The sequence below is a fragment of the Streptomyces lacaronensis genome, from assembly GCF_047337785.1.
GTDB lineage: Bacteria > Actinomycetota > Actinomycetes > Streptomycetales > Streptomycetaceae > Streptomyces > Streptomyces lycopersici.
In genome coordinates, this window is sequence record NZ_JBLHDK010000003.1 from 7,452,227 (window position 1) to 7,509,897 (window position 57,671).

Consider the following 57,671-nt stretch of genomic DNA (forward strand, 5'->3'; position numbering starts at 1 on the left):
ACCCGGGCCAGTTCGTCCTGCTGGACGTGGACGGCGAGGTGTCGTACCCGGCGATCGCGGCGGCGCTGGACTCGGGCGAGCCCGAGCTGGCGCTGCGCGCCGGGACGGCGTACGCGCCACGCCTGGCCAGGGTCGAGGCGGCCCCGGCCACCGGGGCCGTTGGCACGGCCGGGACTGCCGAGCCCGTTGGCGCGGATGGGACCGCCCTGGCCACCGGTGTCGCCGGGACCGCCATGGCCACCGACGCCGCCGAGACGGCCAAGGTCGTCAACGCCGCCGGGACAGTCAAGGCCATCGACCCGGACGGCACCGTGCTGATCACCGGCGCCACCGGCGGCCTGGGCAGGCTCTTCGCCCGCCATCTGGTCACCGCGCACGGCGCCCGCCATCTGCTGCTGACCAGCCGCAGCGGCCCCGCCGCCGACGGCATGGCCGAACTGGTGGCGGAGCTCGCCGGGTTGGGCGCGCGGGCCACCGTCGCCGCGTGTGACGCGGCCGACCGGGAGGCGCTCGCCGGGCTGCTGGCCACGATTCCGGCCGCCCGTCCGCTGACGGCCGTGGTGCACACCGCGGGCGTCCTCGACGACGGCGTCATCGACATGCTGACGCCGGAGCGGGTCGACACGGTGCTGCGGCCCAAGGTCGACGCGGCGGTCAACCTCCACGAGCTGACCCGCGATCTGGACCTGTCCGCCTTCGTGCTCTTCTCGGCCGCGGCCGGCACCCTGGGCGGCGCGGGCCAGGGCGGCTACGCGGCGGCGAACGTCTTCCTCGACGCCCTCGCCGGCCACCGCCGCGCCACCGGCCGTACCGCGCTGTCCCTGGTGTGGGGCATGTGGGCCGAGGAGCGGGGCATGGGCGGCAGGCTCGGCGAGGCCGACCAGAAGCGGGCGGCGCGCGGCGGGGTGCTGCCGCTGTCCGCGACGGAGGGGCTCGCCCTGTTCGACGCGGCCCACGCCGTGGCCGACGAGGCGGTCCTGGTGCCCGTACGGCTGGAGATGGCGACGCTGCGCGCCGCCGCCACCACCGGGGAGCTGCCGCCGCTCTACCGCGGCCTGGTGCGCACGCCCGTGCGCCGCGCCGCGGCCGGCGGCCCCGCCGCCCCGGAGGCCGTGGCGGACACCGGCGAGGGCACCCTGGCGCGGCGGCTGGCCGGGCAGTCGGAGGCCCAGCGGCAGCGGACCGTGCTCGACCTGGTCCGCCGTCAGGTGGCCGCCGTGCTGGGCTACGCCTCGAAGGAGCAGGTGGGCGCCGAGCAGGCGTTCAAGGAGCTGGGCTTCGACTCGCTGACCGCCGTGGAACTGCGCAACCGGCTGAACGCGGCCACCGGGCTGAAGCTCACGGCCACGCTGGTCTACGACTACCCGACGCCGGTGGCGCTCGCGCGCCATCTGCGCCAGGAAGTGGCGCCGGACGCCGAGGGCCCCGGAGTGCCCGTACTGGAGGAGCTGGAGCGGTTGGAGAACAGCCTGTCCTCGCTGACGCCGGAGGAGCTGGTCTCGGTGACGGAGGACGAGGCCGCGCATGCGAACGTCGCCGTGCGCCTGCAGACGCTGCTGGCGAAGTGGAACGACGTGCGTCGCACCGCGGACGACGCCGGGGCGGACGCCGAGGCGGAAGCGTTCGAAGAGGTCAGTGACGACGAGCTCTTCGACTTCATCGACAAGAGGTTCGGTAACGGCTGAAGCGCGGCAGCACCCTCATCCGGACCCCCCGACGATCAAGAGCATTGCGAATAGGTGAACGTCCATGGCGACTGCGAACGAAGCCAAGCTCCGCGAATATCTGAAGAAGGTCACCACCGACCTCACCGCCGCCCACCGGCGGTTGCAGGAGGCCGACGACCAGGCCCATGAGCCGATCGCCATCGTGGGCATGAGCTGCCGCTTCCCCGGAGGTGTCAGCACCCCCGAGGAGCTGTGGCAGCTCATGGCCTCCGGCGGCGAGGCGCAGACGGAGTTCCCGGCCGACCGCGGCTGGGACCTGCGGAACCTGTTCGACTCCGACCCGGACACCCCGGACACCACCTACACCCGCGAGGGCGGGTTCCTGGGCGACGCCACCCGGTTCGACGCGGCGTTCTTCGGGATCTCGCCGCGTGAGGCCATGGCGATGGACCCGCAGCAGCGGCTGCTGCTGGAGACGTCGTGGGAGGCGTTCGAGCGGGCAAGGATCGACCCCGCGTCCCTGCGCGGCAGCCGGACCGGTGTCTTCGCGGGCATGAACGCCTCCGACTATCTGACGGTGGCACTCGACGCCGAGGACGACTTCGGCGGCCACCTCGGCACCGGCAACGCCGGCAGCGTCGTCTCCGGCCGGCTCTCCTATGTGTTCGGCCTGGAGGGCCCGGCCGTCACGGTGGACACGGCGTGCTCCGCGTCGCTGGTGGCGCTGCATCTGGCCGTCCAGTCGCTGCGGCTGGGCGAGTGCTCGCTCGCCCTGGCGGGCGGCGTCCATGTGATGTCCACGCCGGGTCTGTTCATCGAGTTCAGCCGTCAGCGCGGACTGTCCGAGGACGGCCGCTGCAAGGCGTTCTCGGCGGACGCCGACGGCTTCGGCCCGGCCGAGGGCGTGGGCGTCCTGCTGCTGGAGCGGCTCTCGGACGCCCGCCGCCTGGGCCACACGGTACTGGCCGTGGTGCGCGGCTCGGCCGTCAACCAGGATGGCGCGTCCAACGGTCTGACCGCGCCCAACGGACCGTCCCAGCAGCGCGTCATCCAGCAGGCGCTGGCCAACGCGCGGCTGTCCGCGGGCGATGTGGACGTCGTCGAGGCCCATGGCACGGGCACCTCGCTGGGCGACCCGATCGAGGCGCAGGCGCTGCTTGCCACCTACGGCCAGGACCGGCCCGAGGAACTGCCCCTGCTGCTCGGTTCGGTGAAGTCCAACATCGGCCACACCCAGGGCGCCGCGGGCATCGCCGGGGTGATGAAGATGGTGCTGGCGATGCGGCACGGGGTGGTCCCCGAGTCGCTGCACATCGCCGAGCCGTCCCCGCACATCGACTGGTCGTCGGGGAAGATCGCGCTGGTCAGGTCGGCCACGCCGTGGCCCGAGACCGGCCGTCCGCGCCGTGCGGCCATCTCCTCCTTCGGCTTCAGCGGTACCAACGCGCACACCATCGTCGAGCAGGCTCCCGCCGAGGAGCCGGGCCCGGTCGAGCTGGTGTCCAAGCAGCCGGGTGTGCTGCCGTGGGTGCTGTCCGGCAAGAGCGAGGCGGCGCTGCGCGCCCAGGCGTGGCGGCTGCTGGACCGGCTCCACGACGAACCGGCGCTGCGCACCGTGGACATCGGCCTGTCGCTGGCCACCACCCGCTCCGCGCTGGACCACCGCGGTGTGGTCCAGGGCCGGGACCGCGAGGAGCTGATGGCCGGGCTGACCGCACTCGCCGAGGGCGGCATGGCGGCCGGGGTGGAGCGGGGCGCCGTGGTGGCCGGGCAGACGGCGTTCGTCTTCCCCGGACAGGGGTCGCAGTGGGTGCGGATGGGCGTGGGGCTGATGGACGCCTCGCCCGTCTTCGCGGCCCACATCGAGGAGTGTGCGGCGGCGCTCGCGGAGTTCACCGACTGGTCGCTGGTGGATGTGTTGCGCGGCGCGGAGGGTGCGCCCTCGCTGGACCGGGTGGATGTGGTCCAGCCGGTGCTGTTCGCGGTGATGGTGTCGCTGGCCGAGCTGTGGCGTTCGCTGGGCGTCGTCCCGGCCGCGGTGATCGGCCACTCGCAGGGTGAGATCGCGGCGGCGTGTGTGGCCGGAGCCCTGTCGCTGAAGGACGCGGCCCGTGTGGTGGCGCTGCGCAGCCAGGCGATCGGCCGGGTGCTGGCGGGCAAGGGCGGCATGGTGTCGGTGGCGCTTCCGGTGGCGGACGTGCGGGAGCGGATCGCGCCGTGGGGCGAGGAGCGGATCTCGGTGGCGGCGGTCAACGGCCCGTCGTCGGTGGTCGTCTCCGGTGAGCCCGAGGCGCTGGATGAGCTGGTGGCCGCGTGTGAGGCGGACGAGGTGCGGGCGCGCCGGGTGCCGGTGGACTACGCCTCGCACTCCGCGCAGGTGGAGCTGCTGCGCGAGGAACTGCTGGAGCTGCTGGCGCCCGTACAGCCGAAGAACGCCGAGGTGCCGTTCCTGTCGACGGTGACGGGGGAGTGGGCCGAGGGTCCGGAGCTGGACGCCGAGTACTGGTTCACCAACCTGCGGCGCACGGTTGAGCTGGAGGGCGCGGTCCGGCGGCTGCTGGACGAGGGCTTCGGGGTGTTCATCGAGTCCAGTGCCCACCCGGTGCTGACGATGGGTGTGCAGGAGACCGCCGAGGACGCCGGTGTGGACGCGGCCGCGATCGGCTCGCTGCGCCGTGACGAGGGCGGCCTGGACCGCTTCTGGGCCTCCGTCGGCGAGGCGTGGTCGCGCGGTGTGGCCGTGGACTGGGACGCGTTTTTCGACGGCACCGGCGCGCGCCGGATCGAGCTGCCCACGTACGCCTTCCAGCGGCAGCGCTACTGGCCCGAGGCCGCGCAGGCGAGGGCGGCCGGGGAGAGCGGGCACGACGCCGTGGAGGCGAAGTTCTGGGCCGCCGTGGAGGCCGAGGACTGGCAGGCGCTGGCCGCCGAGCTGACGGTCGAGGGCGATCAGCCCATGAGCGCCGTCCTGCCCGCCCTGGCCTCCTGGCGCAAGCAGGCCCGTGAGCAGTCCACGGTGGACGGCTGGCGCTACCGCGTGACGTGGAAGCCGCTCGCCGAGGAGCGGTCCGCGCGGCTGACCGGCGCGTGGCTCGTCGTCACCCCGGCCACCGAGGACACCTGGACCGACGCCGTGGCCGGTGTGCTCGCCGAACGCGGCGCCGACGTACGGCGGATCGCCGTGGACACCGCCATCGACGGCCGGGAGGAGCTGGCCGGGCGGCTGCGCACCGCGCTCGCCGAAGCCGCTGCCGAAGCCGGAGCCGAAGCCGGAGCCGACGGCGCCGCGTTCGCCGGAGTGGTGTCGCTGCTGGCCCCGGCCCAGGGCGCACACCCCGAACACGCCTCCCTGCCCGCCGGAACGGCCGCCCAGCTCGCGCTGGTCCAGGCCCTCGGCGACGCGGGAATCGGCGCGCCGCTGTGGTGCCTCACGCAGGGCGCCGTCTCCGTGGGCGGCACCGACCGCCCGGCCGCGCCCGAACAGGCCCTCGTCTGGGGCCTGGGCCGGGTGGCCGCGCTGGAGCACCTGGAGCGCTGGGGCGGTCTGATCGACCTGCCCGACACGCCCGACGAGCGCGCCCTGACCCGGCTGGTGGGCCTCCTCGCCTCCCACGGCGACGACGACCAGGCCGCGATCCGTACCACGGGCGTCTTCGGGCCCCGCCTGGTGCGCGCCCCGCTGGCCGACACCGCCGCCGTACGGGCCTGGCAGCCGACCGGCACCACGCTGGTCACCGGCGGTACGGGACGGCTCGGCGCCCAGGTCGCGCGGTGGCTGGCCCGCAACGGCGCCGACCATCTCGTCCTGGCGAGCCGCAGGGGCCCGGACGCGCCCGGTGCGGTCGAGCTGGAGGCCGAGCTGGCCGGGCTCGGCGCCAAGGTCACCCTCGCCGCGTGCGATGTGACCGACCGCGCCGCGCTCGCCGACACCCTCGCGGCCATCCCGGCCGACCAGCCGCTGACGGCCGTCGTGCACACCGCCGCCGTCATCGACGACGGGGTGATCGAGGGGCTGACCCCCGATCAGGTCGAACGGGTGCTGCGGCTCAAGGTGGACGCCACGCGCCATCTGCACGAGCTCACCCGGGACCTGGACCTGACCGCGTTCGTGCTGTGCTCGCACTTCTCCGCCACCTTCGGCGCACCGGGGCAGGGCAACCAGGCGCCCGGCAACGCCTTCCTGCACGCCTTCGCCGAGCAGCGCCGCGCCGACGGGCTGCCCGCCACCGCGCTGACCTTCGGCCCGTGGGGCGACGGCTCAAGCGTGGACGGCGCCGTGGGCGACCGGATGCGCCGCCACGGCATCAACGAGATGGCGCCCGAGCCGGCCACCGCCACGCTCCAGCACGCGCTGGACCGGGACGAGACCGCGCTGACCGTCATCGACATGGACTGGCGGCGCTTCACCCTCGCCTTCACCGCCGACCGGCCGCGTCCGCTCCTGCACGACCTGCCCGAGGCCCGCGAGGTCGTCGAGGAGATGGCCGCGGCCGAGACCGACGACGCGGGCACCGCCGGTGCGGCCCTGGCCGGGCAGCTCGCGGGCCTGCCGGAGACCGAGCGGGAGCGGGTGCTGCTGGATCTGGTGCGCAGCGCGGTGGCCGCCGTGCTGGGCCACTCCGGCGCCCAGGCCATCGAGGCCGGGCGGGCCTTCAAGGAGCTGGGCTTCGACTCGCTGACCGCGGTCGAGCTCCGCAACCGGCTGGGCGCCGCGAGCGGGCTGAAGCTGCCGCCGAGCCTGATCTTCGACCACCCGACCCCGGCCGCCGTGGCCGCCTATCTGCGGGCCGGGATCGCGCCCGACGAGGCGGCCGACGGCACGGCGGTGCTCGAGGAGCTCGACAAGCTGGAGTCCGCGCTCACCGGCACCGCGCCCGACAACATCACCCGGGCCCGGATCACCATGCGGCTCCAGTCGCTGCTGGCGAAGTGGAACGAGTCGGACGGCACAGCGGTCACCGCCGAGCCCGCCGCCACGGCCGCGCCGGAGCGCCCGGCGAAGGACACGGTGGACGCCGGGCAGCTCCAGTCGGCCAGTGACGAAGAGCTCTTCGCATTCATCAACAAGGGCCTCGGAAGGGCTTGACGAGAATTTCGCTATTGACGTCGTATCCGATGTCGGCCAGGATTTTCTCTATCCTTCAATAGAGTTTCGAAATACCGGGTTGCCCCCTATCGCTCCTTGGGTATCCAGGGGGTCATAGGGGGCCTCTAGGGGTTGTTATGAGGGTTAGTTCTTACATAGCCTCTCAGCGAGAAGTCGACTGATTTGGTTGTTGGTTACCGGCTCCCGTTGAGGATCTGTGGAGCATTTCCGATGCCGTCTGCCGTAATTGGATTGCGTAAATGGCGAATGAAGAGACGCTGCGGGACTACCTCAAGCTGGTAACGGCGGATCTGCACCAGACTCGCCTCCGCCTGCAAGAGGCCGAGGCGAAGAACCACGACCCCATCGCCATCGTGGGGATCGGCTGCCGTTATCCCGGAGGCGTCCAGTCGCCCGAGGACCTGTGGCGCATCGTCAGCGAGGGCGTCGACGCGGTCAGCGAATTCCCGCTGGACCGCGGGTGGAACGTCGACACGATGTACCACCCGGACCCGGACCACCCCGGCACCAGCTATGTGCACGAGGGCGGATTCGTCGACGGCATAGCCGATTTCGACCCCTCCCTGTTCGGCATCAGCCCCCGGGAAGCGCTCGGCATGGACCCGCAGCAGCGGATGCTGCTGGAGACGTCCTGGGAGGCGTTCGAGCGCGCCGGAATCGACCCGGTCGCGGTGCGCGGCCGGCAGATCGGCGTCTTCGTCGGCACCAGCAATCACGATTACCTGGGCGCGATCCTCAGTTCCCATGAGAACTTCGAGGGCTACTTCGGCACCGGTAACGCCGCGAGCGTCGCCTCCGGCCGCCTTTCCTACACCTTCGGTTTCGAGGGCCCGGCCGTCACCGTCGACACCGCCTGCTCCTCCTCACTGGTGGCGCTCCACCTCGCCGTCCAGGCGCTGCGCAACGGCGAATGCTCGCTCGCCCTCGCCGGCGGCGCGACCCTGATGTGCGCGCCCGGCGTCTTCGTCGACTACAGCAAGATGCGCGGACTGGCCCTCGACGGCCGCTCCAAGCCCTTCGCCCCGGAGGCCGACGGCTTCTGCCTGGGCGAGGGAGTCGGCATGCTGCTCGTCGAGCGGCTGTCGGACGCCCAGCGCAAGGGCCACCCGGTGCTCGCCGTGGTCCGTGGCTCCGCCGTCAACCAGGACGGCGCCAGCAACGGCCTCACCTCGCCCAACGGCCCCTCGCAGCAGCGCGTCATCCTCCAGGCGCTGGCCAACGCCCGGCTCAGCCCCGACCAGGTGGACGCCGTCGAGGCCCATGGCACCGGCACCGCCCTCGGCGACCCGATCGAGGCGCAGGCGCTGCTCGCCACGTACGGTCAGGGCAGGCCCGAGGGCAAGCCGCTGCTCATCGGCTCCATCAAGTCCAACATCGGCCACGCCCAGGCGGGCGCCGGCGTCGGCGGCATCATCAAGATGGTCATGGCGATGCGGCACGGTGTGCTGCCCCAGACCCTCCATCTCACCGAGCCCACCCCGCATGTCGACTGGACGGCCGGGGACGTCGAACTGCTCACCGCCCCCCGCGAGTGGGGCAGGGACCCCGAGGGCGCCACCCCGCGCCGCGCGGGCGTCTCGTCGTTCGGCATGAGCGGCACCAATGTGCACACCATCCTCGAGGAGGCCCCGGCCTCCGCGGCCCCCGTCGGACACACCGAGGGCGGCGAGCCGGAGCGGGCCGAGCCGCCCCTCGTCCCGGTCGTGCTGTCCGGCAAGAACGAGCAGGCGCTGCGCGCCCAGGCGCTCCGGCTGCGGACCCATCTGGCCGCCCACCCCGGCCACCGCCTCGCCGACATCGGCTACTCCCAGGCCGTCACCCGCGCCGCCCTCGACCGCCGCGCCGCGGTCGTCGCCGCCGACCACGACGAGCTGCTCGCGGGCCTCGACGCGCTCGCCGAGGGCCGCCACCACCCCGAGGTGACCGAGGGTCTCGCCGCCGAGGGCAAGGTCGCGTTCCTGTTCACCGGGCAGGGCAGCCAGCGGCTCGGCATGGGCCGGGAGCTGTATGCGGCCTACCCGGTGTTCGCCGAGGCGCTGGACGCGGTCTGCGCCCAGCTCGACCGCTTCCTCGACCGGCCGCTGAAGGACGTGCTGTTCGGCGACGACGCCGCCACGCTCGACCGGACCGGCTACACCCAGCCCGCGCTGTTCGCCGTCGAGGTGGCCCTCTTCCGCCTCGTCGAATCCTGGGGGCTGCGGCCCGACTTCCTCTCCGGCCACTCCATCGGCGAACTCACCGCCGCCCATGTCGCCGGGGTGCTCTCGCTCACCCACGCCTCCGCCCTGGTGGCCGCGCGCAGCCAGCTGATGCAGCAACTCCCCACCGGCGGCGCGATGATCGCGGTGCAGGCGGCGGAGGACGAGGTGACGCCGCTGCTCACCGAGCGGGTGTCCATCGCCGCCATCAACGGCCCGACGTCGGTCGTCATCGCCGGTGACGAGGACGCGGCGCTGGAGATCGCGTCCGGTTTCGAGGAGCGGGGCCGCAAGACCAAGCGGCTCACCGTCAGCCACGCCTTCCACTCCCCGCACATGGACGGGATGCTGGAGAACTTCCGTCAGGTGGCCGAGCGGCTGACCTACGAGGCTCCGAAGATCCCGATCGTCTCCAACCTCACCGGCACCCTGGTGAGCGCCGACGAGATCACCACGCCCGAGTTCTGGGTCCGCCACGTCCGTGAGGCCGTCCGCTTCCTCGACGGCGTGCGCCGCCTCGAGGACCACGGCGTGACCACGTATCTGGAGCTCGGCCCCGACGGGGTGCTCTCCGCCATGGCTCAGGAGTGCGTGAGCGGCGGCCGGAACCGCACGTTCGCCTTCCTGCCCGCGCTGCGCTCCGGCCGCCCCGAGCCCCGCACCCTGAGCAACGCGCTCGCCCAGGCCCACGTCCGCGGCCTGCCCGTGGACTGGGCCACGTACTACGCGGGCACCGGCGCCCGCCGCGTCGAACTGCCCACCTACGCCTTCCAGCGGCAGCGCTACTGGCCCGCCAACCCCTTCTCGTACGGCGCCGACTCCGCCGCCGCCGAGGCCGCCGCACCGGCCGTGGCCGACGCCCGGTTCTGGGAGGTCGTGCACAGCGAGGACCTGGCCGCCCTGGTCGACACCCTCGGCCTCGACGGCGACCAGCCCCTCAGCGAGGTGCTGCCCGTCCTGTCCGCATGGCGCCGGCAGAGCCACGTCGACACCACCGTGGACGGCTGGCGCTACCGCGTCACCTGGACACCGCTGCCGCAGACCCCGGACAAACCGCTCACCGGCACCTGGCTCGTGGTCACCCCCGAGGGTCACGACGACGACCCCTGGGTGGCGGAGCCGCTGCGGCTGCTGGCCGAACGCGGCGTCACCGTCCACCGGATCGACGTCGACGGCGCCGCCGCCGACCGCGCCGCCCTCGCCGAGCGGATCCGCACCGCCCTGAGCCCGGACCCGGCGGAGGAGGCACCGACCTCCGACGGGGTGGTCTTCGACGGGGTGCTCTCCCTGCTCGGCCTCGACGAGCGCCCGCACGACCCGCACCCCTCCCTCACCGCCGGACTCGCGGGCACCCTCACCCTCGTCCAGGCCCTCGGCGACGCCGACCTCGACGCCCCGCTGTGGGCCGCCACCCGCGGCGCGGTCTCCGTCGGCCGCTCCGACCGGCTCACCAGCCCCGAACAGGCCCAGATCTGGGGCCTGGGCCGCACCGCCGCCCTTGAACACCCCGAGCGCTGGGGCGGTCTGATCGACCTGCCCGAGACCGCCGACGACCGCGCCCTCGGGCGGCTCGCCGACATCCTCGCCGGGCCCGACGGCATCAGCGGCGAGGACCACCTCGCCATCCGCCCGCAGGGCATCCATGTCCGCCGTCTGGCCCGCGCCCCGCACCACGAGACCACCGATGACGGCTGGACCACCCACGGCACCGCGCTGATCACCGGCGGCACCGGCGCCCTCGGCGGCCATGTGGCCCGCTGGCTCGTGGCCCACGGCGCCCAGCACATCCTGCTCACCAGCCGCCGTGGCCCCGACGCGCCCGGCGCCGCCGAGCTGCGGGACGAACTCACCGCCCTCGGCGCCCAGGTGACCGTCGCCGCCTGCGACACGGCCGACCGCGACGCCCTCGCCGGGCTGCTGGCGACCGTCCCCGCGGACCTCCCGCTGACCACGGTCGTGCACGCCGCCGGAGTGCTGGACGACGGGGTGCTCGACGCCCAGACCCCGCGGCGCATGGCCGATGTGCTGCGCGCCAAGGCCGACTCCGCCCGCCATCTGCACGAGCTCACCCGCGGCCTCGACCTGTCCGCCTTCGTGCTCTTCTCCTCCATGGCCGCCACCTTCGGCGCCGCCGGACAGGCCAACTACGTGGCCGCCAACGCCTACCTCGACGCGCTCGCCGAACAGCGCCGCGCCGAGGGCCTGCCCGCCACCTCGATGGCCTGGGGCGCCTGGGCCCACGGCGGCATGGCCACCGACGAGCTGGTGGCCGAGCGGCTCCGGCAGTCCGGGCTGCCCGCCCTCGCCCCCGAACCGGCCACCGCCGCGCTGGGCGCCGCGCTCGACCTCGACGAGACCTTCTCCCTCGTCGTGGACATCGAATGGGACCGTTTCGCACCCGGCCTCTCCGGCCACCGCCCGAACCCGCTGCTCGCCGACCTCTCCGAGGCCAAGCGCGCGATCGAGGCGGCACGCACCGCCACCGGCGGCCCCGCCATCCCCGGCCGGTCCACGTCGCTGGCCCAGCGGCTGACCGACGCCGGGACCGACGAGGAACGCGACCAGATCGCCCTGGACTTCGTCCGCACCCAGGTGGCCGTCGTCCTCGGCCACCCCGGACCGGACTCGGTGGAGCCCAGCCGCGCCTTCCGCGACCTCGGCTTCGACTCGCTGACCGCGGTCGAGATCCGCAACCTGCTCTCCACGCTCACCGGGCTCAAGCTGCCTGCCACCATCATCTTCGACTACCCCACCCCGACCGCCCTCGCCGACCACCTCCAGGCCGAACTCATCGGCTCGCGCCCGACCGTGACCGGTGCGTCGTCGGTGGGCGTGGCACTGGACGACGACCCCATCGCGATCGTCGGCATGAGCTGCCGCTTCCCCGGCGGTGTGCGGTCGCCGGAGGAGCTGTGGCGGCTGCTGGCGTCCGGTCAGGACGCGGTGACGGGCTTCCCCGCCGACCGCGGCTGGGACCTGGAGACGCTGTACGACCCGGAGGGCGCGGGCGAGCACACCAGCTACGTCGGCGAGGGCGGATTCCTCGCCGACGCCGCCGAGTTCGACCCCGTCTTCTTCGGCATCTCGCCGCGCGAGGCCCTGGCCATGGATCCGCAGCAGCGGATGCTGCTGGAGACGTCGTGGGAGGCGTTCGAGCGGGCCGGGATCGACCCGACCACGCTGCGCGGGCAGCAGGTCGGCGTGTTCGCCGGTACCAACGGCCAGGACTATCTGCCCGTGATCCTCTCCGCCCCCGATGGCTCGGAAGGCTTCATGGGGACGGGTAACGCGGCCAGTGTGATGTCGGGCCGGGTGTCGTACGCGCTGGGGCTCGAGGGTCCGGCGGTGACGGTGGACACGGCCTGCTCTTCGTCGTTGGTGGCGTTGCACTGGGCGATTCAGGCGTTGCGTGCGGGTGAGTGTTCGTTGGCGTTGGCCGGTGGTGTGACGGTGATGTCGACGCCGGGTTCGTTTGTGGATTTCAGTCGTCAGCGTGGGTTGGCGGCGGATGGTCGGATCAAGGCGTTCGCGGCGGGTGCGGATGGCACCGGTTGGGGTGAGGGTGTGGGCATGCTGCTCGTGGAGCGGCTGTCGGATGCCCGGCGCAATGGTCATGAGGTTCTGGCGGTCGTGCGTGGCTCGGCCATCAACCAGGACGGTGCCAGCAACGGTCTCACCGCGCCGAATGGTCCCTCGCAGCAGCGGGTGATCCGGCAGGCGCTGGCGGGTGCGGGGTTGTCGGCGTCCGAGGTGGACGCGGTCGAGGCCCACGGCACGGGCACCAAGCTGGGTGACCCGATCGAGGCGCAGGCGCTGCTGGCCACGTACGGCCAGGACCGCGAGGAGGGCCGACCGCTGTGGCTGGGCTCCATCAAGTCCAACTTCGGCCATACGCAGGCCGCGGCCGGTGTCGCCGGTGTGATGAAGATGGTGCTGGCCATCCAGCACGGACTGCTGCCGCAGACCCTCAACGTCGATGAGCCCACCCCGCATGTGGACTGGTCGACGGGCGCGGTCGCCCTGCTGACCGAGGCGCGGGAGTGGCCGGAGACCGGCCGTCCGCGCCGGGCCGCGGTGTCCTCGTTCGGCATCAGCGGCACCAACGCGCACACCATCATCGAGCAGGCGCCCGTGTACGCGGACGAGACCGAGGACGCGGCGCCCGCCGCCGCGCCGCGGTCCGGCGCCCCGGCCACCTGGCTGCTCTCCGCCAAGTCTCCCGAGGCCCTGCGCGACCAGGCCGCACGGCTGCGCGCCCACCTCGACGAGCGCCCCGAACTGGACGCCACCGACGTGGCGTTCACACTCGCCACGCGCCGTACCGCCTTCGAGGAGCGCGCGGCGCTCGTCGCCGAGGACCGGGACGGGCTGCTGTCCGGCCTCGCGGCGCTCGCCGAGGGCCGTACGGCGGCCGGGCTCGCGCGGGGCTCGGTGGCCGGTGGCAAGGTGGCGTTCCTGTTCACGGGGCAGGGAAGTCAGCGGCTGGGGATGGGGCGTGAGCTGTACGACGCCTTCCCGGTGTTCGCGGACGCGCTGGACGAGGTGTGCGCGCACCTGGACGGGCACCTGGAGCGGCCGCTGCGGGAGGTGCTGTTCGGGGACGACGCCGAGGCGCTTGATCGGACGGGGTTCACCCAGCCCGCGCTGTTCGCGGTCGAGGTGGCGCTGTTCCGGCTGGTCGAGGCGTGGGGTCTGAAGGCGGACTTCCTGTCGGGGCACTCGATCGGTGAGCTGGCGGCGGCCCATGTGGCGGGTGTGCTCTCGCTCGCCGACGCGGCGAAGTTGGTCGCGGCGCGTGGCCGTCTGATGCAGGAGCTTCCGGCCGGTGGCGCGATGATCGCGGTGCAGGCGTCGGAGGACGAGGTGGCGCCGCTGCTGACCGAGCGTGTCTCGATCGCCGCGCTCAACGGGCCCACTTCCGTCGTCATCGCGGGTGATGAGGACGCGGCTCTGGAGATCGCTTCCGGTTTCGAGGCGCGGGGCCGTAAGACCAAGCGCCTCACCGTGAGCCACGCGTTCCACTCCCCGCGTATGGACGGGATGCTGGAGGCGTTCCGCGAGGTGGCGCAGGGGCTGTCGTACGAGGCCCCGCGCATCCCGATCGTGTCCAACCTCACCGGCACCGTGGTCTCCGCCGAGGAGATCACGACCCCCGAGTTCTGGGTGCGCCACGTCCGCGAGGCCGTCCGTTTCCTCGATGGCGTACGGGCGTTGGAAGCCCAGGGCGTCACCACCTACGTCGAGCTGGGCCCCGATGGTGTGCTCACCGCCATGGCCCAGGACTGCGTGGCCGACTCCGAGGCCGACGCCGCCTTCGCCGCCGTGCTGCGCAAGGACCGCCCCGAGGCCGAGGCGCTGCTGTCGGCCGTCGCGCGGGCGCATGTGCGTGGCGTGGCGGTGGACTGGGCGGCGTACTACGCCCGTACCGGCGCCGCGCAGGTCGCGCTGCCCACGTACGCCTTCCAGCGGCAGCGCTACTGGCCGAAGGTCTCGTCGCTGTTCCTCGGTGACGTGGCCGCGGTCGGGCTGGGCGAGGCCGAGCATCCGCTGCTCGGCGCCAGCGCCGAACTGCCGGACGCGGACGGGATGCTGTTCACCGGACGGCTGGCGCTGTCCACCCACCCGTGGCTCGCGGGCCACACCATCCTGGACACGGTGCTGCTGCCCGGTACCGCGTTCGTGGAGCTGGCGATCCGCGCGGGTGACCAGGTCGGCTGTGACTACCTGGAGGAGCTGACCCTCGAGGCGCCGCTGGTGCTGCCCGCGCAGGGCGGTGTCCAGCTGCGGCTCTCGGTCGGTGCGGCCGACGAGGCGGGCCGCCGTCCGCTGTCGCTGCACTCCCGGCTGGAGAGCCTGCCCGCCGAGGAGCCGTGGACCCGGCACGCCGCCGGTGTCCTGGCGTCCGGAGGCCGTCCGGAGGCGTCGTTCGAGCTGAGCGCGTGGCCCCCGGCGGGCGCGACCGAGGTGGAGCTGGACGGCCGCTACGAGGGCCTGCTGGACATCGGCTTCGCCTACGGCCCCGCGTTCCAGGGGCTGCGCAGGGCGTGGCAGCGCGGCGGCGAGGTGTTCGCCGAGGTGGCGCTGGACGAGGAGACGGCCGAGGAGGCCGCCGCGTTCGGGCTGCACCCGGCGCTGCTGGACTCCGCCCTGCACGCCATCGGCATGGGCGGCCTGGGCAACACGGGCGGCGAGGGGCGGCTGCCGTTCGCCTGGACCGGCGTGTCGCTGTACGCGAGCGGCGCTTCGGCGCTGCGGGTGCGTCTGGCTCCCGCGGGCACCGACGGTGTCCGGCTGGAGATCGCCGACACCACCGGCGAGCCCGTCGCGGCTGTCGAGACGCTCGGGCTGCGCCCGGTCTCGGCCGAGCAGATCCAGAGCGCTCGCACGGCCTACCACGAGTCGCTGTTCCGCCTGGAGTGGGCGACCACGGCCGGGCTCGCCGACGCGGCCGGGGCGGACGTTCCTGCCGACGGCCGGTGGGCGGTGCTGGGCGCCGATCCGCTCGGGCTCGGGACCTCGGCGTACGGGGACCTGGAGACGCTGGCCGGGGCGGTCGCCGCGGGCACCGCGCCCGCGCCCGCGTACGTCGTCGTGTCGCCGTCCGCCGAGGTCGGTGAACAGGTGGCCCGCGGGGCGCACCGCGCCGCCGCCGCGGCGCTCTCCGTCGTCCAGCGGTGGCTGGAGGAGGAGCGGTTCGGGGACGCCCCGCTGGTCGTGGTGACCCGTGGCGCGGTGGCCGTCGAGGACGGCGAGCCGGTGGCGGATCTGGCCGGTGCGGCCGTCTGGGGTCTGCTGCGTTCGGCACAGTCCGAGAACCCGGGCCGCTTCGTGCTGGTCGACACCGACGGTGCGGACCAGTCGCTGCGGGCGCTGCCCGCCGCTCTGGCCTCGGGCGAGCCGCAGTTGGCGATCCGCGCGGGCGCGGTGTCCGTGCCGCGGCTGGCGCGGGTGGCCGTGGAGCCGGAGGGCGACGCGGCCCGGGGCCTCGACCCCGAGGGCACGGTGCTGGTGACCGGCGCGTCCGGTTCGCTGGGCGGGCTGGTGGCCCGGCATCTGGTGGCCGAGCGTGGCGTACGGCATCTGCTGCTGGTGAGCCGTCGTGGCGAGCAGGCCCCTGGTGCGACCGAACTCACCGCCGAGCTGGTCGAGTTGGGCGCCGAGGTGGCGTGGGCGGCGTGTGATGTGGCCGACCGGGCCGCGCTTGCCACGGCCCTCGCCACCGTCCCCGCCGAGCATCCGCTGACCGCTGTCGTCCACACCGCCGGTGTGCTGGACGACGGTGTGATCGGCTCCCTCACCTCCGAGCGCGTCGACCACGTCATGCGCCCGAAGGTGGACGCGGCCTGGAACCTCCATGAGCTGACCCGCGAGCTGGATCCGGCGGCCTTCGTGCTGTTCTCGTCCTCCTCCGGTGTGTTCGGCGGCCCGGGGCAGGGCAACTACGCCGCCTCCAACGCCTTCCTGGACGCCCTCGCCCGCCACCGGGCCACCCAGGGCCTGCCCGCCACCGCGCTGGCGTGGGGTCTGTGGGCTGGGGCCGGTATGGGCAGCACCCTGGACGAGGCCGACATCGCCCGGATGCGGCGCGCCGGACTGCCGCCGCTGCCGGTGGCGGAGGGCCTTGCCCTGCTCGACACCGCGCTGACCGTCTCCGAGGCGTCGCTGGTGCCGATGCGGGTGGACCTCGCGGCGCTGCGCACCCAGGCCGCCAGTGGCGCCGTCTCGCCCCTGTTCCGCGGTCTGGTGCGGATCCCGGCGCGGCGCGCGGTGGACGCGGTCGCGGCGGGCGGCGAGTCCGGCCTTGCCGGACGGCTCGCCGGGCTGTCCGAGCCCGAACAGGAGCGGCTGCTGCTGGACCTGGTCCGGGCGCAGGTGGCCACCGTGCTCGGCTACGCCGGTGCGGAGACCATCGGCTCCGGGCGGGCGTTCAAGGAGCTGGGCTTCGACTCGCTGACCGCCGTCGAGCTGCGCAACCAGCTCAACGCGGTCACCGGGCTGCGGCTGCCCGCCACGCTCGTCTTCGACTACCCGGACCCGCAGGTGCTGGCCCGCCATCTGCGGACCGAGCTCGTCGGCGAGCGGTCCCCGGTGGGGCACACGCCGGTGCCGGTCGTGGCCGCCACCGACGACGAGCCGATCGCCATCGTGGCGATGAGCTGCCGCTACCCCGGCGGGGTCACCACCCCCGAGGAGCTGTGGCAGCTGCTCGCCGCGGGCGAGGACGGCATCTCCCGCTTCCCGGACAACCGTGGCTGGGACCTCGAGGCGCTCTACGACCCGGACCCGGAGACCCAGGGCACCTCCTACGCCCGCGAGGGCGGGTTCCTGCACGACGCCGCCGAGTTCGACCCGGCGTTCTTCGGTATCTCGCCGCGTGAGGCACTCGCGATGGACCCGCAGCAGCGACTGCTGCTGGAGACCTCGTGGGAGGCGTTCGAGCGCGCCGGGATCGATCCGCTGTCCGTCCGCGGCAGCAGGACCGGTGTGTTCGCGGGCGTCATGTACCACGACTACGGGTCCCGGCTGCACGCCGTCCCCAGCGAGGTCGAGGGCTACCTCGGCACCGGCAGCTCCAGCAGCGTGGTGTCCGGCCGCGTGGCGTACACCTTCGGCCTGGAGGGCCCGGCCGTCACGGTCGACACGGCCTGCTCGTCGTCGCTGGTCGCGCTCCACCTGGCCGCGCAGGCGCTGCGCCAGGGCGAGTGCTCGCTGGCGCTGGCCGGCGGTGTCACGGTGATGTTCACCCCGGGTACGTTCATCGACTTCAGCCGCCAGCGCGGCCTGGCCAGGGACGGCCGCTGCAAGTCGTTCGCGGCGTCCGCCGACGGCACCGGCTGGGGCGAGGGCGCGGGCATGCTGCTCCTGGAGCGGCTGTCGGACGCCCGTCGGCACGGCCACGAGGTGCTGGCGATCGTCCGTGGCTCGGCCGTCAACCAGGACGGCGCGTCCAACGGTCTGACCGCGCCCAACGGCCCGTCCCAGCAGCGCGTCATCCGCCAGGCCCTCGCCAACGCCCGCCTGACCACCGGCGAAGTGGACGTGGTCGAGGCGCACGGCACGGGCACGACGCTGGGCGACCCGATCGAGGCGCAGGCGCTGCTGGCCACGTACGGCCAGGAGCGCGACGCGGAACAGCCGCTGTGGCTGGGCTCGGTGAAGTCCAACCTGGGCCACACCCAGGCCGCCTCCGGTGTCGCCGGTGTCATCAAGATGGTGCTGGCCATGCGCCACGGTCTGCTGCCGCGGACGCTGCACGTGGACGAGCCGTCACCGCATGTGGACTGGTCGGCGGGGGCGGTGTCGCTGCTGACCGAGGCGCGGGAGTGGCCGGAGAGCGGCCGTCCGCGCCGGGCCGCGGTGTCCTCGTTCGGCATCAGCGGCACCAACGCCCACGCCATCATCGAGCAGCCGCCCGCCCCCGAGCCGGATGAGCCCGCGGCGCAGCCCGAGGCCCTGCCGTATGTGCCCGTGCTGCTGTCGGCCCGTACCGAGGACGGTGTGCGGGCCCAGGCGCGGCGGCTGCGGTCGCGGATCGCCGCCGAGCCCGGGGCCTCCCTCACCGACCTGGGCTTCTCGCTCGCCACGACCCGCGCCGCGCTGGAACACCGCGTCGCCCTGGTGGCCGAGGGCCATGACGAGGCGCTGGGCGCGCTGGACGCGCTGGCGCGCGGTGAGCACCCGGCGCAGGCGCTGCGCGGGGTGGCCACCGAGGGCAAGGTGGCGTTCCTGTTCACCGGGCAGGGCAGCCAGCGGCTCGGCATGGGCCGTGAGCTGTACGGGGCGTTCCCGCGCTTCGCGGAGGCGCTGGACGAGGTGTGCGACGCGCTGGACCCGCATCTCGAACGGCCGCTGAAGACCGTGCTGTTCGGCGAGGACGCCCAGGCCCTGGACCGCACCGCAGTCACCCAGCCCGCGCTGTTCGCCGTCGAGGTGGCGCTGTTCCGGCTGGTCGAGGCGTGGGGGCTGAAGGCGGACTACCTGTCCGGCCACTCCATCGGCGAGCTGGCCGCCGCGCATGTGGCGGGCGTGTTCTCGCTCGCCGACGCGTGTGCGCTGGTCGCGGCCCGTGGCCGTCTGATGCAGGAACTGCCCGCCGGTGGCGCGATGATCGCCATCCAGGCGTCCGAGGACGAGGTGGCGCCGCTGCTCACCGACCGGGTGAGCATCGCCGCCCTCAACGGCCCGAACTCCGTGGTCGTCGCGGGCGACGAGGACGCGGCGACGGAGATCGCCGCGTCGTTCGAGGCGCAGGGCCGTAAGACCAAGCGGCTCACCGTCAGCCACGCCTTCCACTCGCCGCACATGGACCCGATGCTCGCGGACTTCCGCAAGCTGGCCGAGGGCCTGACCTTCAACGCCCCGAAGATCCCGCTGGTGTCCTGCCTCACCGGCACCGTGGTCTCCGCCGACGAGATCCGCCTGCCGGAGTTCTGGGTGCGCCACGTCCGCGAGACCGTCCGCTTCGTCGACGGTGTCCGCACCCTGCGCGAGCAGGGCGTGACCACGTATCTGGAGCTCGGCCCGGACGGGGTGCTGTCCGCGATGGGCGAGGACTGCCTCGCCGAGACGGAGACCGGGACCGGGGCCGGGACTGGGACCGGGACTGGGACTGGGACGGGGACCGACGGTGGTGTGGACACCGACGCGGTGTTCGTCCCCACCCTGCGCGGTGGCCGCCCGGAGGCCCAGGCGCTCGCCACTGCCCTCGCCCACGCCCATGTCCGCGGCGCGGCCCCGGACTGGGCCGCGGTCTACGGCGGGCGCGGCGCCCGCCGCGTGGCGCTGCCCACCTACGCCTTCCAGCGCCAGCGCTACTGGCTCGACGTGGGCATCTCCGTCGAGGACGTGATCTCCGCGGGTCTCGACACGGCCGACCACCCGCTGCTGGGCGCGGCGGTGGAACTCCCCGACACCGGTGGCTTCGTGTTCACCGGACGGCTGTCGCCGCTGACCCACCCCTGGCTGGCCGACCACGCCGTCATGGACACCGTGCTGCTGCCCGGCACCGCCTTCGTGGAACTCGCGCTGCGCGCCGGTCACGAGGCGGGCTGTGACACGGTCGAGGAGCTGACCCTCCAGGCCCCGCTGGTCCTGCCCGAACGGGGCGCCGTCCAGCTGCGGCTGGAGCTCGCGGCGGCCGACGAGGCCGGGCGGCGCCCGCTGACCCTGCACTCCCGCCGGGAGGACGTGCCCGCCGACGAACCGTGGATCCGCCACGCCACCGGCTTCCTCGCCCCGAGCGGCCAGGGCGCCCCGGACGAGCAGGTGGACCTGAGCGCCTGGCCCCCGGCCGACGCGACGGCCCTGGCGACCGAGGAGTTCTACGAGGGCGCGGCCGCCGCCGGACTCGGCTACGGCCCGGTCTTCCAGGGGCTGCACGCCGCCTGGCGGCGCGGCGAGGAGCTGTTCGCCGAGATCCGGCTGCCCCAGGGCTTCGAGCCGCAGGCCGCCGCGTACGGGGTGCATCCGGCGCTGCTGGACGCCGCCCTGCACACCCTCGGCCTCGACCCGGACGGCGCGGGCGGCGAGGGCGCGCGGCTGCCGTTCGCCTGGACCGGCGTACGGCTGCACGCCGGGGGCGCCGCATCGCTGCGCGTACGGCTGCGGCCCGGCGCCGACGGGGTGTCGCTGCACCTCGCCGACGGCACCGGTACCGCGGTGGCCACCATCGACGGCCTGGTGCTGCGCCCGCTGGCGGCCGAGCAGCTGGACGCCTCGCGCGCCGCGCACCACGAGTCGCTGTTCCGCCCCGAGTGGGCGGCCCTGTCCGCGTCCGGCACCGACATCCCGCTCGGCGAGCGCTGGGTGACCCTCGGCGCCGCCACCGGCTTCACCGTCGGCGGCGAGCGGCTGGACGACCACGCGGACCTCGCGGCGCTCGCCGCCGCCCTCGACGGTGGCGCGTCCGCCCCCGACGTGGTCGTGGCGCCCCTCACGGGCGCGGCGTCCCTCACCGCGACCGGCGGCGTGGCGCCTCTCACCGGGACCGGCAGCGTGGCGCCTCTGCGCGTGACCGACGGCGCGGCGTCCCTGCCTGCCACGGACGGTACGGTTCCCCTCACCGCCCCCGGCGGCATCGCGTCCGTGCCCGACGCGGCGAGGGCCGCCGCCCGGGACGCCCTGGACCTGGTCCAGAACTGGCTGAACGAGCAGCGGCTCGCCGACGCCCGTCTCGTCCTCGTCACCCGTGGCGCGGTCGCGGCGGCACCCGGCGAGGACATCGCCGACCTGGCCCACACCACCGCGTGGGGCCTGGTGAAGTCCGCGCAGTCGGAGAACCCCGGCCGCTTCGTCCTGGTGGACACCGACGGCACCGACGCCTCCCAACGGGCCCTGCCGTCGGTGCTCGCCACCGACGAACCGCAGCTCGCCCTGCGCTCCGGCACCGGCCACGCCTACCGGCTCGCCCGGGTCCCGGCCCTGGCGGACACCCCCGAGCCGACCGGACTCGGCGACCCGGAGGGCACCGTGCTGCTGAGCGGCGCCACCGGCGCCCTGGGCGGACTCTTCGCCCGCCACCTGGTGGCGGAGCGCGGCGTACGGCATCTGCTGCTGGTCAGCCGACGCGGTGGCGAAGCCCCGGGCGCGGACGGACTCGCCGCCGAACTGGGCGCGTTGGGCGCCGAGGTCACCTGGGCGGCCTGTGACACCGCCGACCGGGACGCCCTCGCCGCCACCCTCGCGGCCATCCCGGCGGAGCACCCGCTGACCGCCGTGGTGCACACCGCGGGCGTCCTGGACGACGGAGTGATCAGCTCGCTCACCGGTGAGCGGATCGACACCGTACTGCGTCCCAAGGTGGACGCGGCGTGGAACCTCCACGAGCTCACCCGCGAGCTGGACCTGGCCGCGTTCGTGCTCTTCTCCTCGGCCGCCGGTGCCTTCGGCAGCTCGGGACAGGGCAACTACGCCGCGGCCAACACCTTCCTGGACGCGCTCGCCCAGCACCGCCACGCCCAGGGCCTGCCCGCGAGCTCCCTCGCCTGGGGCCTGTGGGCCACGGCCGACGGCATGGCCGGAAGCCTCGGCACCTCCGATGCCACCCGCATCTCGCGCGGTGGTTTCGCGGCGCTCGGACAGGACGAGGGCCTGGCGCTGTTCGACGTGGCGGGCACCCTGCCCGAGGCCGCGCTGGTACCGATCCGTATCGACACGGGCGCACTGCGCGGCCAGGCCGCCGCCGGGCTGCTGCCGCCGCTGCTTCGCGGCCTGGTCCGCACCCCCGTACGGCGCTCCGCCGACACCGGGGCCACCTCCGGTGTCGTGGCCGACTCGGGTGCGGGCTCGCTCGCGACACGGCTCGCCGGGCTCTCGGAGACCGAACGCGACCGCGAGCTGCTGGAGGTCGTACGCGGCCATGTGGCGGCCGTCCTCGGCCACGCCACCCCGGACGACGTGGACGCCGGCCGCGGCTTCCTCGACCTCGGCTTCGACTCGCTCACCGCCGTGGACCTGCGCAACCGACTGGGCGCCGCCGCCGGGCTGCGCCTGCCGGTCACGCTGATCTTCGACTACCCGACGCCCACCGCGCTCGCCGGGTATCTGCGCGAGGAGCTGGGCTTGGACGGCGCGGCCGGACACCAGCCCGTACACGCGGAGCTCGACAAGCTCGAGGCCATCCTCGCCACGATCGCCCCGGACGATCTCGATCGCCCCGGTATCACCACCCGCCTGCGCGACCTCCTGTCGAAGTGGAATGAAACGCAAAGTGCTACGGACAGCACCGCAGAAGACCGTGAAATCCAGTCCGCGACGGCAGACGAGATCTTCGATCTCCTCGATGACGAGCTCGGGCTCTCCTGACCTGCTCCACAAGAGCTCATCGACTCACCTCAGCACCGCGGGGACGGCGTAATGGCGACGGCGAACGAAGAGAAGTACCTCGACTACCTCAAGCGGGCCACCACCGACCTGCGCGAGGCGCGGCGGCGGCTGCGCGAGGTCGAGGAGCGCGAGCAGGAGCCCATCGCCATCGTGGCGATGAGCTGCCGCTACCCCGGCGGGGTCAGCACTCCCGAGGAGCTGTGGCAGCTCGTCGCCCGCGGCGGTGACGCGGCCACGCCGTACCCCACCAACCGCGGCTGGGCCACCGACGTCCTCTTCGAGCCGGACCCGGACAGCGGCCAGGAGCCGTACGTCCACGAGGGCGGATTCCTGCACGACGCGGCCGAATTCGACCCCGCGTTCTTCGGCATCTCGCCGCGTGAGGCGCTGGCCATGGACCCGCAGCAGCGGCTGCTGCTGGAGACCTCCTGGGAGGCGTTCGAGCGCGCGGGCATCGACCCGACCACCCTTCAGGGCAGCCAGACCGGTGTGTTCGCGGGCGTGATGTACCACGACTACGCCTCCCGGCTCTTCTCCGCGCCCGAGGACGTCGAGGGCTTCCTCGGCAACGGCAGCTCCGGCTCCATCGCCTCCGGCCGCGTCGCCTACACCTTCGGCCTGGAGGGGCCGGCCGTCACCATTGACACGGCCTGCTCCTCCTCCCTGGTCGCCCTGCACTTCGCCGCGCAGGCGCTGCGCCGCCGGGAGTGCTCGCTGGCCCTGGCCGGCGGTGTCACCGTCATGTCCACCCCCGGCACCTTCACCGAGTTCAGCCGCCAGCGCGGACTCGCGGCGGACGGCCGCTGCAAGTCCTTCGCGGCCGCCGCCGACGGCACGGGCTGGGGCGAGGGCGCGGGCATGCTGCTGCTGGAGCGGCTCTCCGACGCCCGCGCCAACGGCCACCAGGTGCTCGCCGTGGTCCGCGGCAGCGCCATCAACCAGGACGGCGCCAGCAGCGGGCTGACCGCGCCCAACGGCCCCTCGCAGCAGCGCGTCATCCGCCAGGCCCTGGCCGCCGCGCGGCTCGCCCCCGGCCAGATCGACGTGGTCGAGGCCCACGGCACGGGCACCACACTCGGCGACCCCATCGAGGCCCAGGCCCTGCTCGCCACATACGGGCGCAACCACAGCGAGGACCAGCCGCTGTGGCTGGGGTCCATCAAGTCCAACATCGGGCACACCCAGGCCGCCGCCGGTGTCGCGGGCATCATCAAGATGGTCATGGCGATGCGCCACGGGGTGCTTCCGCGGACCCTGCACGTCGACCAGCCCACCCCCAACGTCGACTGGTCGGCGGGCGCCGTCTCGCTGCTGACGGAGGGCCGCGCCTGGCCCGACACCGGTCAGCCGCGCCGGGCCGCGGTGTCCTCGTTCGGCATCAGCGGCACCAACGCGCACACCATCCTGGAGCAGGCGCCGGAGCCGGAGGAGGAGGCAGAAGCCGCGAAGACGGCCGACGACGCCCCGGCTGCCGAGACCCGCGCCACCACCGCGCTGCCGCTGTGGACCGTGGCCGCCAAGAGCCGCCCCGCGCTGCGCGCCCAGGCCGCCAACCTGCGCGCCCACCTTGAGGCCCACCCCGAACTGCGCCTCACCGACGTCGGCTTCTCACTGGCCATCGGCCGAGCCGCCTTCGAGCACCGGGCGGCGATCGTCGCCGACGACCGCGAGGGCCTGATACGGGCCCTCGACGCGCTGTCCCGCGAAGAGCCCGCGACCGGGCTGGTCGAGGGCAAGATCGCGAGCGGCAAGGTGGCGTTCCTGTTCACGGGGCAGGGGAGTCAGCGGCTGGGGATGGGGCGTGAGTTGTACGACGCCTATCCGGTGTTCGCGGAGGCTTTGGACGCGGTCTGCGATGAGCTGGACGGGCACCTTGAGCGGCCGTTGAAGACGGTGCTGTTCGGGGATGACGCCGAGGTGCTGGATCGGACGGGGTTCACTCAGCCCGCGTTGTTCGCGGTTGAGGTGGCGTTGTTCCGGCTGGTGTCGGAGGCGTGGGGTCTGCGGCCCGATTTCCTTTCCGGGCATTCGATTGGTGAGTTGGCTGCCGCGCATGTGGCGGGTGTGTTGTCGCTGGCGGATGCTGCGCGGTTGGTGGCGGCGCGTGGGCGGTTGATGCAGGAGCTTGCCGAGGGTGGCGCGATGGTCGCGGTGCAGGCGTCGGAGGACGAGGTGGCGCCGCTGCTGGATGAGCGGGTGTCGATTGCCGCGCTCAACGGGCCGTCGTCGGTGGTGATCGCGGGTGATGAGGACGCGGCTGTCGCGATCGCGTCGGGTTTCGAGGCGCGGGGTCGTAAGACCAAGCGGCTCACTGTGAGCCATGCGTTCCACTCGCCGCGTATGGACGGGATGCTGGAGGCGTTCCGCGAGGTGGCCGAGGGGCTGACCTACGAGGCTCCGAAGATTCCGATCGTGTCGAATCTGACCGGTGGCGTGGTGTCCGCGGAGGAGATCACGACTCCCGACTTCTGGGTGCGCCACGTCCGCGAGGCCGTCCGCTTCCGCGACGGCGTACGGACGCTGGAGGAACGCAACGTCACGACGTTCGTGGAGCTGGGTCCGGACGGTGTGCTCACCGCCATGGCCCAGGACTGCCTGACCCGCGACGACACCACCCTTGTGTCCGCGCTGCGCTCCGGCCGCCCGGAGCTCCAGAGCCTGGCCACCGCCATCGCCGGGGCGCATGTGCACGGTGTCTCCCCGGACTGGGCCGCGGTGTTCGCCGGGACCGACACGGCCCGCACCGACCTTCCGCTCTACCCCTTCCAGCGCGAGACCTACTGGCTCGACACCGGCTACTGGGCGGGCGACATGGCGTCCGCCGGGCTCGGCGTGGCCGACCACCCGCTGCTGGGCGCCGCCGTGGCGCTCGCCGACTCCGACGGCTTCCTCTACACCGGCCGGCTCGCCCTGGACACCCATCCGTGGCTCGCCGATCACGCGGTGGCGGGCTCGGTGCTACTGCCCGGAACGGCCTTCGTGGAGCTCGCGATACGCGCCGGTGACCAGGTCGGTTGTGATCTGCTGGAGGAGCTGACACTGGAGGCGCCGCTGGTGCTTCCGGAGGCGGGCGGTGTCCAGCTCCAGCTCTCGGTGGGCGCGCCCGACGGTTCGGGGCGGCGCGCGCTGACGGTGTACTCGCGGTCCGAGGACGCGGCGGTCGACGAGCCGTGGATGCGGCATGCGTCGGGTGTGCTGGGCTCGGGCGCGCCCACGGCGTCGTTCGACCTGGCGGCGTGGCCTCCGGCGGGGGCGTCGGCGCTGCCGGTCGAGGGCCTGTACGAGGGCCTGGCCGACGCCGGACTGGCGTACGGCCCGGTATTCCGGGGGCTGAGGTCTGCCTGGCGGCTGGGCGATGAGGTCTACGCGGAGCTGGAACTGCCCGAAGGCGCGCGGTCCGATGCGGGGTTGTTTGGTCTGCATCCGGCGTTGCTGGACTCTGCGTTGCATGCGGTGGGGTTGGGCGGTCTGATCGAGGGTGAGGGCGCCCGGCTGCCGTTCTCGTGGGCTGGGGTGTCGTTGCACGCGGTGGGTGCTTCGGTGCTGCGGGTGCGGTTGTCGGCGGCCGGTTCCGACGCGGTGTCGCTTGCGGTGGCCGACGGTGCTGGGCGTGCGGTGTTGTCGGTGGATTCGTTGGTGCTGCGGCCGGTGTCTGTCGAGCAGATCCAGGGTGCGCGGGGTGGTCGTCAGGAGTCGTTGTACCGGCTCGATTGGGTGGAGGTGTCCGCGCAGGGTGGGGCTGGGTGCTGGGCGTTGGTGGGGTCCGATGCGCTGGGCTTGGCGTCGGCGGGGCAGCGGTTCGAGACCTACGCTGATCTGGACGCGTTGGCTGTGGCGGTCGAGTCGGGCGCCACGGCGCTGCCGGATGATGTGGTGGTCGTCCTGCCCGCGAGCTTTGCGGTCCCGTACGGTGCTGCGGCTTTTCAAGCTGGTGCGGCAAATCAAGCCCGTCCGGCGTTTGAGGACACGCCCGAAGGGCGTCCGGGGTCCTGGGGCTTGCGCCAGGTTGCGGGGAGGGGCGGGATTGGGGAATGTTCCTCACCTGTCGATGCGGCGCACCGCGCCACCGTCCAGGCGCTGAGCCTGCTGCAGCAGTGGCTGGCTGACGACCGTTTCGCCGACTCGCGTCTGGTTCTGTTGACTTCGGGTGCCGTGGCCGCCGGTGCGGATGAGCCCCTAGCCGATCTGGCCCATGCCGCTGTCTGGGGCCTGGTGCGTTCGGCGGAGTCGGAGAATCCCGGCCGGTTCGTCCTGGTCGACGTCGATGGCGGGGCTGATTCTTTGACGGCGGTGCCGGACGCGCTGGCGTCGGGCGAACCGCAGGTGGCCGTACGGGACGGGGTGCTGCGGGCGCCGCGCCTCGCGCGGGCCGCTGGTGCGGGCTCCGGGGACGCCACGCCGGAGTTCGACGCTGACGGCACGGTGCTGGTCACCGGTGCGAGTGGCACGCTGGGCGCGCTGTTCGCCCGCCACCTGGTGGTGGAGCGCGGCGTACGGCATCTGCTGCTGGTGAGCCGCCGTGGTGGCGAGGCTCCGGGTGCGGTTGAACTTGGCGCTGAACTGGCTGGGTTGGGCGCGAGCGTGGGCTGGGCGGCGTGTGATGTCGCTGATCGTGACGCGTTGGCCGGGGTGCTGGCGGGGATTCCGGCTGAGCATCCGCTGACGGGCGTGGTGCACACGGCTGGTGTGCTGGATGACGGCGTGATCGGTTCGCTGACGCCGGAGCGGCTGGAGCGGGTGCTGCGTCCGAAGGTGGACGCGGCCTGGAACCTCCACGAGCTGACCCGCGACCTCGACCTGTCGGCGTTCGTGCTCTTCTCCTCCGCCGCCGGTGTCTTCGGCGCCGCCGGACAGGGCAACTACGCCGCCGCCAACGCCTACGTGGACGCGCTGGCGCAGCACCGTACGGCGCTCGGCCTGCCCGGCACCTCGCTGGCCTGGGGCCTGTGGGCCGCCGAATCCGGCGGTATGGCCGGCGAACTGGACCAGGCCGATATGTCCCGGATGAGCCGGGGGGGTGTCGCCGCGCTCGCCATCGACGAGGGCAAGGAACTGTTCGACGCGGCCGGACGGGCGGGCGAGGCGCTGCTCGTCCCGGTGCGTCTCGACCTGGCGGCGGCACGGGCCGAGGCGGCGTCCACCGGTGTGGTGGCGCCGCTGATGTCCGGGCTGGTGCGGGTCCCGGCGCGGCGTACGGCGGAGGGCTCCGCCGGAACGGGCGCCCTGGCGCAGCGGCTGGCCCGCCTGAGCGCGGCCGAGCAGCTGGAGACGCTGCTGGAGCTGGTCCGTACCCAGGTCGCGGCCGTCCTGGGCTATGCCACCGGCGACTCCGTGGACCCCGACCGCGCCTTCCGCGACTTGGGCTTCGACTCGCTGACCGCCGTCGAACTGCGCAACCGCATGAACGCGGTCACCGGGATGCGGCTCCCCGCCACTCTGGTCTTCGACTATCCGACCTCCCTCGTCCTGGCCGAACACCTCCGGGACGAACTGGCGGGCACCCGCGCCCAGTCGGGTCTGCCGGTGTCGACCGTGGGCGCGCTCGACGACGAGCCGATCGCCATCGTGGGCATGAGCTGCCGCTTCCCGGGCGGGGTGCGCACCCCCGAGGATCTGTGGCGGCTGCTGTCCTCCGGCCAGGACGCGATCTCCGGCTTCCCCGTGGACCGTGGCTGGGACCTGGACGCGCTCTACCACCCGGATCCGGAGCACCCCGGCACCTCGTACACCCGCGAGGGCGGTTTCCTCCACGACGCCGCCGACTTCGACCCCACCTTCTTCGGGATCTCGCCGCGCGAGGCCGTCGCCACCGATCCACAGCAGCGGCTGCTGCTGGAGACGTCGTGGGAGGCGTTCGAGCGCGCGGGCATTGACCCGGCCACGCTGCGCGGCAGCCGTACCGGTGTGTTCGCGGGCGTCATGTACCACGACTACGCCACGCTCGTGGAGCAGGCCCCGGACGGTGGCGGCGAGGGCGCGATCGGCTCCGGCAGCACGGGCTCCATCGCCTCCGGCCGCGTCGCCTACGCGCTCGGACTGGAGGGCCCGGCCGTCACCGTCGACACGGCGTGCTCGTCGTCGCTGGTGGCGCTGCACTGGGCGATGCAGGCGCTGCGCTCGGGCGAGTGCACGATGGCGCTGGCCGGTGGTGTCACGGTGATGGCGACCCCCGGCACGTTCGTCGGCTTCAGCCGCCAGGGCGGCCTGTCCGCCGACGGCCGCTGCAAGGCGTTCTCGGCGGACGCGGACGGCACGGGCTGGGCCGAGGGCGCGGGCATGTTGCTGGTCGAGCGGCTGTCGGACGCGCGCAGGAACGGCCACCCGGTGCTTGCGGTGGTGCGTGGCAGCGCCGTGAACCAGGACGGTGCGTCCAACGGTCTGACGGCGCCGAACGGCCCGTCCCAGCAGCGTGTCATCCGGCAGGCACTGGCCGCCGCGGGTCTGTCGGTCGGCGATGTGGACGCGGTCGAGGCGCACGGCACGGGAACGACGCTGGGTGACCCGATCGAGGCGCAGGCGCTGCTGGCCACGTACGGGCAGGAGCGGGACGCCGAGCGGCCGTTGCTGCTCGGCTCCATCAAGTCGAACATGGGCCACACCCAGGCCGCCGCCGGTGTCGCGGGCATCATGAAGATGGTCCTCGCCATGCGGCACGGGGTGCTGCCGAGGACCCTGCACGCGGACGAGCCGTCGCCGCATGTGGACTGGTCGGCGGGGGCCGTCTCGCTGCTGACCGAGCAGGTGGAGTGGCCGGAGAGCGGCCGTCCGCGCCGCGCGGGTGTGTCGTCGTTCGGCATCAGCGGTACGAATGTGCACACGATCATCGAGCAGGCGCCGGTGGTGGAGGCGGCGGCGGCTCCTGCGGCTCCCGCTGTCACACCCGCCGTGGTGCCGTGGGTGCTGTCCGGCCGCAGCGCGGCCGCCCTGCGGGCCCAGGCCGAGCGGCTGGTCGCCCATGCGGCGGACTGGTCCGAGCTGGGCGCGGTCGACCTGGGCTACTCGCTGGCGACCGGCCGATCGGCGTTCGACCACCGCGCGGTGGTGGTGGCCGAGGACCGGGACGGGCTGCTGACGGCTCTGGAGGCGCTGGCCGAGGGGCGTCGCGCCGCGGCGCTGGTTCAGGGTTCGGTGGCCGGTGGCAAGGTGGCGTTCCTGTTCACGGGGCAGGGGAGTCAGCGGCTGGGGATGGGTCGTGAGCTGTACGACGCGTTCCCGGTGTTCGCGGAGGCACTGGACGCGGTCTGCGGTGAGCTGGACGCGTATCTCGAACGGCCCCTGAAGACCGTGGTGTTCGGGGAGGACGCGGCGGTACTGGACCGGACCGGGTTCACCCAGCCCGCGCTGTTCGCCATCGAGGTGGCGCTGTTCCGGCTGGTGGAGGCGTGGGGGCTGCGGCCGGACTTCCTCTCCGGGCACTCGATCGGTGAGCTGGCGGCCGCGCATGTGGCGGGTGTGCTGTCGCTGGCGGATGCTGCGCGGTTGGTGGCGGCGCGTGGCCGTCTGATGCAGGCGCTTCCGGCGGGTGGCGCGATGATCGCGGTGCAGGCGTCCGAGGACGAGGTCACGCCGCTGCTGACCGAGCGCGTGTCGATTGCCGCGCTCAACGGTCCCACGTCTGTGGTCATCGCGGGTGATGAGGACGCCGCTCTGGAGATTGCCGCGTCGTTCGAGGCGCAGGGCCGTAAGACCAAGCGGCTCACGGTCAGCCACGCCTTCCACTCGCCGCGCATGGACGGCATGTTGGACGCGTTCCGCGAGGTCGCGCAGGGGCTGACCTACGAGGCCCCGCGCATCCCGATCGTCTCCAACCTGACGGGCGAGCTGGTCTCCGCCGAGGAGGTCACGTCCGCTGACTTCTGGGTCCGCCACGTCCGCGAGGCTGTTCGCTTCCTTGACGGCGTGCGGGCCCTGGAAGCCCAGGGCGTCTCCACGTTTGTCGAGCTGGGCCCGGACGGTGTGCTCACCGCGATGGCGCAGCAGTGTGTCACCGGTGAGGACGCCGCGTTCGTCTCGGCCCTGCGCAAGGGCAGGGCCGAGGCCGAGACGCTGACGAAGGCCCTCGCGCGCGCCCATGTGCGCGGTGTGGCGGTGGACTGGGCGGCCGTCTTCGCCGGAACGGGCGCGCACCGCGTGGACCTGCCGACGTACGCCTTCCAGTACGCGCGCTACTGGCCCGAGCTCCCGGCCACCGTGGGTGGTACGGCAGGGCTGGGCCTGGCCGTCGTGGACCATCCGCTGGTCGGGGCCGCCGTGCCGCTGGCCGGTGGTGAGGGGCTGCTGCTCACGGGCCGCCTGGGACTCGACACGCATCCGTGGCTGGCGGATCACGCCGTGATGGGCTCGGTGCTGCTGCCGGGTACGGCCTTTGTGGAGTTGGCGGTTCGCGCGGGTGACCAGGTGGGTTGTGACCAGGTTGAGGAGTTGACGCTGGAGGCGCCGCTGGTGCTTCCGGAGGTGGGTGGTGTTCAGCTTCAGCTGTCGGTGGGTGCGCCGGATGGCTTCGGCCGTCGTGGGTTCGAGGTGTACTCGCGGTTCGAGGACGCGGCTGCCGATGAGGCGTGGCTGCGTCATGCCTCGGGTGTGCTCGTGGAGGGCGCGCCGGCGGCCTCGTTCGACCTGGGCGTATGGCCTCCGGCGGGTGCGACACCGGTTGCGCTGGACGGTCTGTATGAGGGCATGGCGGGTCTGGGGCTCGCCTATGGCCCGGTGTTCCGGGGGCTGAGGTCCGCTTGGCGGCTCGATGGTGAGGTCTACGCGGAGCTGGAGCTGCCGGAGGACGCGCGGTCCGAGGCGGGTGCGTTTGGTCTGCATCCGGCGTTGCTGGACTCGGCGTTGCATGCGGTGGGGTTGGGCGGTCTGATCGAGGGCGGGGCCGGGGCGCGGCTGCCGTTCTCGTGGGCTGGGGTGTCGTTGCATGCGGTGGGTGCTTCGGTGCTGCGGGTGCGGTTGTCGGTGGTGGGTGCGGATGCGGTGTCGCTCGCGGTGGCGGATGGTGCTGGGCGTGCGGTGTTGTCGGTGGATTCGTTGGTGCTGCGGCCGGTGTCTGTCGAGCAGATCCAGGGTGCGCGGGGTGGTCGTCAGGAGTCGTTGTACCGGCTCGATTGGGCGGAGGTGTCCGCGCAGGGTGGGGCTGGGCGCTGGGCGTTGGTGGGGTCCGATGCGCTGGGCTTGGCGTCGGCGGGGCAGCGGTTCGACGCCTACGCTGATCTGGACGCGTTGGCTGTGGCGGTCGAGTCCGGCGCCACCGTGTTGCCGGATGATGTGGTGGTCGCCCTGCCCGCGAGCTTTGCGGTCCCGTACGGTGCTGCGGCTTTTCAAGCTGGTGCGGCATATCAAGCCCGTCCGGCGTTTGAGGACACGCCCGAAGGGCGTCCGGGGTCCTGGGGCTTGCCCCAGGTTGCGGGAAGGGGCGGGATTGGGGAATGTTCCTCACCTGTCGATGCGGCGCACCGTGCCACTGCCCAGGCGCTGAGCCTGCTGCAGCAGTGGCTGGCTGACGACCGTTTCGCCGACTCGCGTCTGGTTCTGTTGACTTCGGGTGCCGTAGCCGCCGGTGCGGATGAGCCCCTAGCCGATCTGGCCCATGCCGCGGTCTGGGGCCTGGTGCGCTCGGCCGAGTCGGAGAACCCCGGCCGGTTCGTCCTGGTCGACGTCGATGGCGCGGCCGATTCTTTGACGGCGGTGCCGGACGCGCTGGCGTCGGGCGAACCGCAGGTGGCCGTACGGGACGGGGTGCTGCGGGCGCCGCGCCTGGCGCGGGCCGCTGGTGCGGGCTCCGGGGACGCCACGCCGGAGTTCGGCGCTGACGGCACGGTGCTGGTCACCGGTGCCAGTGGCACGTTGGGTGGTCTGCTGGCGCGGCATCTGGTGGTGGAGCGCGGCGTACGGCATCTGCTGCTGGTGAGCCGCCGTGGTGGCGAGGCTCCGGGTGCGGTTGAACTTGGCGCTGAACTGGCTGGGTTGGGCGCGAGCGTGGGCTGGGCGGCGTGTGATGTCGCTGATCGTGACGCGTTGGCCGGGGTGCTGGCGGGGATTCCGGCTGAGCATCCGCTGACGGGCGTGGTGCACACGGCTGGTGTGCTGGATGACGGCGTGATCGGTTCGCTGACGCCGGAGCGGCTGGAGCGGGTGCTGCGTCCGAAGGTGGACGCGGCCTGGAACCTCCACGAGCTGACCCGCGACCTCGACCTGTCGGCGTTCGTGCTCTTCTCCTCGGCCGGTGGTGTGTTCGGCAATGCGGGGCAGGGCAACTATGCCGCCGCCAACGCCTTCCTGGACGCCCTCGCCCAGCACCGTGCGGCGCGCGGTCTGCCAGGTATTTCGCTGGCCTGGGGCTTGTGGGCCGACTCCAGCGCGATGACGGGTGAGCTGGACGACGCGGATGTGTCCCGGATGAGCCGGGGCGGGGTTCTCGCGCTCTCCGCGATGGAGGGTCTGGAGCTGTTCGACATCGCTGGCCGCCTCGGCGAGGCGGTGCTGGTGCCGATGTCGCTGGACATGGCCGCGCTCCGGGTGCAGGCGGGCAGCGGTGCGCTGGTGCCGCTGTTCCGGGGGCTGGTGCGGGTTCCGGCGCGGCGTGCGGCGGAGGGTGCGGTGGCGTCGGGTGCGCTGGCGCGGCGGCTGGCCGGGCTGGACGAGGCCGAGCAACTCGACGCCCTGCTGGACCTGGTCCGTACGAACGTCGCGACGGTGCTCGGATACGCCGGTCCGGAGACGGTCGAGCCCGACCGCTCCTTCCGTGAGCTGGGCTTTGACTCGCTGACGGCGGTGGAGTTGCGGAATGCGTTGGGTGCGGTGAGTGAGCTGCGGCTGCCCGCGACGCTGGTCTTCGACTATCCGACGCCTGCGGTGTTGGCGGAGTTCCTGCGTACTGAGGTGGTGGGGGCGGCGGCTGCGGTGGCGGGGCCGGTGGTGGTGTCGGCGGTGGATGATGAGCCGATTGCGATCGTGGGTCTGGGTTGCCGTTATCCGGGTGGGGTGGAGACTCCGGAGGATCTGTGGCGGCTGGTCATGGAGGGCCGGGACGCGATCTCCGAGTTCCCCACCGACCGTGGCTGGGACCTCTCGGCGCTCTACCACGAGGACCCGGACCACAGCGGAACGAGCTACGCCCGCGAGGGCGGCTTCGTGGAGGACGCCGGCCACTTCGACCCGGGCTTCTTCGGGATTTCGCCGCGTGAGGCGCTGGCGATGGATCCGCAGCAGCGGTTGCTGCTGGAGACGTCGTGGGAGGCGATCGAGCGCGCGGGCATCGACCCGGGTGTGCTGCGCGGCAGCCGTACCGGTGTCTTCGCGGGCGTCATGTACCACGACTACGCCTCGCTGCTGGAGCGGGTGCCCGAGGGCGTCGAAGGCTTCCTCGGTACGGGTAATGCGGCGAGTGTGATTTCGGGTCGGTTGGCGTACACGTTTGGTCTTGAGGGGCCGACGATCACGGTGGATACGGCGTGTTCGTCGTCGTTGGTGGCGTTGCATCTGGCGGTGCAGGCGTTGCGGAATGGTGAGTGTTCGCTGGCGTTGGCCGGTGGTGTGACGGTGATGGCGACTCCGGCGCCGTTTGTGGAGTTCAGTCGTCAGCGTGGGTTGGCTGCTGATGGGCGGTGTAAGGCGTTCTCGGCGGACGCGGATGGTACGGGGTGGTCCGAGGGTGCGGGGATGCTGCTGGTGGAGCGGCTGTCGGATGCGCGGAAGAACGGTCATCCGGTGCTGGCGGTGGTTCGTGGTTCAGCGATCAATCAGGATGGTGCGTCGAATGGTTTGACGGCGCCGAATGGTCCGTCGCAGCAGCGGGTGATTCGTCAGGCGTTGGCGAATGCGGGTCTGTCGGCGTCCGAGGTGGACGCGGTGGAGGCGCATGGGACCGGTACCAGCCTTGGCGATCCGATTGAGGCGCAGGCGCTTATGGCGACGTATGGCCAGGAGCGGGAGTCGGGGCGGCCGTTGTTGCTGGGTTCGATCAAGTCGAACGTGGGGCATACGCAGGCCGCTGCCGGTGTGGCGGGCATTATCAAGGTCGTGATGTCGATGCGGCATGGTGTGTTGCCGCGTACGTTGCACGCGGAGCAGCCGTCGCCGCATATTGACTGGTCTGCGGGTGCGGTGTCGTTGTTGCAGGAGTCGGTGGCGTGGCCGGAGTCGGGGCGTCCCCGGCGGGCTGCGATCTCGTCGTTCGGCTTCAGCGGGACCAACGCGCACACGATCATCGAGCAGGCCCCGGCCAGCGAGGACGAGGCCCCGCGTGAGGTGGCGACGGAGCCAGGTGTGACGTCGTGGCCGCTGTCGGCGAAGACCGCCGACGCGCTGCGTGCGCAGGCCGGGCGGCTCCGTTCCTACCTGGACGAGCGGCCGGAGCTCGCACCGGCCGACCTCGGCTACTCGCTCGCGACCACGCGCGCCGCGCTGGACCACCGCGCGGTTCTGGTGGCCGATGGCCGCGAGGGCTTCCTGCGCGGTTTGGATGCCCTGGCACGCGGCGAGTCCGGCGCGGAGGTGATCGAGGGGTCGGCCGAGGGCGGCAAGGTGGCGTTCCTGTTCACGGGGCAGGGGAGCCAGCGGCTGGGGATGGGGCGTGAGCTCTACGACGCCTATCCGGTGTTCGCGGAGGCGTTCGACGCGGTCTGCGATGAGCTGGACGCGTATCTCGAACGGCCGCTGAAGACCGTGGTGTTCGGGGAGGACGCGGCGGTACTGGACCGGACGGGGTTCACCCAGCCCGCGTTGTTCGCCGTTGAGGTGGCGCTGTTCCGGCTGGTGGAGGCGTGGGGTCTGCGGCCGGACTTCCTCTCCGGGCATTCGATTGGTGAGCTGGCGGCCGCGCATGTGGCGGGTGTGTTGTCGCTGGCGGATGCTGCGAAGTTGGTTGCGGCGCGTGGGCGGTTGATGCAGGAGCTTCCGGCGGGTGGCGCGATGGTCGCGGTGCAGGCGTCGGAGGACGAGGTGGCGCCGCTGCTCAGCGAGCGTGTCTCGATTGCCGCGCTCAACGGGCCGTCGTCGGTGGTCATCGCGGGTGATGAGGACGCGGCTCTGGAGATCGCTTCCGGTTTCGAGGCGCGGGGCCGTAAGACCAAGCGGCTCACGGTCAGCCACGCGTTCCACTCCCCGCGCATGGACGGGATGCTGGAGGCGTTCCGTGAGGTGGCGCAGGGGCTGTCGTACGAGGCCCCGCGCATCCCGATCGTGTCCAACCTCACCGGCACCGTGGTCTCCGCCGAGGAGATCACGACCCCCGAGTTCTGGGTGCGCCACGTCCGCGAGGCCGTCCGTTTCCTCGATGGTGTACGGACGTTGGAAGCCCAGGGCGTCTCCACGTTTGTCGAGCTGGGCCCGGACGGTGTCCTCACCGCCATGGCCCAGGAGTGCGTCACCGACGCCGACGCGGCCGGATTCGGCGCCGCGTTGCGGGCCGGTCGGCCCGAGGCGCGGGCGGTCCACGCCGCCGTGGGGCGGGCGTACGTGCGTGGCGCGGCCGTGGACTGGGCGGCCGTCTTCGCCGGTACGGGCGCGGCTCGGGTCGAGCTGACCGATCTGCCGACCTACGCCTTCCAGCGCCGCCGGTACTGGCCCCAGGCGTCGGCCTACGGCGTCGGTGGCACGGCGGGGCTCGGGCTGGCCGTCGTGGACCATCCGCTGGTCGGGGCCGCCGTGCCGCTGGCCGGTGGTGAGGGGCTGCTGCTCACGGGCCGCCTGGGACTCGACACGCATCCGTGGCTGGCGGATCACGCCGTGATGGGCTCGGTGCTGCTGCCGGGTACGGCCTTTGTGGAGCTGGCGGTTCGCGCGGGTGACCAGGTGGGTTGTGACCAGGTTGAGGAGCTGACGCTGGAGGCGCCGCTGGTGCTTCCGGAGGTGGGTGGTGTTCAGCTTCAGCTGTCGGTGGGTGCGCCGGATGGCTTCGGCCGTCGTGGGTTCGAGGTGTACTCGCGGTTCGAGGACGCGGCTGCCGATGAGGCGTGGCTGCGTCATGCGTCGGGTGCGCTCGTGGAGGGCGCGCCGGCGGCCTCGTTCGACCTGGGCGTATGGCCTCCGGCGGGTGCGACACCGGTTGCGCTGGACGGTCTGTATGAGGGCATGGCGGGTCTGGGGCTCGCCTACGGTCCGGTGTTCCAGGGGCTGAGGTCCGCTTGGCGGCTCGATGGTGAGGTCTACGCGGAGCTGGAGCTGCCGGAGGACGCGCGGTCCGAGGCGGGTGCGTTTGGTCTGCATCCGGCGTTGCTGGACTCGGCGTTGCATGCGGTGGGGTTGGGCGGTCTGATCGAGGGCGGGGCCGGGGCGCGGTTGCCGTTCTCGTGGGCTGGGGTGTCGTTGCACGCGGTGGGTGCTTCGGTGCTGCGGGTGCGGTTGTCGGCGGCCGGTTCCGACGCGGTGTCGCTCGCGGTGGCCGACGGTGCCGGGCGTGCGGTGTTGTCGGTGGATTCGCTGGTGCTGCGGCCGGTGTCGGCCGAGCAGATCCAGGGTGCGCGGGGTGGTCGTCAGGAGTCGTTGTACCGGCTCGATTGGGCGGAGGTGTCCGCGCAGGGTGCGGCCGGACGCTGGGCGTTGGTGGGGTCCGATGCGCTGGGCTTGGCGTCGGCGGGGCAGCGGTTCGAGACCTACGCTGATCTGGACGCGCTGGCTGTGGCGGTCGAGTCCGGCGCCGCGCTGCCGGATGATGTGGTGGTCGCCCTGCCCTCCGACCTCCCGGCGGCGCACGTTGTTGCGGCTTCTCAAGCCCGTCCGGCGTTTGAGGACACGTCCGAAGGGCGTCCGGGGTCCTGGGGCTTGCCCCAGGTTGCGGGGAGGGGCGGGATTGGGGAATGCTCCTCACCCGTCGATGCGGCGCACCGCGCCACCGCCCAGGCGCTGAGCCTGCTGCAACGGTGGCTGGCTGACGACCGTTTCGCCGACTCGCGTCTGGTTCTGTTGACTTCGGGTGCCGTGGCCGCCGGTGCGGATGAGCCCCTAGCCGATCTGGCCCATGCCGCCGTCTGGGGCCTGGTGCGCTCGGCCGAGTCGGAGAACCCCGGCCGGTTCGTCCTGGTCGACGTCGATGGCGCGGCCGATTCTTTGACGGCGGTGCCGGACGCGCTGGCGTCGGGCGAACCGCAGGTGGCCGTACGGGACGGGGCGCTGCGGGCGCCGCGCCTCGCGCGGGCCGCCGTGGACCCCGAGCAGCCGCTCGACGTCGATGTCGACGCCGAGGGGACGGTGCTGGTCACGGGTGCCAGTGGCACGCTGGGTGGTCTGCTGGCGCGGCATCTGGTGGTGGAGCGCGGCGTACGGCATCTGCTGCTGGTCAGCCGTCGTGGCGACCAGGCACCGGGTGCGGTCGAGCTCACCTCCGAACTGGCCGAGCTGGGCGCCGAAGCGCGCTGGGCGACCTGTGATGTGGCGGACCGGGCCGCGCTCGCCGCGACCCTCGCCGCCATCCCCGCCGAACATCCGCTGACGGCGGTCGTGCACACGGCCGGTGTGCTGGATGACGGTGTGATTGGTTCGCTCACCCCCGAGCGCATGGCCGGGGTGCTGCGTCCGAAGGTGGACGCGGCCTGGAACCTCCATGAGCTGACCCGCGACCTCGACCTGTCGGCGTTCGTGCTGTTTTCCTCGGCCGCCGGTGTGTTCGGCAATGCCGGGCAGGGCAACTACGCCGCCGCCAATGCCTACCTGGACGCCCTCGCCCAGCACCGTCGGGCCCATGGCCTGGCCGGTACCTCGCTGGCCTGGGGGCTGTGGGCCGACTCCAGCGGGATGACCGGGGAGTTGGACGAGGCCGATGTCTCCCGGATGAGCCGGGGTGGCGTCGTGGCGCTCTCGGCCACCGAGGGACTGGAGCTGTTCGACGCCGCGTACCGCACCGACGAGGCGCTGCTCGTGCCCGTACGGCTCGACCTGGCCGTGATGCGCGCCGAGGCGGCGTCGACCGGTGTGGTGGCGCCGCTGCTGCGGGGGCTGGTGCCGGTTCCGGCGCGGCGTGCGGTGGAGGGTGCGGTGGCGTCGGGTGCGCTGGCGCGGCGGCTGGCCGGGCTGAGCGAGGCCGAGCAGCTCGACGCGCTGCTGGACCTGGTCCGTACGCAGGTCGCGGCCGTACTCGGCCATGACTCGCTGGACACCGTCGAACCGCATCGCTCCTTCCGTGAGCTGGGCTTTGACTCGCTGACGGCGGTGGAGTTGCGGAATGCGCTCGGTGCGGTGAGTGAGCTGCGGCTGCCCGCGACGCTGGTCTTCGACTATCCGACGCCTGCGGTGTTGGCGGAGTTCCTGCGTACTGAGGTGGTCGGGGCTGCGGCTGCGGTGGCGGGGCCGGTGGTGGTGTCGGCGGTGGATGATGAGCCGATTGCGATCGTGGGTCTGGGTTGCCGTTATCCGGGTGGGGTGGAGACTCCGGAGGATCTGTGGCGGCTGGTCATGGAGGGCCGGGACGCGATCTCCGAGTTCCCCACCGACCGTGGCTGGGATCTGGACGGGCTCTACCACCCGGACCCGGACCACCCGGGCACCTCGTACTCCCGCGAGGGCGGCTTCGTCGACCGGGCGGGCCACTTCGACCCGGGCTTCTTCGGGATTTCGCCGCGTGAGGCGCTGGCGATGGATCCGCAGCAGCGGTTGCTGCTGGAGACGTCGTGGGAGGCGTTCGAGCGGGCCGGGATCGACCCGGGTGTGCTGCGTGGCAGCCGTACCGGTGTCTTCGCCGGTGTGATGTACCACGACTACGCCTCCTCGCTGCCGGCGCTTCCGGAAGGCGTGGAGGGGTTCGTCGGTACGGGTAATGCGGCGAGTGTGATTTCGGGTCGGTTGGCGTACACGTTTGGTCTTGAGGGGCCGACGATCACGGTGGATACGGCGTGTTCGTCGTCGTTGGTGGCGTTGCATCTGGCGGTGCAGGCGTTGCGGAATGGTGAGTGTTCGCTGGCGTTGGCCGGTGGTGTGACGGTGATGGCGACTCCGGCGCCGTTTGTGGAGTTCAGTCGTCAGCGTGGGTTGGCCGCTGATGGGCGGTGTAAGGCGTTCTCGGCGGACGCGGATGGTACGGGGTGGTCCGAGGGTGCGGGGATGCTGCTGGTGGAGCGGCTGTCGGATGCGCGGAAGAACGGTCATCCGGTGCTCGCTGTGGTGCGTGGCAGCGCCATTAACCAGGATGGTGCGTCGAATGGTTTGACGGCGCCGAATGGTCCGTCGCAGCAGCGGGTGATCCGTCAGGCGTTGGCGAATGCGGGTCTGTCGGCGTCCGAGGTGGACGCGGTGGAGGCGCATGGGACCGGTACCAGCCTTGGCGATCCGATTGAGGCGCAGGCGCTTATGGCGACGTATGGCCAGGAGCGGGAGTCGGGGCGGCCGTTGTTGCTGGGTTCGATCAAGTCGAACGTGGGGCATACGCAGGCCGCTGCCGGTGTGGCGGGCATTATCAAGGTCGTCATGTCGATGCGGCATGGTGTGTTGCCGCGTACGTTGCACGCGGAGCAGCCGTCGCCGCATATTGACTGGTCTGCGGGTGCGGTGTCGTTGTTGCAGGAGTCGGTGGCGTGGCCGGAGTCGGGGCGTCCCCGGCGGGCGGCGGTCTCGTCGTTCGGCTTCAGCGGGACCAACGCGCACACGATCATCGAGCAGGCCCCCGAGGCCGAACCGGCGGAGGCTTCCCCGGCCCCGGTCGCCCAGCCGTCCGTTCTGCCGTGGCCGCTCTCCGGCAAGAACGCCGACGCGCTGCGCGCCCAGGCCGGGCGGCTGCTCGCCGACCTCGACCGGCGGCCCGATGTCTCGCTCACCGACCTCGGCTACTCGCTCGCGACCACGCGCGCCGCGCTGGACCACCGCGCGGTCGTGGTCGGCGCGGACCGCGCCGGGCTGGTCGCGGGCCTGGAGGCGCTGGCGGGCGGCGAGTCGGCGGCCGGTCTCACGCAGGGCTCGGTGGCCGAGGGCGGCAAGGTGGCGTTCCTGTTCACGGGGCAGGGGAGCCAGCGGCTGGGGATGGGGCGTGAGCTGTACGACGCCTACCCGGCCTTCGCGGAGGCGTTGGACGCGGTCTGCGATGAGCTGGACGTACATCTTGAGCGGCCGTTGAAGACGGTGCTGTTCGGGGATGACGCCGAGGCGCTGGATCGAACGGGGTTCACTCAGCCCGCGCTGTTCGCGGTCGAGGTGGCGCTGTTCCGGCTGGTGGCGGCCTGGGGTGTGAAGACGGACTTCCTCTCCGGGCACTCCATCGGTGAGCTGGCCGCCGCGCATGTGGCGGGTGTGCTGTCGTTGGCCGACGCGGCGAAGCTGGTGGCGGCCCGTGGCCGTCTGATGCAGGAGCTTCCGGTCGGTGGCGCGATGATCGCCGTCCAGGCGTCGGAGGACGAGGTCACGCCGCTGCTCACTGAACGCGTCTCGATTGCCGCGCTCAACGGGCCGACGTCCGTGGTCATCGCGGGTGATGAGGACGCGGCTCTGGAGATCGCTTCCGGTTTCGAGGCGCAGGGTCGTAAGACCAAGCGGCTCACGGTCAGTCACGCGTTCCACTCGCCGCGCATGGACGGCATGTTGGACGCCTTCCGCGAGGTGGCCGAGGGGCTGACCTACGAGGCCCCGCGCATCCCGATCGTCTCCAACCTCACCGGCACCGTGGTCTCCGCCGAGGAGATCACGACCCCCGAGTTCTGGGTGCGCCACGTCCGCGAGGCCGTCCGCTTCCTCGATGGCGTACGGACGTTGGAAGCCCAGGGCGTCACCACCTACCTCGAGCTCGGCCCCGACGGTGTCCTGACCGCCATGGCGCAGGAGTGCGTCACCGAGGCCAACACGGCCGCCTTCGCCGTTGCGTTGCGCAAGGACCGTCCCGAGGCCGAGGCACTGATGGCCGCCGTCGCGCGGGCCCACGTCCGTGGCGTGGCGGTGGACTGGAGGGCGCTCTTCGCGGGGACCGGTGCCCAGCGCACCGAGCTGCCCACGTACCCGTTCCAGCGCGAGCGCTACTGGCTGGAGGCTCCCGCCGGGACCATCGGCGATGTGGCCTCGGCCGGTCTCGGCGCGGCCGATCACCCCCTGCTGGGCGCGGCGGTGGATCTGCCCGACTCCGAGGGCGTCCTCTTCACGGGCCGGCTCTCGCTCCGTACCCACCCCTGGCTGGCCGACCACGCCGTCATGGACACCGTGCTGCTGCCCGGTACGGCCCTCGTCGAGCTGGCGGTTCGGGCCGGTGACCAGGTCGGCTGCGATCTGTTGGACGAGTTGACCCTCGAAGCGCCGCTGATCCTGCCGGAGCGCGGCGGGGTGCAGCTGCGGGTCGCCGTGGACGAGCCCGACGGCCCCGACGGGCGGCGCGCGCTGACCGTGTACTCGCGGCTGGAGGACGCCACCGACGAGCCGTGGATCCGGCACGCCTCCGGTGTGCTCACGGTCTCGGGCCCCTCCGGCGTCCCGACCGGCCCGGCGGAGTGGCCACCGGCCGGTGACACGGCCGCCACGGCCTCGGCCGTCACCGCCTCGGCCGCCACCGCCGACCTCGAACCGCTCGACGTGGAAGGGCTGTACGACGGCTTCGCCGCGCTCGGCCTCGCCTACGGCCCGGTGTTCCAGGGCCTGCGCAAGGCGTGGCGGCGCGGGGACGAGGTGTTCGCCGAGGTGGCGCTCGACGAGGACCGACAGGGCGAGGCCCGCGCGTACGGGCTGCACCCGGCGCTGCTGGACGCCGCGCTGCACACGGTGGCGCTCGGCGAGTTCTTCCCGGCCGAGGAGGCGGGCCTGGCGCGACTGCCGTTCTCGTGGGACGCCGTACGGCTGCACGCGGTCGGCGCGACCGCGCTGCGGGTGCGGGTCTCCCCGGCCGGGCACGGCGCGGTGACGCTGGAGATCAGCGATGAGGCCGGTGCCCCGGTGGTGTCGGTCGGCTCGCTGGCGCTGCGGCCGCTGGACGCCGAGCAGTTCGCGGGCGCCCGTACCGCACACCAGGAGGCGCTGTTCCGCGTCGACTGGGCCGCGCTGCCCACGCCCGCGGCGCCGCAGCGGCCGGAAAACACCGCGCTGTGGGCCGTCTTGGACGGCTTCGGCGGCGGCGATCTGAAGCTCACGGCCGCGCTGACGGACGCGGACACCGGTATCGAGGCCGAGACGTACGCGGGGCTCCCCGCGCTCGCCGAGGCGGTGGAGGCCGAGGGCATCGCGCCCGATGTGGTCCTGGTGCCGTGCCTGCCCGACCTGGGCACGCCCGGGGACATCGCGGGCGCCGCGCACACCGTCGTCCGGCGGACGCTGGCGCTGGTCCAGGAGTGGCTCGCGGATGAGCGGTTCGCCGACTCCCGGCTGGTCCTGCTCACCCGTGGCGCCGTGGCCGTGACCACGGGCGACGACGCGGGGGCCGAGGCGGCTGAGGGTTCCGAAGCGGCCGAGGGCGTGGATGACCTGACGCACGCCGCCGCCTGGGGCCTGGTGCGCTCGGCGCAGGCCGAGCACCCGGGCCGGTTCGTCCTGGTCGACGTCCAAGGAGACATCGACATCCATGGCGCCCTGGCCCGCGGCGTCCCCACGCACGGCGCCCTGGCCCAGGGCACCCCGGCCACCGGTGCCCTGGCCCACCGCGGCCCGGCCAACGGCACCCAGGCCACCGGCAACCCGACCCAGGGCGGCCCGGCCACCGATGACCCTGCCCACCACAACTCGGCCACCACCCCCCACGGCTGGCTCCCCGCCCTCGTGGCGGCGCTGCGGACCGACGAGCCGCAGCTCGCCGTGCGCGCCGGGGTCGTCCACGCGCCGCGGCTCGCGCGGGTGGCGGCCCTGGACGAGGGGGCCGTCCCCGGGCTGGACCCGGCGGGCACCGTGCTGGTCACCGGCGCGTCCGGCACCCTGGGCGGGGTGCTGGCCCGCCATCTGGTGACCGAGCGCGGCGCCCGGAGGCTGCTGCTGACCAGCCGCCGGGGCGCGGAAGCGGCGGGCGCCGCCGAACTCGCCGCCGAACTCACCGAGCTGGGCGCCGAAGCCCACTGGGCGGCGTGTGACGCGGCCGACCGCACCGCCCTGGCCGAGGTCATCGCGTCCGTCCCCGCCGACCGTCCCCTCACCGCCGTGATCCACGCGGCGGGCGTGCTCGACGACGGGATCATCGAGTCCCTCACCCCCGAGCGCGTGGACCACGTCCTGCGCCCGAAGGTGGACGCGGCGTGGAACCTGCACGAGCTCACCCGGGACCTCGACCTGTCCGCGTTCGTGCTGTTCTCCTCCGCCGCCGGTGTCTTCGGCAACCCGGGACAGGGCAACTACGCGGCGGCCAACACCTTCCTGGACGCCCTCGCCCAGCACCGCCGCGCCCAGGGCCTGCCCGCCGTCTCCCTGGCCTGGGGCCTGTGGGAGGACGAGGGCGGCATGGCCGCGACCCTCGTGACCGCCGACCGGCAGCGGATGAGCCGCGGCAGCATGGGCGCGCTGAGCAACGCCGAGGGCCTGGCCCTGTTCGATGTGTCGAGCCTGGCCGGACACCCGGTGCTGATCCCCGCCGCCCTGGACATCGCCACCCTGCGCGCCCAGTCCACGGCCGGGGTCGCCCCGCTGCTCCGCGGGCTGATCCGTACCCCCGTACGGAGGGCCGCGGCCGGTGGCGGCGGCGGGGCGGACGAGGCGGCGAGCCTCGCCGAGCGGCTCGCGGGCATGTCCGCGGCCGAACGGGACCGCTTCCTGCTCAACTTGGTCTGCGGCCAAGTGGCCACCGTTCTCGGCTACGGCGGCGCGGCGGCGATCGAACCCGGCGCGGCCTTCAAGGAGCTGGGCTTCGACTCGCTCACCGCCGTCGAACTCCGCAACCGGCTCGGCGCGGCCACCGGCCTCCGGCTGCCCGCCACGCTGATCTTCGACTATCCGACCCCCGACGCCCTGGCCGACCATCTGCGCGCGGAACTCCCGCACGGGGACGGCGGCGGTCCGTCGGTGTTCGGCGAACTCGACCGGCTGGAAGCCGCCCTGGCGGTGGCCGCGGACGACAGCGTCACCCGCTCCAGGATCACCATGCGCCTCCAGGCGCTCCTGGCGAAGTGGAACGACGCCCAGGACGCGACCGGCGACGGCGACACCGACGACCACGACCTCGAATCCGCGACCGACGATGAGCTCTTCGACCTGCTCGACGACGAACTCGGCTCCTCCTGAACGGGAGCGTTCTGAACCCATGGAACCCATGAGCACCACCTCCCTCTTCGCAAGGAGCCGACGCAATGGTGAATAACGAGGACAAGCTCCGGGACTACCTCAAGCGCGCCACCGCCGATCTGCGTCAGGCCCGCCGGCAGCTCCGCGAGGTCGAGGAGCGGCACCAGGAGCCCATCGCGATCGTCGCGATGAGCTGCCGCTACCCCGGCGGGGTCACCACCCCCGAGGAGCTGTGGCGGCTCGTCCTGGACGGCCAGGACGCGATCTCCGGCTTCCCCACGGACCGTGGCTGGGACGTCGAGTCGCTCTACGACGCCGACCCCGACCAGGCGGGCGCCAGCTATGTGAACGAGGGCGGGTTCCTCTACGACGCGGGCGGCTTCGACCCGGCGGTCTTCGGGATCTCGCCGCGTGAGGCCATGGCGATGGACCCGCAGCAGCGGTTGCTGCTGGAGAGCTCCTGGGAGGCGTTCGAGCGGGCCGGGATCGACCCCACCGGGCTGCGCGGCAGCCGGACCGGTGTGTTCGCGGGCGTGATGTACCACGACTACACCTCGCGGCTGGACTCCGTGCCCGAGGGCGTCGAGGGCTTCCTCGGCACCGGCAGCTCCGGCTCCATCGCCTCCGGCCGGGTGTCGTACACCTTCGGTCTTGAGGGCCCGGCGGTCACGGTTGACACGGCGTGCTCGTCGTCGCTGGTCACCCTGCACATGGCGGTGCAGGCGCTGCGCAACGGCGAGTGCTCGCTGGCGCTCGCGGGCGGTGTCACCGTGATGGCCACGCCCTCGACGTTCACCGAGTTCAGCCGGCAGCGCGGGCTCGCCGCCGACGGCCGCTGCAAGCCCTTCGCCGCCGCCGCGGACGGCACCGGCTGGGGCGAGGGCGTCGGCATGCTGCTCGTCGAGCGGCTGTCGGACGCCCGCCGACACGGCCACCCGGTGCTCGCCATCGTGCGGGGCTCGGCCATCAACCAGGACGGCGCCTCCAACGGCCTCACCGCGCCCAACGGCCCGTCCCAGCAGCGCGTCATCCACCAGGCGCTCACCAACGGCCGCCTCTCCGCCGCCGATGTGGACGCCGTCGAAGCACACGGGACCGGGACCACGCTCGGCGACCCGATCGAGGCGCAGGCGCTGCTCGCCACCTACGGCCAGGAGCACACCGAGGACCAGCCGCTGCTGCTCGGCTCCATCAAGTCCAACATCGGGCACACCCAGGCCGCCGCCGGTGTCGCCGGAATCATCAAGATGGTCATGGCCATCCGCCATGGCGTGCTGCCCAAGACGCTGCACATCGACGAGGCGACCCCGCATGTGGACTGGTCGGCGGGCGCGGTGTCGCTGCTCGCCGACACCACCCCCTGGCCGGAGACCGGCCACCCGCGCCGCGCCGCCGTGTCCTCCTTCGGCTTCAGCGGCACCAACGCCCACACCATCCTGGAGCAGGCCCCCGCCGAGGAGGCAGAGGAAGCCGCCGAGGAACCGGCGGCCCCGACGAAGCGGCTGGACGTCGTGCCGTGGGCGGTGTCGGGCAAGAGCGCGGCGGGGCTGCGCGCCCAGGCCGAGCGGCTGCTGGCCCACCTCGAGGCCGACCCGTCCCTCAGCCCGGTGGACGTGGCCCTCTCGCTGGCCACCACCCGGGCCCAGCTCGACCACCGCGCCGTGGTGCGCGGCCACGACCGCGACGAACTGCTGGCCGGGCTCACCGCCCTGGCCGAGGGCGGTATGGCGGCGGGCGTCGCACAGGGCTCCGTCGTCGGCGGCCGCACGGCGTTCGTCTTCCCGGGGCAGGGGTCGCAGTGGGCCGGTATGGCGGTGGGGCTGATGGACGCCTCGCCCGTCTTCGCCGCGCGGATCGAGGAGTGTGCGGCGGCGCTCGCGGAGTTCACCGACTGGTCGTTGGTGGAGGTGCTGCGGGGTGCCGAGGGTGCCCCCTCGCTGGACCGGGTGGATGTGGTCCAGCCGGTGCTGTTCGCGGTGATGGTGTCGCTGGCCGAGCTGTGGCGTTCGCTGGGCGTCGTCCCGGCCGCGGTGATCGGCCACTCGCAGGGTGAGATCGCGGCGGCGTGTGTGGCCGGAGCCCTGTCGCTGAAGGACGCGGCCCGTGTGGTGGCGTTGCGCAGTCAGGCGATCGGTCGGGTGCTGGCGGGCAAGGGCGGCATGGTGTCGGTGGCGCTTCCGGTGGCGGACGTGCGGGAGCGGATCGCGCCGTGGGGCGAGGAGCGGATCTCGGTGGCGGCGGTCAACGGCCCGTCGTCGGTGGTGGTTTCGGGTGAGCCCGAGGCGCTGGACGAACTGCTCGCGTCCTGTGAGGCCGATGAGGTGCGGGCGCGCCGGGTGCCGGTGGACTACGCCTCGCACTCCGCGCAGGTCGAGCTGCTCCGCGAGGAACTCCTTGAGCTGCTCGCGCCCGTGGAGCCCAGGGCTGCCGAGGTGCCGTTCCTGTCCACCGTGACGGGGGAGTGGGTCGACGGCTCCGAGCTGGACGCCGAGTACTGGTTCACCAACCTGCGGCGCACGGTTGAGCTGGAGGGCGCGGTCCGGCGGCTGCTGGACGAGGGCTTCGGGGCGTTCATCGAGTCCAGCGCGCACCCCGTCCTCACCATGGGTGTGCAGGAGACCGCCGAGGACGCGGGCCGCGAGGCCGCCGCGATCGGCTCGCTGCGCCGTGACGAGGGCGGCCTGGACCGCTTCTGGGCCTCCGTCGGCGAGGCGTGGACCCGGGGCGTCGTCGTGGACTGGGCCGGGGTGTTCGACGGTACGGGCGCGACTCGCGTCGAACTGCCCACGTACGCCTTCCAGCACCAGCACTACTGGCTCGAGGCGGGCAGCCCCGCCGCTGCCGCCGCCATCGCCGCCGACCCCGTCGAGGCCCGCTTCTGGGAGGCCGTCGAGCGCGAGGACTGGCAGACGCTCGCGGCCGAGCTGGACATCGACGGCGACGAGCGGGTCAGCGCGCTGCTGCCCGCCCTGGCGTCGTGGCGCAAGCAGGCCCGTGAGCAGTCCACGGTGGACGGCTGGCGCTACCGCGTCACCTGGAAGCCGCTCGCCGACGGGCAGTCCGCGAGGCTGACCGGCACCTGGCTCGTCGTCGCCCCGGACACCGAGGGCACAGAGGACACCGAGAACACCGAGGCCACCGGGACGACCTGGACCGATGCCGTGGCCGGTGTGCTCGCCGAACGCGGCGCCGACGTACGGCGGATCACCGTGGACACGGACGCCGACGGCCGCGACGAGCTCACAGAGCGGCTGCGGGCCGCGCTCGCGGAGACCGACGGCATCCCGTTCACCGGAGTGCTGTCACTGCTGGCCCTCGACGGCCGTCCGCACCCCCGGCATCCCTCCGTCCCGGCCGGAGTGGCGGCGCAGCTCGCGCTGGTGCAGGCCCTCGGTGACGCGGGGATCGGCGCGCCGCTGTGGTCCGCCACCCGTGGTGCGGTCTCCGTCGGCCGCGCCGACCCACTGGACTCCCCCGACCAGGCGCTGGTCTGGGGCCTGGGCCGGGTGGCCGCGCTGGAACACGGCGAGCGCTGGGGCGGTCTGGTGGACCTGCCCGGAGTGCCCGACGAGCGGGCGCTGGCCCGGCTGGTGACCGTGCTCGCGGGGGCCGACGAGGAGGACCAAGTCGCGATCCGCGCCACCGGGCTGCTCGTACGCCGTCTGGTGCGCGCCCCGCTGGCCGCCACGCCCGCCGTACGGGCCTGGAAGCCCACCGGCACCACCCTGGTCACCGGCGGTACGGGCGCGCTGGGCGCCCATGTGGCGCGCTGGCTGGCGGGCAACGGGGCCGAGCACCTGGTGCTCACCAGCCGCCGTGGTCTGGACGCCCCGGGCGCGGCGGATCTGCGGTCCGAACTGACCGAGCTCGGCGCCAAGGTGACCATCGCCGCGTGCGACGTGGCCGACCGCGCCCAGGTCGAGGCGCTGCTCGCGGACATCCCCGCCGAACACCCGCTGACCGCCGTCGTCCACACGGCCGCCGTACTGGACGACGGGGTGATCGAGGGCCTGACCCCGGACCAGGTGGACCGGGTGCTGAAGGTCAAGGTGGACGCCACCCGCCATCTGCACGAGCTCACCCGGGATCTGGACCTGTCCGCGTTCGTGCTGTTCTCCTCCTTCGCGGCCACCTTCGGCGCGCCCGGCCAGGGCAACTACGCGCCGGGCAACGCCTTCCTCGACGCCTTCGCCGAGCACCGGCGCGCCGAGGGCCTGCCCGCCACCTCCCTGGCCTGGGGCCCGTGGGGCGAGGGCGGGATGGCCGAGGGCGGCGTCGGCGACCGGATGCGCCGCCACGGCGTCATCGAGATGGCGCCACGCGCCGCCGTCACCGCGCTCCAGCACGCGCTGGACCGCGACGAGTCGGTGCTCACCGTCATCGACATGGAGTGGAAGCGCTTCGTCCTCGCCTTCACCTCCGGCCGCTCCCGTCCGCTGCTGCACGACCTGCCCGAGGCGCGGGACGTCATCGAGGACATGGCCGGGGACGCCGAGGCGGACGGCGCGGGCGCGGTCGCTCTCGTGCGGCAGCTCGCCGGGGTGCCGGAGGCCGAGCAGGAGCGGCTGGTGCTGGAGCTGGTGCGCACCGCCGTCGCGGCCGTCCTGGGCTACGCGGGCGCCGATGACGTCGAGGCGGGCAGGGCGTTCAAGGAGCTGGGCTTCGACTCGCTGACCGCCGTCGAGCTGCGCAACCGGCTCAGCGCCGCCAGCGGGCTGAAGCTGCCGCCGACCCTGATCTTCGACTACCCGACGCCCACCGTGCTCGCGCGCCATCTGCGTACCGAGATCGCGGGCGGGCAGCGGGCCGCCGTGGCCGCGCTGCCGACCGCGGCGGCGCTCGCGGACGACGAGCCGATCGCCATCGTCTCCATGAGCTGCCGCTTCCCGGGCGGTGTGCGCACCCCCGAGGAGCTGTGGCAGCTGCTCGCCTCCGGTGGCGACGCGCTGTCGGAGTTCCCGGGCGACCGCGGCTGGGACGTCGAGTCGCTGTACAACCCGGACCCGGACGCGCAGGGCACCAGCTACACCCGCGAGGGCGGATTCCTCACCGGGGCCGCCGACTTCGACCCCACCTTCTTCGGGATCTCGCCGCGTGAGGCCATGGCGATGGATCCGCAGCAGCGGCTGCTGCTGGAAACCTCCTGGGAGGCGTTCGAGCGGGCGGGCATCGACCCGGCCACGCTGCACGGCAGCCCGTCCGGTGTCTTCGTCGGCACCAACGGCTCCGACTACTCCATCGTCATGCGCAGCAACACCGAGGGCTACGAGGGCCACCTCGCCACCGGCAGCGCCGCGAGCGTCGTCTCCGGCCGCCTCTCGTACACCTTCGGCCTGGAGGGCCCAGCGGTCACCGTGGACACCGCGTGCTCGGCGTCGCTGGTGGCGCTGCACCTGGCCGTCCAGTCGCTGCGCCAGGGCGAGTGCTCGATCGCGCTCGCGGGCGGGGTGACCGTGATGGCCACCCCGGGCACCTTCATCGAGTTCAGCCGTCAGCGCGGACTCTCCTCCGACGGCCGCAGCAAGGCGTTCTCCTCGGACGCGGACGGCTTCAGCCCGGCCGAGGGCGTAGGGCTCCTGCTGGTGGAGCGGCTGTCGGACGCCCGTAGGAACGGCCACCCGGTGCTCGCCGTCGTCCGTGGCTCGGCGATCAACCAGGACGGTGCGTCCAACGGTCTGACGGCGCCCAACGGCCCGTCCCAGCAGCGCGTCATCCGGCAGGCCCTGGCCAACGCCCGGCTGTCCGCCTCGGAGGTGGACGTCGTGGAGGCACACGGCACCGGTACGACGCTGGGCGACCCGATCGAGGCGCAGGCGCTGCTCGCCACCTACGGCCAGGAGCGGCCCGACGGGCAGCCCCTGCTGCTCGGCTCCATCAAGTCCAACATCGGCCACGCCCAGGCGGCCGCCGGTGTCGCCGGTGTGATGAAGCTCGTGCTCGCGCTGCGCCACGGCGTGCTGCCGGAGTCGCTGCATATCGTCGAGCCCACCCCGCATGTGGACTGGTCGGCGGGCGATATCGAGTTGCTGACCGGGGCCCGGGAGTGGCCGGAGACCGGCCGTCCGCGCCGGGCCGCCGTGTCCTCGTTCGGCTTCAGCGGCACCAACGCGCACGCCATCATCGAGCAGGCGCCCGCCGAGGAGCCGGACGAGACCGAGCCGGTGACCCGGAGGCTCGACGCGCTGCCGTGGACGGTGTCCGGCAAGAGTGAGGCGGCGCTGCGCGCCCAGGCCGCCAAGCTGCTGGCCCACCTCGACGCCGACCCGGCCCCGCGCCCGCTGGACATCGGCCACTCGCTGGCCACCACCCGCGCCGCCTTCGACCGGCGCGCGGTGCTGGTGGGCACGGACCGGGACGATTTCGTCCGGGGTTTGGACGCCCTCGCTAGGGGGCAGGTCCTGCCCAACCTGGTGCAGGGGGCCTCAATCGGGGGCAAGGCCGCATTCGTGTTCCCAGGACAGGGGTCACAATGGGTAGGCATGGCCGTGGGGCTGTTGGATGCTTCACCGGTGTTCGCTGCCCGTATTGATGAGTGTGCCGCCGCGCTCGCAGAGTTCACCGACTGGTCGTTGGTGGATGTGCTGCGCGAGGCGGAGGGCGCACCGTCACTGGAGCGGGTGGACGTTGTTCAGCCGGTGTTGTTCGCGGTGATGGTGTCGCTCGCGGAGCTGTGGCGTTCGCTGGGTGTGCGGCCGGCGGCCGTGGTCGGCCATTCGCAGGGTGAGATCGCGGCGGCGTGTGTGGCGGGGATTCTGTCGCTGAGGGACGCGGCCCGTGTGGTGGCGTTGCGCAGTCAGGCGATCGGCCGGGTGCTGGCGGGTAAGGGCGGCATGGTGTCGGTGGCGCTTCCGGTGGCGCAGGTGCGGGAGCGGATCGCGCCGTGGGGCGAGGAGCGGATTTCGGTGGCGGCGGTCAACGGGCCGTCGTCGGTGGTGGTTTCGGGTGAGCCCGAGGCGCTGGATGAGCTGGTGGCCGCGTGTGAGGCGGACGAGGTGCGGGCGCGCCGGGTGCCGGTGGACTACGCCTCGCACTCCGCGCAGGTGGAGTTGTTGCGCGATGAGCTGCTGGAGCTGCTGGCGCCCGTACAGCCGAAGAACGCCGAGGTGCCGTTCCTGTCCACCGTGACGGGGGAGTGGGTCGAGGGCCCGGAGCTGGACGCCGAGTACTGGTTCACCAATCTCCGCCGGACCGTTGAGCTGGAGGGCGCGGTCCGGCGGCTGCTGGACGAGGGCTTCGGGGTGTTCATCGAGTCCAGTGCCCACCCGGTGCTGACGATGGGTGTGCAGGAGACCGCCGAGGACGCGGGCCGTGAGGCCGCCGCGATCGGGTCGCTGCGCCGCGACGAGGGCGGCCTGGTCCGCTTCCACACCTCGCTGGGCGAGGCGTGGACGCGTGGCGTGGCCGTGGACTGGGAGGCCGTGTACCAGGGGACGGGCGCGACTCGCGTCGAGCTGCCCACGTACGCCTTCCAGCACCAGAGTTACTGGCCGCAGGCGGCCGACACCCCGGCCGACGAGTCGGGCGCGCCGTCCGATGCCGTGGACGCCCGCTTCTGGGAGGCCGTCGAGCGCGAGGACCTGGAGTCGCTGGCCGACACCCTCGCGTTCGAGGACGACGGTGAGCGGTCCTCGCTCGGCGCCGTCCTGCCCGCCCTGGCGTCGTGGCGCAAGCAGGCCCGCGAGCAGTCCACGGTGGACGGCTGGCGCTACCGCGTGACCTGGACCTCCCTGACCGAGGCACAGGCCACGCGGCTGTCCGGCACCTGGCTGCTGGCCGTGCCCGAGTCCGCCGCCATCGACGACTGGACGCTCGGCGCGGTGCGGATGCTCACCGAACGCGGCGCCGAGGTGCGGCAGATCACCCCGACCGCCGTGGAGTCGGACCGCGCGTCGCTGACCCGCCTGGTGCGCGAGGAGCTGGCCGACGCCGGAGCCGTCTCGGGTGTGCTGTCGCTGCTCGCCTTCGACGCGGGCACCGCGCCCGGCACCGACGGTGTCAGCGCCGGGCTGGTCGGTACCGCCGTGCTGATCCAGGCCCTCGGCGACGCCGGGGTGGACGCGCCGCTGTGGTGCGCCACCCGGGGCGCGGTCGCCGTCGGACAGACGGACCAGGTGGAATCCCCCGAGCAGGCGCTCGTCTGGGGCCTCGGCCGGACCGCCGCCCTGGAGTACCCGGAGCGCTGGGGCGGTCTGGTGGACCTGCCCGGCGCGCCCGACGAGCGGGCGCTGGCCCGGCTCGCCGGGGTGCTCGCCGGGACCGGCGGCGAGGACCAGCTCGCGGTGCGCGCGGCCGGGGTGTTCGCCCGCAGGCTCGCCCACGCCCCGCTGGCCGGCGCGCCCGCCGTACGGTCGTGGAAGCCGTCCGGTACGACGCTGGTCACCGGCGGTACGGGCGCGCTGGGCGCCCATGTGGCGCGCTGGCTGGCCGCAGGCGGGGCCGAGCACCTGGTGCTCACCAGCCGCCGTGGCCTGGAGGCCCCGGGCGCGGCCGAACTGCGGGACGAGCTGACCGGGCTGGGCACCGAGGTCACGATCGCCGCGTGCGACGTGGCCGACCGCAAGGCCGTCGAGACGCTGCTCGCCGACATCCCGGCCGACCGGCCGCTCACGGCGGTCATGCACGTCGCGGGCGTCCTGGACGACGGTGTCCTGGACGCGCTCACCCCGGAGCGGTTCGCCACCGTCCTCGGCCCCAAGGCCGACGCGGCGCGCCATCTGGACGAGCTGACCCGCGATCTGGACCTGTCCGCGTTCGTGCTGTTCTCCGGTATCGCGGGCACCCTCGGCGACGCCGGACAGGGCAACTACGCGGCGGCCAACGCCTATCTCGACGCGCTGGCCGAGCGGCGCCGCGCGGCGGGCCTGCCCGCCACCTCGGTGGCCTGGGGCCGCTGGGGCGAGACGGGTCTGGCCGCCGACGGCGCCATCGGCGAGCGGCTGGACCGGGGCGGCGTCCCGGCGATGGCCCCGCACGCCGCGATCACGGCGCTCCAGCGGGCCCTGGACCACGCGGACACGGTCGTGGCCGTCGCCGACATCCAGTGGGACCGCTTCGTCCACGGCTACACGGCGGTCCGCCCCAGCCCGCTCATCGGGGAGCTGCCCGAGGTCAAGCGGGTGCGGGAGACCGGCGGCCCGGCCGGTGAGGCAGGCACGGCCTCCGACGGGTCCCCGGCGGACGCGCTGCGCAAGCGGCTGGCCGGGATCTCCCGGGCCGAGCAGTCCCTGGTCGTCCTGGAGGTCGTGCGTACCAACGCCGCCGCCGCGCTCGGCCACGCCTCGACCGACGAGGTCGGCGCCGGACGGGCGTTCAAGGAGCTGGGCTTCGACTCGCTCATCGCGCTGGAGCTGCGCAACCGGCTGACCGCCGCCACCGGGCAGAAGCTGCCCGCCACGCTGGTCTTCGACTACCCGACCCCCGCGGCGCTCGCCGAGTTCCTGTGCGGCCGGATCGTGGGCGACGGCGGTACGGCCGCGGCGCCCGGTCTCGCGGAGCTCGACGCGCTGGAGTCCGCGCTGTCCGTGCTCGACCCCGACAGCGAGGCACGGGACGACATCGCGGCCCGGCTGCGGGACCTCGCGGCGAAGTGGGCGGAGCCCCGTACGGACGACGCCGAGGCGGCCGACGGCGACAGCGGCACCGTGACGGAGAAGTTGCAGGAGGCGACGCCCGACGAGGTCTTCGCCTTCATCGACAAGGAACTCGGAATCTGAGGATCGTTGGGTCCGAGGGCGCAAGGTTTGTGACGAGAAGCATGGGTGAGACTCCAATGGCGGATCAGGACAAGATCCTCGACTACCTCAAGCGGGTAACTGCCGATCTGCACCAGACGCGGCAGCGTCTTCGCGAGGTCGAGTCGCAGGAGCCTGAGCCGATCGCGATCGTCGGCATGAGCTGCCGGTTCCCCGGAGGCGTCACGTCTCCGGAGGAGCTGTGGGAGCTCGTGGCCGCGGGCGGCGACGCCATCGCGGACTTCCCCACGGACCGGGGCTGGGACGTCGACGCGCTCTTCGCCGACGACCCCGACGAGCAGGGCACCAGCTACACCGACAAGGGCGGGTTCCTCGACGGCGCGGGCGAGTTCGACGCCGGGTTCTTCGGGATCAGCCCGCGCGAGACCCTCGGCATGGACCCGCAGCAGCGGCTGCTGCTGGAGACGTCCTGGGAGGCGTTCGAGCGGGCCGGGATCGACCCGGCCACGCTCCGCGGCAGCAAGGCCGGTGTCTTCGTCGGCACCAACGGCCAGGACTACCCCGAGCTGATGCACACGCTGCCGCAGGGCGTGGAGCAGTATCTGCTCACCGGCAACGCCGCCAGCGTCATCTCCGGCCGGATCTCCTACACCTTCGGGCTGGAGGGCCCGGCGCTCACCGTCGACACCGCGTGCTCGGCGTCGCTGGTGGCACTGCACCTGGCCATCCAGGCGCTGCGAGGCGGCGAGTGCTCGCTGGCGCTCACCGGCGGTGTCACGGTGATGAACAGCCCCCGCGCGTTCATCAACTTCAGCCGCCAGCGCGGCCTCGCGCCCGACGGCCGCTGCAAGGCGTTCGCGGACGGCGCGGACGGCACCGGCTGGGGCGAGGGCGTCGGCATGCTGCTCGTCGAGCGGCTGTCGGACGCGCGAAAGAACGGCCACAAGGTGCTGGCCGTCGTCCGTGGCTCCGCCATCAACCAGGACGGCGCGTCCAACGGCCTGACCGCGCCCAACGGCCCGTCCCAGCAGCGCGTCATCCGCCAGGCGCTCACCGACGCCCGGCTCACCCCGGCCCAGGTGGACGCCGTCGAGGCGCACGGCACCGGCACCAGCCTCGGCGACCCCATCGAGGCCCAGGCCCTGCTCGCCACGTACGGGCAGAACCGGGCCGAGGGCCGCCCCCTGTGGCTCGGCTCGATCAAGTCCAACTTCGGCCACACCCAGGCCGCCGCCGGTGTCGCCGGAATCATCAAGATGGTCAAGGCCATCGAGCACGGGGTGCTGCCCAGGACCCTGCACGTCGACGCGCCCTCCCGGGACGTGGACTGGGACGCGGGCGCCGTCTCCCTGCTCACCGAGAACACCCCGTGGCCGGAGACCGGCCAGCCGCGCCGCGCGGGCATCTCCTCCTTCGGTGTGAGCGGTACGAACGCGCACACCGTCATCGAGCAGCCGCCCGCCGAGGACCGCGAGGCCCCCGGTGACGATGACACCACTCCCTCGGAGTGGACCGGCATCGGCGGGCAGGTGCCGCTGCTGGTGTCCGCGCAGAGCGCACCGGCGCTGCGCGCCCAGGCCGAGCGGCTCACCGCCCGGGTGCAGGACGACCCGGGCCTCGGCCTGGTCGACCTGGCCCACTCACTGGCCACCACCCGCGCCGCGCTGGACCACCGGGCCGTGGTCCTCACAGGCGAGGGCGGCCGCGACGAACTGCTGCGCGGACTGGCCGAACTCGCCGACGACGCCCCCACCGGCGGCGTCGTCCGGGGCGAGGTCGCCGAGGGCAAGGTCGCGTTCCTCTTCACCGGCCAGGGCAGCCAGCGCGCCGGGATGGGTCGTGAGCTGTACGCGGCCGTCCCGGCCTTCGCCCGCGCCCTGGACGAGGTGTGCGCCGAGCTCGACCAGCATCTCCAGCGGCCGCTGCGCGAGGTCATGTTCGGCGACGACAGCGGGTTGCTGGACCGCACCGGCTACACCCAGCCCGCGCTGTTCGCCCTCGAAGTGGCGCTGTTCCGGCTGCTGGAGACATGGGGCGTCAAGCCGGACTTCCTCGTCGGCCACTCCATCGGCGAACTGGCCGCCGCCCATGTGGCGGGTGTGCTCTCGCTGGCGGACGCGTGCCGGTTGGTGGCCGCGCGTGGACGGTTGATGGAGGAACTGCCCGCCGGTGGCGCGATGATCGCCGTCCAGGCGTCCGAGGACGAGGTCACGCCGCTGCTCACCGAGCGGGTGTCGATCGCCGCCCTCAACGGGCCGGCGTCGGTGGTCGTCGCGGGTGACGAGGACGCGGCTCTGGAGATCGCGGCGGGCTTCGAGGAGCGGGGCCGCAAGACCAAGCGGCTCACCGTGAGCCACGCGTTCCACTCGCCGCGCATGGACGGCATGCTGGACGCCTTCCGCGAGGTCGCGCGGCAGGTGACGTACGCCCCGCCGGTCATCCCCATCATCTCCAACCTCACCGGCGGTTCGGTCTCCGCCGACGAGATCTGCTCGCCCGACTACTGGGTCCGGCACGTCCGCGAGGCGGTCCGCTTCACCGACGGCGTCCGCCGGCTCGAGGAGTACGACGTCGCCACGTATGTGGAGCTGGGCCCCGACGGGGTGCTCTCCGCCATGGCGCAGGACTGCGTCACCGGCGACGGTGCCGTGTTCGTGCCCGTGCTGCGCGGCGACCGCCCCGAGGCCACCGCCCTGGCCGGCGCCCTCGCCCGCGCCCATGTGCACGGCGTGGCCGTCGACTGGGCCGCCGTCTTCGAGGGCTCCGGCGCCCGCCGCGTCGAACTGCCCACCTACGCCTTCCAGCGCGAGCTGTACTGGCCCGAGCCGCCCGGCCCCTGGACCGGTGACGTCACCGCCGCCGGGCTCGGCTCCGCCGACCATCCGCTGCTCGGCGCCGCAGTGTCGCTCGCCGACGGCGCCGGATTCCTCTTCACCGGACGGCTGTCCCTCCAGACCCACCCCTGGCTGGCCGACCACGCCGTCATGGACACCGTGCTGCTGCCCGGTACCGCCTTCGTCGAACTGGCCATCCGCGCCGGTGACCACGTGGGCGCGGACGTCCTGGAGGAGCTCACCCTCGAGGCCCCGCTGGT

Annotated in this window: 6 protein-coding genes (2 of these 6 running past the window's edge); all 6 read left to right on the top strand. The window is 73.1% G+C overall.

All coding sequences use genetic code 11. The annotated features are described in order from the left end of the window. On the top strand, nucleotides 1–1,685 hold the end of the coding sequence (locus ACMTAK_RS32185) for a type I polyketide synthase (protein ID WP_413809412.1). It extends 24,316 nt beyond the left edge of the window; 1,685 of the gene's 26,001 nt are visible here — the last part of the coding sequence; the start codon falls outside the window, past its left edge; it ends in the stop codon at nucleotides 1,683–1,685. 64 nt (nucleotides 1,686–1,749) lie between these two features. After that, nucleotides 1,750–6,753, top strand: a complete 5,004-nt coding sequence (locus ACMTAK_RS32190; RefSeq protein WP_461773826.1) for a type I polyketide synthase — start codon at nucleotides 1,750–1,752, stop codon at nucleotides 6,751–6,753. A 260-nt stretch (nucleotides 6,754–7,013) separates the two neighbouring features. Beyond that, nucleotides 7,014–22,775, top strand: coding sequence for a type I polyketide synthase (locus ACMTAK_RS32195; protein WP_413809413.1), 15,762 nt, complete (start codon nucleotides 7,014–7,016; stop codon nucleotides 22,773–22,775). Between the two features lie 51 nt (nucleotides 22,776–22,826). After that, on the top strand, nucleotides 22,827–44,885 hold the full coding sequence (locus ACMTAK_RS32200) for a type I polyketide synthase (protein ID WP_413809414.1): 22,059 nt from the start codon (nucleotides 22,827–22,829) through the stop codon (nucleotides 44,883–44,885). 68 nt (nucleotides 44,886–44,953) lie between these two features. After that, a complete protein-coding gene (locus tag ACMTAK_RS32205) occupies nucleotides 44,954–54,598 on the top strand; it encodes a type I polyketide synthase (protein WP_413813058.1) in 9,645 nt (3,214 codons plus the stop codon). A gap of 56 nt (nucleotides 54,599–54,654) precedes the next feature. After that, nucleotides 54,655–57,671, top strand: the 5' end (the start) of a protein-coding gene (locus ACMTAK_RS32210) for an SDR family NAD(P)-dependent oxidoreductase (protein ID WP_413809415.1). The gene runs 14,167 nt beyond the window's last position; 3,017 of the gene's 17,184 nt are visible here — the first part of the coding sequence; it begins with the start codon at nucleotides 54,655–54,657; its stop codon lies off the right edge, out of view.

Coding starts and splice junctions, on each gene's coding strand:
- ACMTAK_RS32190 (WP_461773826.1), top strand. CDS start 1,750: ATGGCGACTGCGAACGAAGCCAAGCTCCGCGAATATCTGAAGAAGGTC.
- ACMTAK_RS32195 (WP_413809413.1), top strand. CDS start 7,014: ATGGCGAATGAAGAGACGCTGCGGGACTACCTCAAGCTGGTAACGGCG.
- ACMTAK_RS32200 (WP_413809414.1), top strand. CDS start 22,827: ATGGCGACGGCGAACGAAGAGAAGTACCTCGACTACCTCAAGCGGGCC.